Here is a 54,606-nt window from a genome sequence, read left to right as displayed (position 1 = left end):
TCGGCATCCGTGGCAAGCGCAACAACCGGAAGATCTTCTACGCCAAGTTCATCGAGTACGGCACCAAGCAGTACCAGTTGGGCGACGGCACCGTGGCAGCTCGTCCTGCACATCCATGGCTGCGCCCATCCATCGACATGAACCGCGACGAGATTGCCACGATCATCAAGCGAGCCATCTCGAGCACGCTCGCTCGAGCAGCCCAGGAGGCTCGATGAGTGATCCTACAATCGCGCTCCAGATGGCCTTGTACCAGCGGCTGACCGTAGCCTTGAAGCCTGTACCGGTGTATGACGCCGTGCCCGAGGGAACGCCGTATCCCTACGTGACGCTCGATTACGAGGTCTCGAGCAACAAAACCCCCGTGTTCGGAAGGAAACGGGAGAACCGGTTGTTCTACCTGTCCATCTGGTCCAGCTACCAAGGCCAGGCCGAGGTGAAGCGCATAAATGCTCAGATCGCTGAGGCCCTGGACGAAGTGAGCCTCCCATTGAGCACCGGCAACGCTGTCTCTGTTCGCGTACTACGAACCCAGACAAACCGGGAGCCTGACGGGAAGACCTTCATGGGCGCCATCACGCTCCGAATCATCACTCAGCACTAATCCCACTGCATCCCGCCGCCCAGCGGCTTTATCCAATGTCCCTGGAGGACTAGCTATGCCCATCAATACCGCCGCTGGCACGCGCCTTTCCATCGGGCCGCGCCTTTCCGCGAAACTGCCAGCCACCGAGTCGGCCGCCGTCACCCTCCTGGAGGGTCTGACTTACGTCGAGGTGGGCGAAGTGTCCAACATCGGCGATTACGGCGATGAGGTCGGTGATGTCACCTTTGCCGCTCTGGCCGACAGCCGTACTCGCCACCTGAAAGGTCTGGCCGACGCCGGCTCGGTTGAGCTGACCATCGGATTCGACGTGGGTGACGCTGGCCAGCTGGCTCTGGTCGAGGCTCAGAAGGACCGCTCTCAGTTCGATTACCCGGTCAAGGTGGAATACGTCGATGGTCTGGTCGATTACTTCGCGGTCAAGGTCATGAGCTCCCGTAAGACTATCGGTGGCGCAGAAGACGTGATCACCCGCGCAGTGACGATGGGCATCAACTCCGAAATCTACGAAGTCGGTCCGACCCCCTAACCCCGGACCCAATTGCACTAGGTGCCGCCCCTCGCGGCGCCTAGCCCACCTATCGCATATCAATTAGAGAATCATCCATGTCCAAGACTGACCACGGCAACATCGACGTTCAAATCGGTACCGAGCTGTACACCCTCGCGTTCACACTGAAGGCTGTGAAACGCATCGAGAAAACGTTCGGCGGTATCCTGCCTGCCATGCACGAAGTCCAAAAATTCAGCCTGGCTGCTGTCACCCAGGTGGTGATCGCGGGCGCTGGCCTGGCCCTCAAGCCTTCGGCCGTCGAAGAGCTGGAAGAAGAGATCTTCAACGTGGGCGTGATCAGCGTGACCCCTCCACTGATCGAGTATCTCAGTGCCCTGCTGAACCCAGCTGCCAAAGCCGCCGAGCAGCTCGAGGCTGCGGCTGAAGAGCAAAAAAAGACGGGAAAAAAGTAAAGCGTGACGGCAATGGCAGCTACGTGGATGAATTGTTTGGCATAGCCACCGGCTGCCTGGGCTGGCCCCCTAGCGAGGCATGGGCGGCAGCTGTCCCGGAAATCCTCCTTGCCTGGGATGCGAAGGTGGAGTTCATCCGCAACACCAATCCATTCGGGTCGGGCGAGAAGCCTAGGTCCAAGGAAGTTGTCGCCAAAGACGTGCGCATGGGGTTCCGAGCTGCCGCGATAAACCGCAGGACTGATGCAGCGTAGCGGTGTGCTTTCATGGCCGCTACAGGCTCCTCAATAATGGCGTTTTGAAGCATAATCCCCCGTCAATAGTGATTGGAAGGGATTCGGTTATGGGTGTTGTGGAAATTGAAAGCATAAACGAAGCGGAACAGTATTATTTGAAGGCGCTGTATGTGCTCCATCAGCTGCAGGCGAATAAGCAGGTATACGGATCTAATTCTCGGTTAGCCGGAGTAGCCAGCCCAGCCGATGTCGACCTTGCTCTGAAATATATAAATCGTTCAATCGAGATAATCCCGGATAATGCAGTATATCTTAATCTCAAAGCTTTGCTCTTGTGGGAAGGTCATGGGAATAAGGATGCAGCTTTGCCGCTTTTGGAGAAGGCTGCCCTGATAAATCCAAGAGATATCGATATTCAGAATAATTTAAATGCAATGAAGACATCGCAGTGCATTGTCGCCACGGCAGCCTTTGGGACTCCGCTTGCAGAAGATGTGAAGGTTTTGCGCTGGTGGCGAGATAACTATTTGAGAAAGCACTCTGCAGGTAGGTTGTTCATTGGATTTTATTATTATGTTGGTGGTTTCATGGCCGTGCCTGTTGGCAAGTCTGGTGTCTTGCGATTACTTGTGCGAAAGCTGTTGACTCCCATCATAACCAGAATTAAAAAACGCAATCCCGACATTCGAATTTAGTCGATATTGCAATTTGAATGTGAGAGGCCCGTCCGAGCGGGCTTTTTTTCGCCTGGAGAAACGCATGTCAGGTCAAGAAGTCCAGGGAATGCTGATTCGGCTGGAAGCAACCACAGCCCAGCTGCGGCAGGAAATGGCCAAGGCAGACTCAACCGTTGCGCAGGTCTCTGGGCGAATCGACCGTCAGCTGTCTACTGTCGACTCCGCATTTGCGCGAGCCGGGCAAAGCGCTCTTTCTGCAGGCAATATGGTCAGGGGCGCCATGGCTGCGGCTGCTGGAGGCTTGAGCATCAGCTCGCTGATGAACCAAGCCGACGCCTATGCGACGATTGCTAGCCGTCTCCGTCTCGTCACTACCAGCGCCGCCGAATTCAATGCTGCCCAAAAGGCGGTGTTCTCCATCGCGCAGAGCTCGTTCCAGCCGCTGACCGCTACGGCCGAGCTGTACCAGCGTATCGCGACGAACCAGAAAGAGCTCAAGCTGACAGGCGAGGGCGTGGCCGGGATCGTGGGTACGATCAGCAAGGCTCTGGCGATTTCGGGCACTTCGGCTTCGGCGGCTGATGCCGCATTGATGCAGCTCGGCCAGGCTTTTGCGTCCGGCGTGCTGCGCGGGGAAGAGCTGAACTCCGTGATGGAGCAGGCTCCGGCCCTGGCGCAGGCGATTGCTGCTGGCATGGGCAAAACAGTTGGCGAACTGCGCGCCCTGGGTTCTGAGGGCAAACTCACTGCTGAGGCCGTTGTTAAAGCGCTGCAGAGCCAGCAAAAAGCCGTCGAAGACCTATACGGCAAGACCGCCGTCACAATCGGCAATAGCATCACGGCGATTGGCAACTCCTACACCCAGCTTATAGGGCGCCTGGACCAGGCAAGCGCTGCGAGTTCGCGGGCTGCAGAGGTCATCGTTGGGGTCTCGCAATCGATCGATATCCTGACTTCTGATTCTGCGGCGGTAGAGGAAAGCCTCGCACGTGTCTCGAATGTCGCTGAAACCTTGGCTGTAATCGTCGGTGCGCGGCTTGCCCTGGCGATTGGCCAGGCAGTGATTGGGTTCGGAGCGGCAACCAAAGCTGCAATCCAGCAGGCCGGGGCCACCGCTCTGTCCATCGCCGCAACGAATAATCAGCTAAAGGCAGATGCGGCCTCTGCCGCCCAGTCGCTGACGTCTGCCCAGGCCAAACAAGCTGATGCACAGGCAGCTCTTGCCAGGGCAAACGCTGATGTACTGTCGGCACAGCAGAAAGTCGCTTCGGACCGGATGCGGCAACAGTCTGAAATCAACAACCTGAAAGCCGTTCAAACAACTCTTGCTGGCGAGCGCGTACTGGAAGAGCAGCGCCTAGCAGCCCAGATAACAGAGCAGGGACGAGCGGCGGCGAGAAACAGGATGGCGCTGGCTCGCCTTGATGAAGTTGCAATCATCAAGCAGATCCAGGTTGCCGAAGCCCAACTGGCGGCAACAACCGTCGCTACATCGGCAGAAATTCAGGCTGCTTACGCTGGGAAGACTGCCGCAGCCGCCGCTTTTGGCGAGACAACGCTCGCAGTGAATGCAGCTGTTCAAACATCGGAAAGAGCAACTGAGGCAGCGACATTGGCAAGTCGTTCAATGACCGCGGTGTCGGCGGCTGGAGACGCTCTGTTGAGACTGATGACAGGGCCTGTGGGTCTTATCGCCATGACCGGTGCTGTCGCATACTCATTCCTCAGCCTGGGCGAGAACAGCGGTGAGCTTAAAAAGCGCCTGGGCGACTTGGCCGACCCTACGGATCAGCTGATCGACCGCTTTGAAAAGCTGAATCGGGCCACGCAGGCCGTCACCTTACGGGAGTTGAAGGAGCAAATCGCAGATACCCAAAGCCAGATCGCTCAAATGTCCGGCGCGATGGCTGACAAGTTTGAAAACGATATGCGCGGCATGGGGGCGGCTGGCGCAGACAGTCTTATGGCGGGTCTCGCCAATCTGCCTGCAGACGCCCAGGCCGCGCTGAGCCTGGTACGCAAGGCATCCAAAGAGCAGGCCGCCGGCATGACCGTCGATTGGAAAGCGGTTGCTGATCAGCTGCGCGCGATGCCGGGCGTTACCGAGAGCATGGCCAGGTCGCTTGAGACGGGCCAGGCTGCAGTAACAGATCTTGCTGCTGAGCTTGATAAGCAGCAGAAAACCCTTGCTGCCTTGACCGGCGAAACGGAGAAGAACACCACTGCCCAGGTCGCCAACAATGAGGCCCAAGCTGTAAGCGGACAAACCAAGGCTCAGTTGGCAGAGTGGGATAAGTACATTGCCAAGCTGATCGAGACCCGAGATTTGCTGGGTGCCAACGCTGCGGCAGAAGCTGCTTATGCCACTGCCAAGATGGGCGCGACCGCCGAGCAGAAGGCCCAGGCCAAGGTCATTGCCGAGCAGACCGATACGCTCAAAAAGTATCAAGACGCCATCAAGGACAATGACAAAGTCCAGAAGGCTGCACTCAAGGCGCAACTGGTCGCCTTGTACACCCAGGAGCAGGCAGCTGCTGATGCTGCCGCTGCTGTCAAAAAATCCCATGAGGATGCTGCGAAAGCGGCTAAAGAAAGTGCCGACTCGCAGATCTTCGACATGCAGCGGGTTATCAACAAAGCGATCAACCTCACCGAGGGTCGTAACCTACTGCTGCTCCCGGAGCAGAAAAGCTCGCAGAAAAATCTCACCGGTAAGGACCTTCTTACCAATGGCGCGACTCCGGCTGTGACCACTGCTTCAGCAGTGACGCGTCAATCGCCAGAAGACCGCGCCTCGGCGGCAATTGCTCAGCTTGATCTGACCACTGAGGCCAACAAGCGGGTTGATAAGGCTGCAAACGCAGCGGCCACGGCATTGAAGAATCAAGCGAAGGCCCTGGAAGACCTGCTGGCTAAGTCAGGCATATCCACCAAGGCGGCCAGTGATATGGCAAACGCATATGTGGGCGGTGCTGACAACGTCAGGGCGTTGACGATCCAGCAGGAGATTGAGGAAGAACTCCTAAAAACAGGCGCGGCCGCACGCGATAAAGTCACTGCTGCAGTCAATGCGCTGCACGATGCGGAAGATCGCCGGGATGTCGCGAAAACAGTCTCTGCCATGGCAGCTGAGCTCAAAAGCATCAATGCTCAGGCTGTTGCGACGCTGAAAGGTCGAGATGCGCTCGAAGCCTTCAACATTGAAAAGGCCGTCCAGGCTGAGCTTGTAGGCAAGAACATCAAGGTTGGCAGCGAAGAGTATAAGCAGCTCCTGGCGACCACTCGTGCACAACTTGATGCCAACAAGGCGCTGGAGCAGGCAAACAAAGCCAACGACCTCGTCGACCGGCTCAACCCGCAAGTCAAATTGCTCAAGGACTACACCGAAGAGCAACAGGCCTTGATGGCCGCAATGTCCATGTATCCAGAGAAAGCCTCGCTTTACGGCGATGCTCTGGTGAAGTTGGGCAAGGAATACGAGGTGAACCGCTCGAAGGCCACGATCTGGGGCCAAATGACGGAAGCTGCAATCGATCGTATCGACGGGGCGTTTGCTACCGCGTGGGGCAACATCGGCGATGGCGCGGAAAGCCTATGGGACAACCTCAAGAAGGGTTTCAAGCAGACCCTGGGCGAGATTGCTCACATGCTGACCACCAAGCCCCTATTGGCTTCCATCAGCAACTGGCTAACTGGCACGGACAATGGCCAAGGCCTGAGCGCGGTCTGGAGCAAGCTCCTTGGATCCGTGTCCGGCGGGTCGAGCGGTTCGTCCGGCGGCGGCTTTGGCCTGGGCTCCCTTATCGGGATCGGCAAGACCCTTTACCAAGGTATAAGCGCTCTGACCGGCGTCGGCTCCTCTATAGCTGCTGGTTATGCTTCGGGAGGGATCGGCGGGGCACTTTCCGGCGGCGCGGGCTACTACAGCAGTATGTTCAGCTCCACCGCATCGACCCTTCAGTCTGGGTTCGCCAACCTGGCTGCGGTGTTCACCGGCGCAACCGCAGCAAACGCTGCAGCGGTCGTCGGTGCTGAAGGCATTACTGCAGCAGCGCTGAGCGGGGCTGTTACGCAGGGCGCGGCAAGTGTGGGCGCTCAGTTCTCGACAGGCGTCTCAACGATGACGGCCGCCTCCTATGCCGCTGCCGAAGCCGGTGCTGCGGCGACCGCTGCCTCACTGGGCGGCCAGATCAGCGCAGCGATGAGCAGCGCCGCAGCCGCCTGGCCGCTCGCTGTCGCCATGGGCATGTATCAATCCGGCAAGCTCTATGACGCCGGCGTGCGGTATGACACCAGTGAGGTGACCAACCTCGATATCGTCAAATACGATCCTCTGGCAAAGGTTTCCCTGGCGGGGCTTGGCCTGACGGACAAGATTGCTTCCAAGCTCGTTGGTGGAAAGCTGGCAGCGATCCTCTCCGGCTCAACCTTTGCCTCGGCGGTGCTTGGCGCGATCAACTCCAAGCTGTTCGGTGGATCGTGGCAAACCAAGGACGGCGGCATCCAGCTCGGCGTTGAAGATGGCGAGTTCGAAGCCGAGCAGTACATCTACCAGAAGAAGAAGGGCGGGCTGTTCTCCAGCAGCAAGAAGCGCACGCGGTACAGCGCACTGGATCCAGAGACCGACGCGGTGCTCGGCAATGCGTACAACGCCACGGTCCTGGGCGCGATGGACCTGTTCGCTGCGCTCAATGTGCAAATGACCGCCAGCGTGCTTGACGGCTTGAATGTCGCAGCCACGAAGATCAGCACCAAGGGCAAGACTCAGGAGGAAATCCAGACCGAGATCGATGCATGGTTCACCGGTCTGGGCGACTCGGCGGTAACCGCCATCAACGCTGCAACTGCCGCGGGTCTTGATGGGTTCAACATCGAAGGCCTAACCTCGTTCGTCAACAACCTGTACAGCGTCAATGCCTCGTTCGACCTACTCGGCGTGAAGATTCTAGATATGTCGGTGGCCAGCGGCTTTGCCGTTGAAAACTTGATCAACATGGCTGGCGGCCTGGAAGCGCTGAACACCAATATCTCTGCCTTCTACGAAAACTTCACTAGCGACATCCAGAAGTCTGTGGATTCGCTGGCAGGTATTCGGGCTCAGTTCGTTGCCATGGGTGTCGAGCTGCCGGACACGCGGGATGCGTACAAAGAGCTACTTCAGGCGCAGGATATGTCGACTGAGGCCGGCCGTACGATGTTCTCGATCCTGACGGCGGGCGCGGAAAATGCCTCGGCGGCCTACTCGATCTTGGAGCAGCGTCAGTCCGACTACTACACGGCGTTCTATACGGAGGCGGAGAACACCCAGCGAGCGATCAATGAAACTACATCGATGCTCAAGGAGCTGGGCGTTGCGCTGCCCGGTACCCGGGACGAGTATCGGGCCATGGTCGAGTCGGCCGCCGGCGACACCAGCGCTGCGGGCAGGGCGCTATACGACACGCTGATGAGCGCGGCTGCCTCTGCCGGTACCGTCTTTGATGGTTTGGAAGCACAGGCGAGCGCTGCGGCGGAGGCAGCGGCGGAGGCTGCAAAGGCCGCTGCAGAGATTGCTGCCGCCAACTTCAATACCTACTACGCAGCGTTCTACACGGAGACAGAAAAGTCTGCTGACACTCTCGCTGCGGTTGGCAAGCAGTTCGCGGCACTGAACATGGCACTGCCCGGTACCCGTGATGAATTCCGGGCCCTCGTTGAGGGTCTTGACCGAAGCACTGCAGCGGGCGAGGCGATGTATCAATCGCTGATGGCTGTCTCGGGTTCTGCGGCTTCGGCTTTCGATATCTTAGAGACGCGTGCGGCCGAGGCGGCCCAGGCTGCTGCAGATGCGTTGGTGGGTGCGGTAACTGCAGCGAGCGGAGCACTAACCCGCGCTATCGGCGCCGAGCGAGACAAGCTCACCAAGGCCTATAACGCTCGATCGACTTCGCTGAATGACATGCTCAGCACTGTAACCACGAAGGTCAGCGACCTGACTGGTGTCAGCACTGATCTGGGGTCGGCGCTTAAGTCGTTGCGCGGCGACTCGGACGAAGCGGTGAAGATGCTGCGCGCCCAGGCACAGGCCGTGCTGAAGAGCGCACTGACTGCAGCTCGCGGGGGCGGATCACTGGCAGGTTTCAGCGGCCTTGAGGATGCGCTCGATACGCTCGGCAGCAACAACACTGATCTCTACGGATCCATGGAGGATTTCGCGCGGGACCAGGGCCGAACAGCGAACGTGATTGCCGAGCTGGAAGGGATCAATGGCAAGCAGCTCACTGCCGCCGAGAAATCGCAGAAAGGACTGGAGACGCAGATCGAGCAGGCCAAGGCAGCCTATGACGCTCAGATCGCTGGGCTGGATAGTCAGCTGGAGTTCGCTCAAGCGCAGATCGATGCGCTCAATGGCGTCGACAACTCGATCATCGGGGTGAAAGACGCAGTTCAGGCGATGAATGCTGCGGTGGTTGCTGCCCTTGCAGGGCAAGCTGCTGGTGCAGCAGCGCGGAACACCTACGACAACAACGTGAAAATGTTGGAGTCGGTTTATCAGGTGGTACTGGGTCGGAGCCTGGACAGTAGCGGGCTGGCGACCTGGACCGCCGCGCTCGCCAACGGGACGGTGACCTACGACAACCTCATTCAAACGATCGCCGAGGGCGGGCGGTTGAACGGGGAGGCCATCAAGATTCCAGGCTATGCCTCTGGCGGTATCCATGGCGGAGGGCTGCGACTGGTAGGGGAGAACGGGCCTGAGCTCGAGGTGACTGGCCCAAGCCGCATCTACAACGCCCAGCAGACTGCTTCGATGCTGAACAACAGCAACGACTCGGACACGGCAGAAGAAGTACGTCAGCTGCGGGCGGAGTTGAAGCTGGCTCTGTTCGCAATCGCCAAGAACACCCAGAAAGCAGCGAAGAACACCGATCTGCTACCGCAGAAACTGGAACAGGAGTTGTTTTCGTGAGGATCATTGAGCCGGTGGGAATAACGCCGGGCATGGCGACCTTTGAGCCGTTCCAAGTGGCGCCCGATGCTGAGCCTCTGGTGGTGCAAGTCGGGCAGGCGTTTCAGGTCGCATCCCTGATCACCAACGTGCCGGAGAACGATTACCCCTTGTGGGTATCGAGCAAGGCCTATGTCGTGGGTGATCGGGTGATGCTCGGGCATAGCAACTACGAAGCATTGAAGGCTCATACCAACAGCAGCCCAACGGTGGTGACCGATCCGCCGACCTGGCTGGATCTTGGCCCCACCAATCGCTGGCGAATGTTCGACGACAAGGTGGGTACCGTGACCACCAACCCGGAGAGCATCTCGCTGTCCATCTCACCTGGCAGGGCAGTGGACGCCCTGGCGTTCTTCGGCCTGGACGCTGGATCGATCTACGTGCGCGTGACCGACCCTTATCAGGGGATCGTGTTCGAGTCGCAGGTTTCGCCTGTGTCCACGGACGGTATCAACGACTGGTACGACTACTTCTTCAGCCCGGTGGAGCTCAACGAAGACTTCGCCTTGCTGGATATACCGGTGGGCAGCTATGGGTCTGTCGATATCGTCATCGCCAAGCCAGGCGGGGTGGCCAAGGTCGGCGCGTTGATCGTGGGGAAAATGGCCGTCCTGGGCGAGACGCTGTATGGCTCATCGATAGGCATCACTGACTACAGCCGCAAAGAACGTGATGATTTTGGCAACTTCATTGTGGTCGAGCGGGGGTACTCCAAGCGTGCCGAATTCGACCTGATTGTCCAGACCTCCCGGGTGAGCGCTGTTCAGCGAACACTCACCAAGTATCGCGCCAAGCCCTTGGTGTGGATTGGGGAGGCTAGCTACCAATCCACGATCCTCTACGGCTACTACCGGGATTTCAACGTGGTGATCAGCGGCCCGACGGCGTCGGATTGCTCAATTTCTGTCGAAGGACTCATCTGATGGCTACACCCACTATCACTCCGCTGCCAGAGGCGCCGAGCCGGCAGAACTCGGCAGGCACTTTCGCCACGCTGGCGGACAACTTCATGGCCGCGCTGCCGGCGCTTGGTGACGAAATCAACCAGGCCATTGATTACATCGGTGATCAGGCTGCGGCGGCTGCCGAGAGTGCACAGCTGGCGACCAAAAACGGCGCTATTCAGGTAGAGTCCGCCAGGCAAAAGGCGGATGCTGCTTCGCAAAGCGCTCAGTCATCCGCACAACAGGCGACCGCTGCGAAAGCTCAGGCGGACAACAGCAAGGCTTTCCGCGACACGGCCCAGGCGGCTGCGGCTGCGGCCCAAGCATCAGCCGGTCTGCCGGCGGTTGCCGGAAAGGGTGGACTGCCACTGGTGGTGAAGCCGGACGGAACCGGCGTGGATTACTCCGGTAGCATCCGGCGTTATGACCTGGATGTCGCAGTCTCAACAGCGGTCCTCGATCTGAATATCAGTCAGGTGTTCAAGGTCAATGCCAGCGCACCCCGCAAGCTTTCCTTCACCGGAATTCCCGCGGCTAACCGTGCGATGACGGTCGTGCTGCACATCACCGGAAAGTCCGACATCACCTGGCCGCCGGGAATCCTCTGGAACAACAGCCAGGCGCCTGTATTGGGCACAGTGTGGACGACGGTCATTCTTATCTGGGTGAGTGACGGATGGGTGGGTTCGGTGGGGGCGCGCTCATGATCGAAGCTGCATTGATGGGTGGTGCCCTCCCTGGGCCGTGGTCAGCCTGGGAATTTGTGGGCTCGACGAGTCTTCTGGCTAGCGGGTCGGCTGTTGTAGAGGCCAAGTTCCCAGCCGGCGTGCAAGCCGGCGATCTTGTCGTTGCGATCATGTCGCCGCGTGACGAGGATATCAAAACGACCATGCCCGCATCTGGCTGGCAACACTGGGTCCAGGGAATCCAGGACTATGTCTGTACTGCGAGGTACGCCCAAGGCCTGTCAGCGCCAAGATGGACCAGAGGTGGAATCAACTCGCTGTATGTGGCTGTTCTGGTGTTTCGCACCCCGGGATGGTCCAGCGTGAAGCTGGAGGCGCACACATCGCCTGCCATGCCAATAGACGTCACGACCCGTTTGCAGAACGAGCTTCTGTTGTGCGTCGGCCTCACCCCGAAGACCACTCGAGGCTGGGCAGTAACCATGACTGGGGCGGAACCTGCCGCAAGGGTGGAGAGATCCTTGGCACCTGCGCTGCAGGTTTACTCAGCGAATATCGATTTCCCTCATGAGGTCACGGGCGTTTGCGTCGACGCGCTTTCAGGCGCCGAGCGCAATCTGATCCTCACCGTGTCCTGAAACACACCAATTACTCAAGCGGTGAGCTTACCCCTTAGGAAATCGCTTTCGTGACTTGGGGCCTGTATTTGGCTGTGGCGTGGCGTTGTCTGGAGCAGAGGGGAGCGCACCTAGACCCACAAGAGCGCTCTCGACCGCCACAGAAATGGCATCCATTAGGTCCTCGCGAGTGACTCCAACGCCGGCAATAGAGCTTTCAATCAAGGCCCGCTTGTCGACGCCGCGAATACGATGCTTTGAGCCTTCTTTCTCAGGCACATCCTTTTTCTGAAATGTCGACCAGAGCCGAGTAATTATCTCGGCATGCAGGGACCTTGCCCCTTCTTCGGCACTGGCCTCCAAGAGAGCGCGTAGGTCCGGAGGCATCCGGACGGGGTAAGGGCTGATGGAGTGGCGATCTGACATGTCGGTGCTCGGGCTGCTTTTGAGGAGTATGCAAAATGAATCCACTTATCTCAATGAGTCCACTTGACTCATAAGTGAAGTGAGTTATTATGAATCCACACCAGTCATGGAGGCAGGTATGAAAGACAGGCATCAAAACCCACCCTACAGCTTGCGGATCGGCGCCGATTTGAAAGAGAAGGCTCGTAACCAAGCTCATGCGAATCGACGTAGCTTGAATGCAGAAATCGGACTCTTGATAGAGGAGGGGCTGAAGTGGAGAGAAATGCAAGGCAAGCAGGCGATTGCCTGAAACGAAGAAGCCCCGGCGTGCAGGCCAGGGCTTCAGGAAACGAAATCAACTACCAGGAAGAAATCGTCATGACGAATAATAGCACAAACGTAATCCCATTCCATTTCGGCAAGCAGCAAGTTCGCACGTTGTTGATTGACGACCAGCCATGGTTCGTCGCTGCTGATGTCTCGTCCGCCTTGCTGTATGCGGAGGCTAAGGACATGACGCGGAACCTCGACGATGACGAAAAGGGTCGGCAGATTGTGCCGACCCCTGGCGGGGCCCAGGAAATGCTGGTGATTAACGAGTCCGGACTGTACTCGGCGATCCTTCGCAGCCGCAAGACCGAGGCCAAGCGGTTCAAGAAATGGGTGACTGCGGAGGTTCTCCCAGCAATCCGCAAGCATGGCCGTTACGAAGACTCCGGTAGCAAAATGGCAACCCTGATGGATGAGCTGATCGGCATGACCGAGCTCAATGTCATCAAAGGCCTGATCAGGGACAAGGGCAAGGCCGTGCCGGCAGACAAAAGACATAGCTTCGCCTTGATGATGCATAGCCGACTGCGCACCCGCTTCAACGTGCCACGCACTGAATTGATTTCAGCTGGCCAATTTGAGGCGGCGTGCAATTTCATCGCTGCTTACGCAGTCGAAGGCGAGTATCTGCCCAAAGAGGGAGATAGCTTTCCAACCTTGCAGTATCCTTTTGATCGGCTCCTGGTCTGGACGGACTGCGAAGGTAAACGACAATTTAAGCTGATTCCTCGTGATGCGTATGTGCTAAATCGCCGTCAGATGATTGATGGCTTGATTACTGGGGACGTGAATTTTTCTACGTCTGAAATGTTCGAGTTACTTGCGGCAGCCACCGAAAATCTTCGCATTGTTTCTCGGAGCCAAGCACGGAGGGTGGCAGCATGAGCGCACTCATGATCGCAGGGATTGAAATTCACCAGGACCAAGACGGGCGCTTCAGCCTAAACGACTTCCACCGGGCGGCAGGCGGCGAACCGAGGCATAAGCCAAGTGAGTGGATGCGGGTAGGTCACGCCCAAGAGCTTGCTGATGAAATTGGCAAAGCGGGAATTCCCGCTTTGAGGGTGGCTCGGGGCGGTCGCTCTCCCGGCACCTACGTTTGTAAGGAGCTGGTCTATGCATATGCGATGTGGGTTAGCCCCACGTTCAGCCTTCATGTCATTCGGACCTTTGACTCGGCAGCTGCCAACGACGCTGTTATTCCACAGGATAAGCGGCTTCCGGTTGCCGCTGACAACTTGGAGGCAGCCAAGCGCATTGCAGAGAGCTTTGGCCTGGAAGGGAACCAGGCATTGCTGAGTGCCAACAGCATGGTCCGATCCGTGATCGGCATCGATTTGATGGACATGGCCGGGGTAAAGCACTTAGTTAACGAGGCTCAGGAGCTGAACTATACGCCGACCGAGCTTGGCGCTAAGTTTGGCATGAGCGGCGTGAGCATGAATAAACTCTTGGCGCAGTGCGGCCTGCAGCACAGTGTGGTGTACAGGCTTGGCAAAAAGCGCTGGGAAGTCACGCCCGAAGGCAAAGAGTTTGCCGTAATCACTGACACAGCCAAGAAGCACGGCGATGGCAAGCCGATTCAGCAAATCCTTTGGAAAGAATCGGTTGCCAAGCCGCTGAAGTGCCTTGCCGAGAAGCTTCAGTCCGAAATGCCTGAAGTCGTCGCGCACGGTCTATCGCAGTAAACACCCTATCCGGCCGAACCTCACTTGCGTGGGGTTTCGGTGCTTCCTGCGGATTCTAGAGAAGCCCTATATCCATAGCGCGTAATTTAAGCCGCTACGACCAACCTCATACTGAACAAAGAACCCGCCTGTGCGGGTTTTTTTATGCCCGGAGAAAACTCATGGCTTATAACAGCGCCCATACTGGGGCGGAGATCGACGCTGCAGTAGAGATGCTCGGACAGGTGCAAAGTGCTCGTGATGCAACCCGCAATGACCTCGTGGAAGTAAGGCAGCTGGCCTCGCAGGTCGCTACGGATGCAGATCAAGTGGCAGACCAAGCGGCCACAGTTAGCGCTAGGGCCGATCAGGTCCAGGTAAATGCCGCTGCTGTCGAGCAGGCACGCAACGCAGTCGTGGCTGCAGCAGAGGTAGCGGCAGACTCGAAGGATGCAGCTGTGCTGGCTGCGGCCTCCGCGCAAGGGAGCCAAGAAGCGGCCAATGCCAGTGAGCTGGCGGCCGCCCAAAGCCAGGTCGCTGCCGGACTGTCGGAACAGGTCTCTGCCGAACATGCCGAAACATCAGCGGCAGCAGCGCTCCAGACCGAGGCGAATAGGGCTATTGCTCAAGAAAGCGCCGAAAGCGCCGCCCGCAGCGCTGAAAATGCGGAAGCAGTAGTCACAGGCGGAACCGCCACTAGTACGCCCAGTCCGGGGAAAATCCCTCTTGCAGATGCGGATGGCAAAATCAATTCGGAATGGCTCGGTCCGGATATCGCCCGAGCCCAGGATGTACAAGCCGCAACTGAAGCAGCCGAAGCTGCCGAAGAGAAAGCGGAAGCGGTAGCATCGAGAACTGGTGGGTTCTTGGTTCCCGTTGCTCAGCCACCTCTGTTGCGGGACGACGCCACCCCTCTACAGGTGGGCGACCGCTACTTCAATACCGAAGAGCAAGCCGAGTACATCTACACGGATGCGGGCTGGGAGGTGAACGATAGCCAGCAAGCCATTGCAGATCTTAAGCAGGATCTAGCCAACTACATCGACCCAGACAAGGGGGCCTCAGGTGTTGGGTTTGACGGTGAGAAGCTTGATGATCTGTTGATTTATACAAAGACTTTGGCTGATTACGCCTCTCTTCGATCGTACACCGGTGTGGCCACCACTATAGCTATTAGATCCATGGGCTCTTCTGGAACGGTGGTTAGGGACCAATCCGTTTCTGGCGATGACAATCTGACCAAGTTCATTGATGGCGCAGGGCGTCAGTGGCGCCGCATACAGACCGAGCTAACTCTTGAGCAATGCGGTATTTCGCTATTAAACACACCGGCGGCCAATGCTACACAGCTTAAAGCAGCTATTTTGGGTGGCGTAAAAATAGCTGGCAGCCGAACCGCCTATTCTTTTGAATTTACAGGGGATCCTATTTCTTATTCTGGGTCTGTCCTGCAAATTGATCTAGGTCCTCATCTACACACTTTCAAAAACTGGAGCGGGATTGTTGCTAGCAGTGTTGCTGTGCTTGAGTATAGTGGCCGAATTGATGCTGGTAACAGCTACTGCAAAGGTTTGGGTAAATTCCGAAGGCTGCAGCACGTGAAAATCGGCAGTTTGGAATTTCAGAACGTGTTTTGCGTAAACCCTACCGTTGATGCACAATTCTTCGGTCTTGAATATTCTTCTGACACCTTTGGGGATAACCCTTTAGTGCTTGACATTGAGCGAGTTCGCATCCTGAATGTCAGGACGCAGACCTACATGCAAAATAGTGGCTCTGCCATTCCCATGACTGTCTTGGGTAACTACGGTTCCGGCTCGTCGCAGATAAAGCAGCACATGGTTAGAATCGGTAGCTTCCGTATCGAGGAATTTTATTCTGTCGCGCAAGATGGTGTAACTCCTTTAGATGGCGACAGTGACGTCTGTCGCATGTTCACCAATCCAACGCAGCTTATTGTTGGATCGCTCTATGCCAGGAATGTCGCAAAGCGGTTTGTAAAATCCCAAGAGACAGTGCAGGGCTTCTTCGGAAGCGTCGATTGGGTTAACGATACCCGTTTTCCTGCTGGCGTGTTTATCGGGTTCTTTGAGGGTCAGAGCGCCAACAGTGGTGTGCCATCTCACTTTGAGATCGGCGTATGCCGCGCATCCTATCCCAATGCGGATGCAAGTCTTCCTATGCTATTCAATGCCAGCGGCCTCGACCACAGCATAAGAATTGGAACACTTATATACAAAAACGTTGGATTCTATTCGGCGGATCGTGATGTAGGCATAACCATAGACGTCGCAATAGGTGAATGCCTAGCAATAAACGCCCCGCAGAGCCGGCGGCTTGACATAAAGAGGATTAAAGATACCGGGATTAGGTCCATATCCGTTGCAAAAGGAACTGTGGCCAATTTTGATATTGCCTACGGGGCCAGTATTACCTCGAACGGCTTTATTCTGGCAGGAGTAAGTCTCATTAGTGGAAACTTCAGGGGCTGGAAAACGACTAGTCGAGTTGCTCAGTTCTACAATATTGTAGACGTCACTCTGGATTATGCTTCTGGCGCTTCGTACACCCGCGCTTTTGTACCAGTGTCAGGAGGGATTCGATCAGCTGAGCGTCTGACTATAAATGATCCGACTCTGCTAGTTACTCAGATTTTTGAAGCTCCTTCAAACGGATCGGGGGTTTTCGTCTTAAGGAATTTCCGAGCGATTGGAGGGGCTAGTATCGGTGCAGGATTCTTTAGCTCTGGCATGTGGGAGGTGAGGCTTGATGATTGCGTGCCTGCAACATTTACCGGATCAGGGGCCTCGGTTAAGTCGGTAGCATACAGCTGATCGATAAAATTTCAGGCAGTCGATTGCAGTTGTTCAGAGCTCTACGGACCTGTCTGTTGCTGCCCAGCGTTTAAAAATCACCCTATCTAGCTCGCCTCAGTGATCAGCTTTCCCTGCGGATCTATAAGTGCAGGGGTTCCGGCATAGCCATTCGCGGAGACGGAGGCCGTATCGCCCAACGCTTGATTACCTTGAAGTTCTCATGCCCGCACCTGCGGGCTTTTTTTTCGACTGGAGAAAACCTATGACCAGTACCACATGGACCGTTATCGCCGGCTTTAGTGACTATGACGTTTCCCCGAATGGCCACGTCCGGAGCCGACGTGGGGGCAAGTGCGTTGCGCTGAAGGGGACGGTGACCGAAGCAGGATACATCGCGTACATCTTGCGAGCCAATGACACCGGCAAGCCCTGCCGTCGCCTGGTCCACCGCCTGGTTGCTTTGGCATACCTGCCGAAGCCAGATGAGGGCCAAACGGATGTGTGCCACAACGATGGCAATCCCTCAAACAACTCTGTAGGCAATCTCCGCTGGGATAGCCATCAAGGCAACCAGATGGATATGCGCAGTCATGGAACGATGCAGGACGGTGAGAAATGCGTAACTGCTGTCCTCACTGCTGCTCAGGCATTGGACGTCCGGGATACCGTTCTACGCGAGGGGCACGGCGCCGGTCGAAAGATGTGTGCCAAGTATGGAATATCTCCTGCACAAGTCAGCCGGATCAAAAACGGCAAGCGCTGGGCTTCTCTGGCGGAGGTGGCGGCATGAGCCATAAAATTCCGCGTGGCGTGCGCTCGAACAACCCCGGCAACATCGATTTCAACCCCCGCAACGACTGGGTCGGCCAGCTGGGCCTGGAGCAGGGTGTGGCCAAGCCACGCTTCGCCCGGTTCGACTCGCCCGAGAACGGCATCCGCGCCCTGGGTAAGCTGCTGATCAACTATCGGGGCAAGGACGGCTTGCCAGGCGTTGGCCTGAAGGGTATCGACACTGTGCTCGAGACAATCAACCGCTGGGCGCCGAGCAACGAGAACAACACCCAGGCCTATGCCCATGCCGTGGCTCGCCGGGTCGGCGTACAGCCCACCGACCCGATCAACATCAAGGACCCGGCCACCCTGCGCGGCATGGTCCTGGGCATCATCATCCATGAGAACGGCGGCAACCCGTACTCGGCGACGGTGATCGATGAGGGAGTGCGAAGAGCGCTCCTATAGGTGGCGCTCTGTCGAACCGAGAAGACTGCAGGCCTGCATCTACTTTGATGCAGCTACGTTTTGCCTGGATACAGGTAGACCTTCGACGACCAGCTTGCGTGCGCGGCCTACGCCCCAAGCCAGTGCCCTGGTCATGGTTTCGCCTGGCCGGGCGTCGTAGGCCTCTTCATGCAGCACCACGCCGCGACCATCGTAGATGCCGATGAACATCTGGGTAGAGCCGGTACGGGAGAGACGGACCTGGACATCGATGAACGTGCCGTCGTCGAGTTTTTCATCGTGGATACGATGGTGAAGCGCCGGATCTATCCATTCCCAAAATAAAACGCCTCTTTTGCGCATTGCTCCTCCGAGCTTCTTGTTCGAATTAAATAGTCGTCTGGTTACCTTACCGCAGGCCGCCGGTTTGGCAACTTAATGTACCCATGTTGAGAACCATTCGGACAACTGGCCCCATAACTATTACAAACCATAAATCGTGTACAACCTTTGCTAAATGATATTGGAGACTTCGTGGAATCGTTGATATCCAAACCGCTTGTGTTATTGCTTAGCGCCTTTATTTTGTTCGGGTTAGGCTCTGGTAGCGGTATCTGGCTAGCAGCCCGGTACTATCGGCCGCTGTTGGATGTCTCCACCGGCAAGCTGTCCACCTGCACTGCCGCGCGCGACAACCTGAAGGAACTGGCCACGGAGCAGGGCCTCAAGCTGGGTGAGCTGGTTCTGGCCGGACAGCAGCGTCAAGCCGTAGCCGAAAAGGCGGTGAGCGATGCGAAGGCCAGCGCCCAGCCTGACTACGCCGCGGCGAATCGCCTGCAACAGGAGCGGACCGGCGGCGACCAATGCGCAGCCGCGACATCGATCATCGACAAGGAGCTTGGGCTATGAGGTTGATGTTGATTGCCGTGGCTGCACTGCTGGCCGGTTGCGCTGGCCAGGTCGAGCCTGAGGTCAGCTATGTTCGAGTCGAGGTGCCGGTCCAGGTGCCGTGCCGCGCGCCTGAGGTAGCCCTGCCGCCCTGGGCCGCCGCAGGGCTGAAGAAGTCAGATAGCCTGGAAGTGAAGGTGCGGGCCCTGCTGGCTGAGAGGCGGCAGCGGATCGGATATGAGAAGGAGCTGGCCGCCGCTGCCGGCGCATGCCGCTAACTATACTACCCTGACCAGTTAATTTAGAGCAGACCATGTCAGATCTATGGAGAGTAGAGGCAAACCGCCTTGCACGGCAGGCGGTGGAGGCACAGAAGCGTCTCGCCGCGGCTTCGGCCGAGGGGCGGCCTGCAGCAGAGCTTGAAACTCTTATGCGAGAGGTTGCGACCCTAGAGCAAGTCTTGCGCGATTACGTGCTAGAAACTCCCAGCCGAGAGGCCGCCTCCCTTCGCTGACCGCCTTCCGCCCGGACCGCCATGTTGCTCTCCGACCTGCTCGCACGGGCTGATGAACGAGCGGGAGGACTGGCGAAAGCGTATGACAGGGCCCCAAATAGCTGGCCTGACGTGTGAGGCGACCTATAATGCCCTGACCAATTGACTGGGGCAGACCATGAAGGATCTATGGAAGGCAAAAGAGGAGTCTGACCGGCTACTGCGACGAGCTGCCACGGCCCAACGGCGTTACGACGACGCGGTAACTGAGGACCGGCCTGCAGAGGAGATCGAACGCCTCAAGCACACAGCCGATGCCATGGCCAAGGACTTCGACGACTACATTCAGCAAGCCTTCGGCAGAGGCGGCGCCTCGCTTCACTGATCGTCTACCATGTGCCGATGTCGATGCTGTGCTCAGTCCGTAACCGATTCATGGTCGTTACGTGCTTCACGTGAGCCAGATTCGCTCGCTTCGATTCTGCTGATACCTGCGCCAGCAGGTTCTGGTTGATCTCCACCAGCTTCTCGATGTTGCGCCGCGCCTGGGCAAGCTCGCGGTGGAGCTGATCGTTCTCGTTGCACAGCAGGTGGCATTGGTGTTGGAGCGTTTCCACTTGGGTGGGCATTCCCAGCTCGAAGCCGGTTTCGTCGATGAGGTCCATGGCGGTCTGCTTGATACTGTTTTTATATACAGTATCCGAGCTTTGTCGGAACGGCCAGTCCGAATTGATGAGCTGCGCTTTTGGGGAAGGGAGAAATATCGGCAGGACGCCAGGGGAGGGATGCTGCTGCTCAAAATCCCTGGCCCGAAAGGGCCAGGGCCACATCAATTACTTGATGTAGATTTTGAAAGGCTTACCCACCGCACGCTGAATATGGCCGTTTTTCAAGCGACGGCTCCAGCGAAGGATGAATGTGCCCCGTTCGTCGGTATAAGTCATGAGACTCACCTCTTTATGGGGTGGCCACTACTCACAATGTCTGGACAAATCCGAAGGACGAAGCTAGGATACGCAGCTGTTGAGAGCACGAATCTTCTAGCTGTCTGCGGTTGCGGAAAGCGAGTGGAGAACTTCCCTGGTAGATTTGCGGTCTACCACCAGCTTCTGACTAATCACGTTTGCGGCGTGATTGGTTAGAAGTTTTTAAATTCAATCTGTCTTCCTTGTCTAGGAAGCTTCAGCCGATCGATCACGCAATCAGCAAAAGTATCGGCTTGCCATTCTGAGTCTTCTATCTGAAGAGCATTCTTATCTGTGAAATGCAAGAGCGGTCTGTGACATAAGAAGATGTGGCCTAGCTCGTGTAAGAAAATCCTTAGGGCTTCAGGCTCTGACCTATTCAGGTTTTTATATAGGCTATTGGGCATATAAATAAAGCCTGTAGACGGGTCTACGGTTGCTCGTGCTATGTCAATCCACTCGTCGTCGTCAACGACATCAATATTGATACCGTTCTCCTCCAAGGTTTGTAGGAACATGCCTATCTTAGAGGGGGAGAAAGAGTGCTTGGTAGCTTTTAAGATTTTGCAGATCCGACCAGATATGTAGTCTATTTCTGATCTGTCAATTGCGGGCACTCGGTGCCCGCGCAGTGTAAATTCAGCTTGGTTTTCGCTCATCATTTTGTGATTCTCCCCCATGGATTTCGCTTAGCAAGCGCCCTAATTTTGCAAGCTGTTCTTGATTTAGGTCGGAATTCGCGAAGCCCGCAATCAGCATTCTATGGTGCGGAGGAAGACCTACCAGGGACACGCTTTCGTTGTCCTCGCACGCACTGGCTTTGAGCTTTGAACGGTTTACACTCAGTCCGGCTGCTTCGAAATAGCTCGAAATTTTGTCTACCCATTCCATCGGAATCTTGCTTCGTCCCGTTTCCATAGCGCTCAAAAAAGCTGGCGACGTGTCTAAGGCTGTCGCCATTGAGCTGAGGGTGACTTGCAGCGATCGCCGAAATTCCCTAACTGCGACTCCGAATTTTGAAAGTGACATTGCCCTCTCCCTGCCTGTTGAAACATGAACCTATTTAATCGCATCAGAACGCGGTCGTCAAGCATTCAACTAGAATACTTGAAAGGTAGAAATTTATGCGGTCCTGAATCGCTTGAGGTGATACGGAGCAAGAGCGGCATGGGGAACGGAGGGAGCGGCTTAGTCTGAATGGCGGGCCCTGCGGCGTCGCGAAATTTTCTTCGTTTTAGCGGGTTGCATGGCCTGGAGTGAGTGCGCGCTCTTTGAGCTGCTGGTGGTGCGCAAAACCTCGACTGCAGGCCGCATGCTTCCGTTTGCAAAACGCACGAAAACTTCGGTTTTTGGACAGCTTAGTAGGTGTCGATTCCTTTTATAATCAGGCAGTTACATCCCTTTCGTCTGCTGCATGGGGTGCAAGGGGTCGAGTGTTCGAATCACTCCGTCCCGACCATATACTTCAATGACTTAGGCCAGATTCGTGAGAACTGGCCTTTTTCATGCGCGTGACTTTTGCGTGACTTCTCCCATAGTTACGCCTGCCTTCTCTTCAAAACTGTCAGGACCGGCCCACGCGAATCGGTTGCTGATACCATATTTGCAGCTTCAATCAGGTGCCCGAGCTCAGCGCCCGAGTAATGACTGGTGATGCTGCCGTTTTTGTGACCGAAAAGCGCTTTACGATTTTCCTCGGTTACCCCTGCTGCGCGCAGTCGTCGACCAAAGGTGTGTTTCAAGTCCTGGATCCTGACCGATGCGTACACAGGGTGAGCGGGCCGAAGGTTTTCCTCCTGCCAGAGTTTCGCCGCTCTCATCCGCGCCTTCTTCCAGGCCGAGTCGTTCATCCGGTGCATCGCGGTGCCGTTGTATGGGAAAACTCATTCTCGGCTGATCCCACGTTGCTTCTCGATGATCGACCTAGCCACGCTGTTCAGCACAACCAGACGCTCTTCCCGGTTCTTCACCCCTGACTTCTCATGCCGACCACCGAAGTCGGCAGGGATCAGGAATACGCTGGTGTCGAGCTCCGGGACCGCAATCTCCCAATCCCGCCACTCCCTGCATGCCGGCGACAGAACACGGATAGCTCGCTCGATCGCGATGTTCACCGTCCTGTTGCTGACCCCCTTCTTTACCTTCCCATCCGGCAGCACCACGCCCGCTTTGCGGTCTTGAATGGAAGGGGCCAGGGCCTCGTCACCTATATGCGTCAGCGGCAGGTGGCCGTCATGCTATCCCCCGGCGAGCAAGCCGACTTGCGCTACTTCATGCCACTGCTGGATCAGATCAGCCAGCCAGGTATCGAAGGTCGTCCACGCAAGCGTTGTCGGTATGTGCTGGCCGACAAGGGCTATGGCAGCCAGGTTTTGCGTCAAGACTGTGACCGCTACGGCATGCAACCGGTCATTCCTCTGTGCAAGATGCATCGCAAACCTCGACCAGGCCTGCCTCGACTGTTTGATGGGCCTCAATACAAAAAGCGTAACGTTATTGAGCGGTTGTTCAGCTGGTTCAAGGAAAAACGTCGCCTCTGTACGCGTTACGACAAAGTGGCCAGCAGCTTTAAAGCCATGGTCACCCTGGCCTGCATCGAGAGATGCTTGCGGGCTGACTTTCAGACAAACCCTAGAGGCCATGCAGGTGGGGGCTGTGATCCGCGTGACCGAGATCCTGCAGAAGGAGCAACTGCTGGAAGTGGCGCTAGATGCTCACGACAGGCCACCCTAATGCGAAGCCTCATGCTGATTATTTCTCTGCGGCTAATCGAGCCGCATGGAAAAAATCAGAACAATAGCTAGCTTCAAGGGTCCCTAAAAAGGCGAATGCTTTCCATACACCCGGATATTTTGAGGATGACAGAATGCTGAACATCGTCTCTATCTCGTTAGCCGACGCGAAGCGGGTGATTAGCGCAGCAGAAGCCAAAGCCTCAGCTATCGGCTCGCCAAGCAATATTGCAGTGGTTGATGCTGGTGGAAATCTCCTAGCGCACGTGCGTATGGACGGGGCCCAGCTCGCAAGTATTACTCACTCCATCAATAAGGCCTTCACCAGTCTGGCTTGCAAATCAGCAACCCGTGATCTCGCTGCTGACGCACAGCCTGGAGGGCAGTTTTACGGAATCGCCAATTCAGTTGAAGGGCGAATCATCACTTTCGCTGGCGGTATTCCGTTGGTCGACGGCGATGCGTACGTCGGTGCAGTCGGAGTCAGCGGCGGGACTGGCGCGCAGGACCAGTCTGTGGCTGAGGCCGCGGTAGCAGCCCTCTGACCTAAAATCTCATTTATTAGGAGAAGCACATGAAAGTTCTCGTAACAGGAGCAGGTACTGGATTTGGTTACGAAGTAGCCCTAAGACTCGCTGCCAAGGGCATTGAAGTCATTGCAGGCGTAGAAATAGTTGCGCAAGTTCACGGCTTGGAGCAGGAGGCTCAGCGACGTGGCGTGAAACTTCGAATAGAAAAACTGGATGTCACCGATGACGGTGACCGCCGCAAAGCTGCAACGTGGGACGTAGACGTGCTTCTCAATAATGCTGGTATCTCGGAAGGCGGGGCAACGGTGGACATCCCCGCTGAAAACCTCCGCCGCCAGTATGAGGTCAACGTAATCGGCCCTCTAATGCTGACCCAGCTCGTTGTCAAAAAGATGGTTAAAAAGAAAGCCGGCAAGATCGTATTCATGTCTTCAGTGGCCGGTCTGACCACAGACCCGTTTGCAGGCGCTTATGCCTCTTCCAAGCACGCAGTTGAGGCGATCGCTGAGGCGATGAGTCAGGAGTTAAAGGAGTTTGGGATCGAGGTGGCTACGGTCAATCCAGGCCCATTCCTTACAGGGTTCAACGATCGAATGTTCGAGAGCTGGAAGAGCTGGCAAGACGATGCCTCCGAGCGTCTTTTCGACTACGACAAGCTTGCCTTCCCGCATGAGCAATATGATCCTGAGCCGGTTTTTGAAACTACCATCGGCGTTATCACTGGCGAGATTGACAGCTACCGCAATGTGGAGCCCAAAGAGATCATCTCCCAGCAGCGTGAGCAACTTGATGCGGCATGGACTCGTAAAAGTAATGACGGGCTAGGCAAACGTGCCGAGCTCGTTCAAAAAGCGTATGAGATCAAACCTGGCACGCCGGTTTGAGGATAAATTCCGTTCTTCGTCATTGACATCAATGGGCAAATGAGCAAATTACTGACCCTCATCCGATCCTTGAGCGTGAGGGGATCGAAAGAAAAGCCCGACCATTGCGTCGGGCTTTTTCGTTTCTGTTGCAGGGTAGAACAGTGGTCAGTTCGCCGGGCTCATAATCCGGAGGTCGGTGGTAGAGTCCGCCCTTATCGATCGTAAGCTGTTTATTGATACTCAGCCTTGCTCCAGGGAACCGCTGACGGGGTTGAACCACTCAGTGGTTTTCAACACTGGAGTCAGCACATGCCGAGGTGACGAGGTGCTATTGAGGTGAGCATACTCAGAAGCCGATGCACTCCTTCAAAAGGTCGTGGTTTTGAATCGCATCCGCTAGATGCAGACGCTTGTTCGTGGTGTCGATGACTACCCCTGCATCCTTGCAGCAGTCGAAGTCAGTGTCGTTACAGAGGGATCGACATAGCTCGGCGGCGGACCTCGGCGACGTAAGAGCGTAGAACGAGGAGGTCTCGTTCCAGAATGTCTGGCCGCCGGCATCCTTCTTGCGGATAAACGAGTCATACCGGGCTTGGTAGGTTTCGTCGCCTTTGATGCGGTAGGTGATGATGAAGTGAGTTATGAGGAATGGCTGGAGCGGATCCAGAATGGCTTGAGCTGTAGAGGGGGTTATGCGTGTAGCGGATGGGTCACAGCAGATGCGCGCCGGCTTCCAGCAGGCCTTGCTTGTCCTCGCGGAGACGATTGCGCTCTTTGGCCGGGACTTCGTTCTCGGCCTTGAGTTGCTCGATCTCGCCTCCATGCGTACACGTGTAAACGGAGAGTAAAACGCCGCCTTTTTCGCTACGCCCTGCCAAGGCTGTGTAGACGTTGAAGGCCCCCATCAAATCCTCGGCAGGGCGAAAGGCTCAGCGACAGCATAGCTATCGTTCATACTGCTCAGAGAAAGCATGGAGACCTATGGGGCAGTAAGCCTAGAAGCGCATGAAGGAGACTCTTTATATCTGTTCGTCTTCCGGCCCTAGGGCCAGGTCCAGGTCCAAAGGGAGGGCGCTGAGTGAGGGTTAATAGGCAACACCGAAGCGTTTTTTGATGTGCCTCGGACATTCTAATTCGTCGATGGAAGCGACGGCATAGTCCGCGAAAGAGATCGAGCTGATTCCCTCTGCGTCAGTGAGCAGGTGATCATCGGTTGTGCGGTATCGGTTCAGACGCTCCCCCTCCTCGAACAAGATGGCTGGACTTATATAGGTCCAGTCCAGGGCGCCGGCCTCTTTCCTGTAGACCTCGAGCGCCTTCCCTTGAGCATTAGCCTCGGGCAGGTACTCTGCCGGGAAATCAGGGAGGCTTTTCAGCGTCACCCCTGGTTCCACTTCAAGACTGCCGGCTCCACCGACCACCAGCAATCGCTTGACCGATATCTGTTGCAGTCCCTTGATCAAGGCCCGAGCAGCATCCTCGAGCGAGCAAGCAGGGCCACTCGGACTTGGGCGTGGAGATATGCAGTTGATTACCGCGTCCGACCCCGCAACCAATTGTCTGACCTGCGCCGAGTTCGTCACGTCGCCATGGGCCAGGTGAAGCTTCGGGTGGGGGGGAAGCCCAGCAGTGATAGATCGACTGACTGCCACGACTTCGTGGCCGCGAGCAAGGGCTTCTAGGCAGAGATGGCGGCCGGCCCGACCGAGCGCGCCGAAGATTATGATTTTGATGCTGTGCTCCTCAGGGCTGCGCAGCAGCCTGTGCCGGCTGTTTCTGTAGGTAACGGGTCAGAGCATCCAGCTCACTGTCGCTGATCTCGGTCTTGCGGAAGAACGGCATCACCGAAATGCCATTGCGCACGAAATACTGGACCAAGGCCGGAGCAAGATCGGTGCGATCCTCCAGGGCGCCAGGCACCGCGCCCTTGTAGCGGGCGTCCAGTGCCAAGGTGCCGGGATACTCGGTACCCTTGCCGTGACAGGGCATGCACCATTTTTCGAATACTTGCTTGCCCTGTGCGTCCTCGCCGGCCCAGGCGCCCAGCGAATTGCTCAGGTAGAAACCTGCCAGGATCAGTGCAGAGGTGAACTTCATGCCTTCTTCTCCTTGCGCAGGTGTTTCGGCCAGATGCCATAGCGGCCCGGCGATAGAACGCCGTTGGGGTCGATCGCATCCTTGAGCGTCTCGTGGAAGCGCAGCAGGGCATGGTCGTTGAATGAGTAGGTGTCCATCACGTCGCCCTGGAAGGCCGCTGCCGTGCGGTATTCGCCCCAGCCATGCTCCGCGGCCAGCTTGATCAGCTTGCGAAACGCCTCGCGGATCTCCTTGTTACGCTTCGCGTCCTTGGTGATATAGAACGGGATGATGAACACGAAACACCGCTCCCAGGATGGCACCGGTACGTTCATGGCGAACACCAGTGGCACGCCGAGCTCCTTGGCCGCCTTGCCGAGCACGTCGTTGATCTTGAGGATCGCCGCGCCATCGCGCGGGATGATCGGCGAGAACCAGGCGTGGCCGTCCGACGGCGGTGCCGGGTTCCAGCTCGAGCGTGCGCCGATGGCGAAGGTCCGCAGGTTAGGGATGCCGAACTGCGCTGGATACTGCACCTTCTCCTTCTGCTCCTCGCTTAGCGGCAGGTTGTAGAACTCCTTTTCCTCGAAGGTGGCGTCGGGGAGTGCCTGGCGATAGCGCGCCTGCACGTTCTCCCACTGCGCGCGGATTACCTTCTCCGGGCCGTAAAAGGTGAAGGCACAGCTCCAGAATGGAATCTTGTTGCGCTTGCCATAGGCCTCGTACTCCTCCGGCGCGGCACCGCGCTGCAACAGCTGCATGTACTCGTCGTCGCGCGGTTCCGGGCCATGCGCCAGGAAGTCGTGCAGGCCGGCCAGGCTCGGTGTGCCGAGGACCGGGCTATTAATGTCCGGGTAGCCTGTGAACACCTTGGTGTTTTCCAGGTGGGTCATGATATCGACCAGGGGAATCATGTCCTTGTAGCGCGGCAGGTGCACTACCCCCTTGAGGAACGCTTCCGGTTCGGGCATCAGCCAGAATCCCATCTTGGTGACCACACCAAAATTGGACTGGCTGAAGATTCCGTCGATCCAGGGGCCGAAACCGGTCTTGTACATCTGCCAGGTATCCGAGCCTGGCATCGCGCCCATACCGGTGCGCATCAGCGTGCCGTCGGCCAGCACCACCTCCATGCCACAGTGGGCGTCGAAGTGGTTGCGGAACTGCGAGGAGGTATAGCCGGCGCCGCGATCGATGGCGTTGCCGAGCATGCTGCCCCAGCCAGGATCAGGCACATCGATCCACAGCCTGATGCTGTTTTCCTGCAGGTGGCGGTACATGTCGAAGTAGCTGACGCCTGGCTCCACCACGCAGTAGGCCTGCTTCTCGTTTACCTCGAGGATGCGGTTCATACGCTTGAGGTCGAGCACTACCGAGCCCGAGTAGGTTGGCGCAGAACCGCCGTAACCGAGGTTCTTGCCGGTGGAAATGGGATACATGGGAATCTTGAAGCGGTTGGCAATGCGCATGAGCGCTTGCACTTCCTCGGTGGAGGCGGGTGCCACGGCGGCCGAGGCGATGCGCTCCTCGGCTTCACCCCAGTAGGGCGAATAGGCGTCGCGGTACAGATGCAGGTCCTCGTCACTGGTGAAGACCCATTCCTTGCCGACGACCTCGCTGAATAGGCGGATGACCTCGACGAAATCCTGGCTGCTGATGCCGGGTGGTTGGCGCATATTGGGTTCCTTTTTATTCTTGAGCAGGCTTAGGCGCGCTGGGTGGGGGCGATGACCCAGCTCACCAGGGGTGCTGGACTGCCGCTGTGGAGGTGGGAGGGCGAGCGGGCGGTACTTTGGGCGCAGGGCGTGCGAGCCAGATTCCACGAACAACTGGCGCTGAGCCGGGCAAAGCGTTCGCTCCAGTCGGCATTGCCGTTGAAAAGGGCCGTCAGTTCCGGCAACTGATGCTCGGGAGCGTCGAGGGTGTGCTCGATGCTGCCATCGGCATTCCAGTCATGTTCCACGCGCAGCACCACGCGCATACCTCGGTCCCAGGCCAGACGCTCTAGGACGAACAGAGGCTGGCGGGCGGTCAAGCCGGCGATCACCGTCGGTGCCTTGCGCCATTGCGGGTCGAGGCGCTGGAACCACAGTGCGGTAACGTCGCCGTCGATGGCAACATGGGCCAGTCCGGCCTGTTCAGCCGCGCTGCCAAAGCGCTGGCAGGCGGCGAAACGGGCATCGGAAATGACCAGTTCGGGCAGACCACCGCCCCAGGCAGATAATGTGTCGGCCAGGCTGAAGTGCCCGACGCTGGCCAATGCGGGAATCGCTGCGCCAGCCAGGCTGGTCTTGAGGAATGTGCGTCTGTTCATGATGTTTCCCGGATCGAATCCCGCCGGCGCACGGTATTGCTGCGGCGTGGTGGTTGGGGGTTCAGGATTGCGGCTCCGAGGGCCTGGGCGCGGTTCGGATCGAGCCGGACCGGGGGGATCCAGAGGGCATGGCAGATATCTCCTGTGCGTTGTCGTTTGTTCTTATGGCCGCCGCGAGAGCAGGGCGGACAAGCAGGCAGGATTGATTGTCGAGGTCGCCGGTAGAGGTGATCACCTACCAAAAGATAGCGTTTCCTCCGTACCGGACGTGCCATTCTGGCTTGGGTCACGGTCCTTGGTGGAGGTTTCCACCGGGAGCGGATCAGATCAATTGCGAATCGTGGAGGTAGAGATGGGATTTGCGGGAGTCAGCTTGTGGAAGATGGGCATTGTGTTGCTGCTGGTGCTGGTATTTTTCGGCGGCAAGCGTCTGCGCGGCATGGGGGCGGACGTGGGCGCGGCGATCAAGGGGTTCCGCCAGTCACTCGCGGAGGAGGTGGAACCGCCAAGTCTGCACGACGAGGCGGGATCTGAGCGGCAGACACGTTCCTGACGGTCTGGATCAGTTTGCGAACAGTCGTTCCAGCGGCTTGCCTGGAGCGGCTTCCAGACGGCGGATTTCCAGCAGCAATTCCCTCAGTGCGTCCTTGGGGAAACGGACCTGCAAGGTCCTCCCGCCACTGGCGCGGTGCGGATTGTGGTACTGCACGTTGAGCTCCTGAGTCTCGGGATCATAGGCGACCTGCGTCGGGCTCAATACTTGGGCGACGGTGAAGAGCATGGGGTTTCCTCGCGGGGATGGGAAGACTGAAGGAACCAGCCTGCCGGCGATCCACGCGATTTCGATGCGCCATGATCGCCAGCAGGTCCGCTCGGAGGGCAGAGTACGTCAGGCCTCGAGCTTGACCCCGCCGTGGGCGCCGAGCGCGGGGGTCTGCCCGGACTGGTCCTGGACCAGCAGGGTGGTTTTCCAGTCCTCCCGGTAGTCGCGACCGGACAGATTGAAAATCGACATCATTGCCTGGCGAGACATCTCGCGGTCGGCCATCAGGGCGAACATGTTGGCCTCGTCCTCCATGCGTTTGGCAGTGTCGCGCTCCTGGGTGCGACGTTTGAACTCGATGGCGGTAGGGTTGGCGATCTCCAGGAAGCAGCGGCGACGCTCGTAGGCATACCAGTCCAGGGCATCTTCGGCCAGCGTACCGTTGATCACCCCGCCCAAGCATTTGATCAGGGTGTTGGCGTCCTGCACGCCGGAGGTGAAGCCCATGCCGCCGATCGGGTTGGTGGCGTGAGCGGCGTCGCCAGCGAGGAACACACGCCCAACCCGGTAGGTAGCGGCTGAACGCTGGTGGACCCGGTAGGAATTGGCCGCGAGCAGTTCGAGCGGCGCATCCGGATCAGGCAGGAAGTGCTTGAAGCGTTCCTTGATACGTGCCATGCGGGTCTCCTCGGAGAGCCTGCTGTCCTCGCCGTAGGCGATGCGCCACTGCTGCTTGTCATCGATCTTGGCGATCACGCACCAGTGATCCGGATCGGCGACCATGGTCGAAGGCGCGTAGCCGTACTTGTCGAAGTCGTAGAGGACGTTGGTGGCCATGAAGATGTCTTCCCAGGTGAAGCCCTCGAACTCCACGCCGAGATCCTTGCGCACGCTGGAACGCGCTCCATCCGTGCCGATCAGCCAGTCGGCCTCGATGGTGCGCGGGCCGTTTGGGGTATGCAGGGATACCTGTACGCAATCGGCAGCTTGCTCGACGGTATCGAATGAAGTCTTCCAACGCATTTCCGCGCCCGGCAGCTTGAGAAACTCCTCGAGGATCATCTCGGCAAGCACATCCTGGCCGAAATGCAGGTTGAAGGAGTAAGGCGTCAAGTCCTCTATCAGGTGGTAGTCGAGGCGGCCGATGTTGCCGGTCAACGGAAAGCGCAGGTTGTATTCGTGCCCCCAGGCGGCAACGCTCTTGGCCTTGTCCAGCAGGCCGATCTCGTCGAGGACCTTGAGGGTCGAGGGCAAATAGACCATGGCGCGGGGCCAGCGCAGGATATCGTCCTCTCGGTCGATGACGGTGACCTGGGCACCCTGGCGCGCCAGGCCCAGGGCGGTGACCAGGCCGGCAGGACCAGCGCCGACGATGACGATGCGTTTACCTTTGTTCATGGGGAGTCTCCGTGGCTCTTGTTCTTGGGTTCGGATGAGTGAACCGACTCGTGGTCCGGCAGGATCGTGCTGGACGCTGCTGGGGATTCTTTCGCCGATGGGGCCGGGGAGTACCTACCCAAAGATAGCCGCGCGCCTTTTGTTAACCTGGATCAGTAGATAGGCATCCGGTCGAGGCCGCGGATGATGTTCCGGTCGAGATACAGTGCCATGCCGCTCGGCGCCCAGTTCTGCTGGAAGTTGATCAGCTTGTCGCGGACGAACTGGTAGCGGCGCTGGATCGGCGCAGTCGCTGGTAGGTCGGTCGTGGTACCGCCAAGTTGCTGGAAGCCTGGAGGTTCATGGTCGGGTTTCCTCTTCTCGAACCGATGCCCGGGCGGACCGTCGTAACGGATTATTGGTTATTGGCAAAGGGAAATACGGTGATAGCGGGTCAGCCGCCTGGAGGGTGGCGCAAAGATGATGCTTGGGATTGCATAACTCCGTTCCTTGTAGAAAGGCCCCGCAAGGCATTGCACCCTGCGGGGTAGGGATCAGCTTTCGAAGAACACCGCGGCCGGCGCAGTGTCGGCGTATTCCTTCATGACCACGATGCGGCCGTCGTTGACGATGAACAGGAAATGGTACTCGTTGGCGTACGGCTTGCCATTCGCCAGGCGCGCCAGACCACTGGCCTCCACCGCGACACGTTCGCCTTCCTCTGCGATGCCGTGGATGGTGAAGCGCATGTTGAGAATCAGCGGGCTGACCTGTTCGAAGAAACCGGCAATCTGCGCCTTGTTCAGCTCACCCGGGCCGGGCATCCAGAAACGCGCGTCATCGCTGGTCAGGGCAAGCGCGGCGAGGGTGTTGCCGGCTTCCATATGCTGGAGGTAGTCGAGTACCAGTTGCTTGTTGGCAGATGTCTGCATGGCTGTATCCTCAGCGGCGCAACAGCATGCTGACGAGGAAGCACACCAGCTTGAGGTTGAGCAGGCTGAAGCCGCCGCGCATCTCCTGCGGGCGCAACTGGGCGGTGATCGGCATGGCACCGAAGGCCGTGCCCTTGAGCACCAGCATATCGCCATCACGCTCCAGTGCCTCGATTTTCATAAGTTCGCTGCCATCTGGGGAAAAGAGCTTCATCGGGTCACCTGGTTGAATTTGCCAAAGTTCATCTTGAGGTCATCGAACATGCGCATGGCAGTTGCTCGTCCGGCGCCGAACACGCCACCGCCCGGATGCTGGAATGGGCCGACTAGGTAGAAGCGCTCAACTCCCGGCACGGTATTGCGGCCCAGCTCTGGAGTCGGTCGGTGCGCGCCGAACTGGTGCTGGTAGCCGGCGATGCCGTGCAGGTCGCCGCGCTGGAAGCTGGGCGAGGTGCGCTGCATGTCCAGCGGGGTGTCGACGTGCTTGGCGATGATCAGATCGCTGGACAGGTTGTGGAAGAATGGACTCATCTTCGCCAATAGTTCCTCGGCATAGGCGTCCTTGATCTCGTCCCAGTACTCAGGCGCGCGCTGGCCGATCTGAAACGGTACGTACGCCCAGGCATGCATGGTGGCGCGGCCCGCCGGTGCACGGCTCGGGTCCAGGTTGGTAGGCGAGGCCAAGGCCAGCAGCGGGTCTCTGGGCAGTTCGCCATAGCGCACATCGTCGAAGGAGCGGCGAAAGCGATTCAGGTCGACCGCCAGCAGCTCGATGAAGGCGGCCTGATCTACATGGTCGCCGGCCTTGAAGCGCAGCTTCTCGTTGAGGGCAGCATGGATGGTTATGCAGGCGCATGGCGAGGTCTGAGTGCGCTCGGCGCGCTCGAATACCTGCGCCGCGACGCCAGCATCGTCCAGGTAGCTGCGCAGCAAGTGTGGGTGGATACCGCCGATCACCGCGTCCTTTGCCTCGAACACGCGGCCATCATGACTGCGCACGGCGCTGGCGCGTCCGCCACGGGTCTCGATTTTGGCTACGTCGACCGAGGACAGAACCTCGCCGCCGTGATCACGGATGCAGCGGATCAGCGCATCGGTGAGGGCACCGCTACCGCCGACCGGAATACCGATGCCGTACTTCTCCATGAATCCGAGGAACATGAACAGGCTGATACCCGAGCCCATCTCCTCGGGGCTGGCCAGATTCTCGCCGACCATGCGCGCAAAGTGCAGACGAACCTTCTCGTGACTGAACCACTCGCAGATGATCTCCCAACTGCTCTTCATCATGGTGGCGAACATTTCCCGGCCTTCCGGGCTCTGGTCCATCATGGCGAACTGCGCCCCCATCGGTACAGGCGCCGAGTACAAGGTGCCGAGCAGCATCGGCAGATAGTGCGCGGCGATCTCGGAGAACTTCAGGTAGGCCTCGGCATCCTTCTGCGAGAACTTGGCCAGCTCCTGGTAGTTCTTCTGCCGGTCGCGGTACAGGCTCAGGGTGCTGCCGTCCTCGAAAACAGAGATCAGCGGTGTTTCCGGATAGATGTACTTCAGGCCGTACTTGCTCAGCAGGCCGAGTTCGTCGTTGCGGATCAGCGGGTTGGCCTGGATGAAGATGTGCCCCACGCTGTGCTGATCATGGCGAAAGCCCGGCACGGTCAGCTCACGGGTAACTACCCCGCCGCCAAACCAGGCGTTGCGCTCCAGTACCAGAACCTTCTTGCCGGCGGCGGCCAGGTAGGCGGCTGCGACCAGGCCGTTATGGCCGGAGCCCACGGCGACGATGTCGTAGGAGGTGCTCATGTCGATCATTCCTGTTGTTCTTGTCGGAGAGGGAGGATGCCCACTGCGGGTGATGCTAGAAATGCATGCGCTGGGGAGCACCTATCCATGGATAGTGGGATCTGTATGGAGATGGCGTAGGAGCAAAAAAAGGGTGACTGCCTGGCTTGAGCGCGATCACCGTGAAAAATCCGGCGGCGTCGCCTACCGGATGTCTTGTAGCTGTCCAGGCCAGTATGTCCTCGATGCCTGCAGTGCGAACCTGCCGAAAGATGGCGGCGTGTTCAGGTGCGGAACTGTTGCACCAGCTGCTGCAGCTCTCCACCCAGGCGCGTCAGCTCGGTGCTTGAGTCGGCCATGTGATCGTTCGCCTCGGCTCCCCCGGTCGGCAATGCTGCGCACGCGCTCGACGTTGTGGCTGATCTCGCCGGCCACCGCGCTCCGCTCCCTTCTGGCTGCTTGCGAAGTTGTGAGGCCGCCGGTTCGTGAGTGGCAGCCTAGCAAGCCTAGGGAAGGGCTCGAGGCACCTATCCACGGGATAGGGCCACGTGCCAGGGTTAGCGCAGAATGCCCAGTTGGCGGGCCCGCTCGGCGGCCTGCGAGCGGCGGCGGATGCCGATCTTGTCGTAGATCTGCTGTAGGTACCACTTCACTGAACCTTCGGTCATTCCCAGCTTGTCGCCGATCTCGCGATTGAGCATGCCGGCGGCAACCATCTTGAGGATGTCCAGTTCACGACTGTTCAGCGAGCCGGCGATTACCACCGGCTCGGTTGCCGGCAACGGCGGCTTGGCGGTGATCGCATCGTCGCCCTGGAAGCGCCGCAGCAGCTCTGTGGCGAACGCATCGGCCGGCTCCCCCTCCAGCGTGGCGGCCTGCAGTTGTTCGCGCAGCAAACCGTGCAACCAGGTGCCCTCGTCGAGGAACACCCGAATGAAGCCTCCCGGTGCCGCCTGGAACATGGCACGGCGGACGATACGCAGCGCCGCCCGCTGATCGCCGGAGAGCAACGACAGGTGGGCGATGATCAGGTCCCAGCGCAGCACGCTGCGGATCGCGTCGACGGCGCTCATGTGGCGATGCCACTGCTTCGCCAGGCCTAGCGCTTCGGGTAGGCGGTCCTCGGCCTGGGCCACGCGGACCCAGGCCAACGCGCGCGCCTCGTCGCGGGTAGTGATGCCGTGGTGCGAAGCGAACTGGTTGGCCGGACGGCGCAAATCGTGCTTGCGGCCGAGGCGGATCACCGAATCGGTATCGCCCTGTCGCAGCAGCCATTTCAGCCGCTCGGCCAAGGTGAACAGGCGTAGCCGCTCGAAGTCGTGCTCTTGGGCGAACACGTCGGCCTCGTCGAGCATGCGAAAGGCGGTAGCCACGTCGCCGTCGATCATCGACAGTCGCGCGCGGGTCAGCCAACCGGCGATCGCCTGGTCGACGAAGCCCTTGCAACTGATCTGCGGCAGGTATTGTTCGAGAATATTGCGCGACAGTGCCAGCTCATCGCGTTCATAGTGGATCTTCGCCAGGTGCATGGCGACCACCGAGGCCAGCGGCGAGCCTTTGCCAGCGAGGCGCTCGGCCGATTTCAGGCTGTCGTTGAGCGACTGCAGTGCGACGTGCACGCGCCCGGCGACGAAGCGCGAAGGGCCGAGCACGGCCTGGTGGAAGACCGTGCCCAGTGGGCTAGCGGTGCGATTAAGGTACTCCAGGGCTTGGGTGTGCAGGCGCTCGATGTCGCCTAGCTTGTAGTGTTCGCGCCGTGCGTAGATCAGCGCCGTGTAGAGGCTGGCGCGCACCAGCGGGTGGGCATCGTCATACTCGTCGATCAGTGTGCGAGCCTGCTCTTCGACCTGAGGCATTTGGTCGGCGAGCATGGCCAGCATCATTTCTCGGTGCATCATCTGGTGATTAAGGTTGCGGATTTCCATTTCCGAGACCTGCCCGTCCTGCTGCAGTCGGTCAATGCTTTGCCGGGTGGTGAGCAGGAGTTGCCGGCAGGTCTCGAACTGCCAGCCCATCAATAAATTCCAGGTCTTGGCCAGAAGGATGCGCGGAAAGCGCGCCAACACACCGTCTGGCAGCTTCTCCACCAAGCTGACGGCGTTCTCGTCGACGCTGAAGATCTGCTCGCAGTTGGCGTCCATGATTTCTACTGCGCGGGTGATGTTACGGCTGGCCAGGGCGTGGTTGAACGCCTCGGTATGCAGTTGGTTGTCGGAGAACCAGTCGCTGGCGCGACGGTTAAGCTGTTCGTACAGCCCAGAGTCGCTCTCGCGCAGCTGCCGCCGGAGGAACTCGGCAAACAACGGATGGTAGCGATACCACTTCTGCTCTTCGTCCATCGGCAGCAGGAACAGTCCGCGCGCCTCGCATTCGCGAAGCATTTCCTGGCCATCTTGGCGCTGGGTCAGCGCATTGCACAGTGGGGCATACAGGCGTTCCAGCACAGCGCTGCACTGCAGGAAGCGGCGGATATTGTCTGGCTGACGGCCGAGCACATCCTGAAGGAAAAAGTCGGCAAACTGACGGCGTTCGCCGGAGAAGTTCGCCAAGTCGTGCAATAGCTCCGGATCGCGTCGCAGCAGCATGGAGGCGAGCTTGAGTCCGCCTGCCCAGCCCTCCAGGCGCGCCTCGAGGATGTTCAGTTGCGCCTGATCCAGACCTTCGACACCGTGCCTTTCCATAAGCTGGACGGTTTCGCTGTGGCTAAAGCGCAGGTCGCGGGTACCTAGGTCGTGGACCTGGCCGTGCATGCGCTGTCTCGCCACGGACAGGCAAGGTTCGCCGCGAAACGAGAGAATGAAATGCAGACCCGGCGGGGCATGGTCGATCAGCATCGAGAGTACACGCACTGAGTCGGTGCCGGCCAAGTGATGGACATCATCAAGGAACACATAGAGTGGGGCGCCGGTCTGGGCCTGGGTGACACCGAGTATCGAGTTGAATGCCCGATGGAGGTTGCGTTCGCCGACCCGGGTGAGCTGTTCATGGGCCAGACCTTCGGCGCCAGCCAACTCGATGGCCCCCTTGAGATGAGCGACGAACACCGGCAGTTCCTGGGCGCCGGGATCAAGCGACAGCCAAGTGACGCGGTTGCCGTGTTGTTGCAGCCACTGGTAATGCTGGGCGAGTACACAGGTCTTGCCATAGCCGGGTGGGGCCTGAACCAGGGCGAGCACGGTGTTACCGGCCTCGCCCAGACGCTTGGTCAGGCGTGGGCGGGGGATAAGGTTACTGGTTTCGGCAGGCGGTAGCAGTTTCGATCCGATGAGAAAGACCTGCATCGGCTCTGGAAGATCGAAAGCAATTTTTGGGTGTGCGCTGCGCATTTGCACGTCGCCTCTTGTGTCAGGGTCGATGATTCGACTTCTTGTTGAAAGGCACGCACCTCAGGCAGTGGGTGTGTATGCCGGCCATCATTGGCGGACGGTTGATATCTTATCGCCCAGGACGTTCCAGCTGTCCAGTCAGGTGTTGGGCGGCAAGTGCAGGGCCACCACGTCGTCGGTTGGATTGCCATGGAACGGATAGCGCTCTCGCACAAGCGGGTCGTGACCAGGCACCAGGTGGGCAGGAGAATCGGCCAGCGCCAGCAGCTTGCGGTAGCCGTCGAGCATGTCGCCAACGTTAAACACCACGGGGAAGGGCGCCTCCATTTCCAGGTTGTCGTAGTAATGGCTGGCGTCCGACGCCAGCACTATCCAGCCGCGTTCGGTATGCACGCGCACCGCCTGTAACCCTTGAGTGTGACCGCCGACATGAATCAGTTCGATGCCCGGTGCCAACTTGACGTCGCCATCATGGAACAGCACGCGCTCTTGATAGACACCGCGCACGATGTTGATCACGTCCTCGACGTTGAACGGCTGGCGCAGCGGCTTGTAGACCATATAGCGCCCCGTGGCGTAGCGCATCTCCGCTTCCTGCAGATGAAAGCGGCTGTTCGGCAACAGATCGGCGTTGCCGGCGTGGTCATAGTGCATGTGGGTGATAATGGTCTCGCTGATGTCTTGCGGCTCGATGCCGAGGACTTCGAGTGCCTTGATCGGGCAGCGCAGCAGTGTGCGGCCCCGCGCATCGGCGGCGGCCTGGTTGAAGCCAGTGTCGACTAGCATCGTGCGGTCTTCACCACGGATCAGCCAAACGAAGTAGTCCATCGGCATAGGCAGGTCGTGGGCGTCGTGGATTTCCATGAAGTTGTCACAGCGGCGGCGGGCGACATGGGCGTAGCGTAGGGCGAACACTTCGTAGCAGGGCAGGCTGTTCATAGGCGGATTCCGGTCTTGTTCTTGTGAGACGGCCTGCCAGGGCAGGCCGGAGCCGCAGGCAGGTGACTTTAGTTCTGGTGCTCGCTTTCCCAGGCCTTGATCGCTTCGCTGGCAACGCGGAAAGCTGCCAGGGCGGACGGAACGCCACAATAGATGGCGGCCTGCATCAGCACAGCTCGAACCTCCTCTTTGCTGACGCCATTGGTCAGCGCGCCTTTGACGTGTACGCCCAGTTCATGGTGCTGGTTCATCGCAGTGAGCATGGCCAGGTTGACGATACTGCGGGTTTTGAAGGGCAGGGTTTCGTCTCCCCAGATGGCACCCCAGCAGTATTCGGTGACCAGTTCCTGCATCGGCTTGTTGAAGGCGTCGGCGGCGGCCCAGGATTTCTCCACATGTGCGGCACCGAGTACCGCCTTGCGGTTGCTAAAACCTTTGTCGAAAAGTGCTTTGTCCATGTGGTGTCCTTATTTCTTTGCGGTGGTGGGGACTTCGACGCCGGCCCACTGTTCAATCAGGCAGACCATGCGGGTGAAATCGGCGTTATCGCCGAAGGCGGCGCGGGTCATGTTCAGCACCTGGCGCACGGCGCTGCCGACCGGCATGGGCACGCCCATGGCTTCGGCTTCGTCGAGGCACAGGCGGGTGTCCTTGAGCGACAGCGCTGTGCTGAAGCCGAAGTCGAAGGTGCGCGGCAGCACGGCGCGCGGAAGCTTGTCGGCAGTGGCGCTGTTGCGGCCGCTGCCGGCGTTGAACACGTCGAGCATTATCTGCGGGTCGAGACCTGCCTTGACGCCCATCACCAGGGCTTCGGACGACACCGCCAAGGCAGTCACCGAGACTAGGTTGTTGACCAGCTTCATCGTCTGGCCGAGACCGGGCGCTTCACCGCAGAAGATCACCTTGCCGAGGTGATTGAGGATTGGCAGCAGTTCGTCGTGAGTGGGCGTGGGGCAAGAGACCATCAGCGCCAGGGTACCTTTCTGCGCGCCGGCGGCGCCACCGCTGACTGGGCAGTCGACGGCGATGATGTCATTCCTGGCCAGCGCTTCGGCGACCAGCTTAGCGGTGCGTGGCCCAGTGGTGGAAAGGTCGACGAAAACGCGGACTTTGCTGCCGCTCGCGACGCCCTGGTCGCCGAGGGCGACCTTCTGCACCACGTCGGGAGTCGGTAGGCTGGCGAAAACGATCTCCGCTTGCGAGGCCACCGCTGTTGGGTCGCTGGCTCGTTTGGCGCCAAGGGCGACCAGGCGCTCGACGGCGGCTTCGTTGAGATCGGACACAGTGAGATCGTAACCGGCTTGTGCCAGGCGCGTTGCCATCGGCTCGCCCATGGTGCCGAGGCCGATGAAGCCGATACTTGGATTGGACATCTAGGGTTCTCCGGGTAGGTTGTCAGCTCGCCAGCCAGCCACCATCGACCGGCAGCATGGCGCCGGTGATGTCGGTGCCGGCTTCGCCGCACAGGAAGGTGATCAGTTCGCCGACATGCTCGGGTTGGTTGAAACGTCCCGAAGGCTGCTTGCCAGCGAGGAAACGGCGGACGGCTTCTGGTTCTTCTAAGTTGTCGCGCTCACGCAGCGCCTCGACTCGTGCGGCGATCGACGGAGTCAGCGTCGAGCCGGGCGATACCGAATTGCAGGTGATGCCGTAATCAAGGTTCTCTAGCGCCACCACGCGGGAAAATCCGAGCAGGGCGCTCTTGGTGGTGACGTAATCGACGCGGTTGGGAGTGCCGCGCATGCCGTAGATCGAGGTCAGGTTGATGATCCGTCCCCAGTGCCGATCGCGCATACCGGGTAGCACCAGGCGGGTAGCGTGGAACACCGCCGACAGGTTGACCGCCAGGGCTAGGTCCCAGGCTTGCGTCGGCAACTCGTGGACCGGCGCGAAATGCCGGGTAACCGCGTTGTTGACCAAGATGTCGATGCCGCCGAGGGTGCTTTGCGCCTGTTCGATCAGGCCAGTCACTCCGGCCAGGTCGGACAGGTCGGCGCTCAGGTAACTGATCGGAGTGCCATGCCGCTCACTCAGCCGAGCGCAGGTTGCTGCCATGCTGTCCGGTTCGGCTCGGCCATGCAGCACCACCGCACAGCCGGCCTTGGCCAGCGCCTCGCCAATGGCGAGGCCGAGGCCGGCGGCTGAACCGGTAATGAGGGCCCGCTTGCCCTTCAGCGTGTTCATGCCGGTTGTTCTCCGGCGGGGTAGTCAGGGGCGAATGGGGCCATGCTGGTCTCCTTCGGCTGCGTGAGGGCGCCTGGCGGCGATGCTGTGTCCGAGAGGTACGGATCAGCCATTGGTTGCCCTCGATTCTTATGGGTATGCCCGTCCGATCAGGACGAGTCCGTTTCTACGCTGTGTGCAGCTTTGCCTCACGTGTTGAGCAAGGCACCTGCCGAAAGATAGTGAGCTCGACGCTGGCGGGCCTGTCGATGGATAGGTGCGCCCGTGGAGCGGTGTGCGTATTCATCGGGGCATTTCATCACCCGCCAAGGAAACGCCATGCACGACACTGCTGCCACGCCACCCCCTGTACCTCACCTGACGCAGCAACTTGCCGGCTTTATCGAAGCGACACATTGGGCCGCCCTGCCAGCGGCGATCCGGCATGAAGCCCGGCGCACGCTGGTGAATTATTTCGCGGTGGCCTTGGCCGGCTGCGGCGACTCGGATATAGGCAAGGCCCGGCGGCTGCTCGGACGCCTCCAGCCTGACGGGCAGGCGCAGGTAATCGGGCGCGCTGAACGCCTGGGCATGCTCGATGCGGCTTCGCTCAATGCGATGAGCGCGAACGTCTATGATTTTGACGATACCCATATGCCGACGATCATCCACCCCACCGCGCCGGTAGCCGCCGCACTATTCGCCTTCGCCGAAACCACGCGGGTGAGCGGCGAGCAACTGCTGCTGGCGTTGGTGCTGGGTATCGAGGTGGAGTGTCGGTTGGGGATGGCGCTGCATCCCTGGCACTATCAGCGTGGCTGGCACATCACCTCCACCTGTGGCGTGTTCGGCGCAGCAGCGGCCATCGGCAAGCTGCTGGGGTTGAATGCGCGGCAACTAGCCTGGGCATTGGGCAATGCTAGCGCCCAAGCGTCGGGGTTGGTGGAGACCTTGGGCAGCGCAGCCAAAAGCCTCGGCGTCGGCAATGCACCGCGAAATGGCATATTGTCGGCGCTGCTCGCCCAAGAGGGCTTCGCCGGCCCCGCGCGGCCCCTGGAAGGCGAACGTGGTTTTCTGCGGGTGATGGGCGAGCAGCCGCGCTTCGCCGAGGTCAGCGACGGGCTGGGAGAGCGCTGGGCGCTGGCGGCCAACACCTACAAGCCTTATCCCTGCGGTGTGGTGTTGAACCCGGTGATAGAAGCCTGCCTGGCCCTTGCCCAGGAGCGGGACTGGTCGCTGGAACGGATCAGCCATATCGAGCTAATCGGCCATCCTCTGCTACGCGAGCGTACCGATCGACCGCATATACGCCTGGGGCGCGAAGCGCAGGTCAGCGCGCAGCATGCGGTCGCCGTCAGCCTGGCGACTGGCAAGGCGGGGCTGGCGCAGTTCAGTGATGCCGCGGTGGCTGATCCGGCTCTGCGCGCGCTCTATCCTCGTCTGACCTTTGTCGACGATCCCGATTACGCGGTGGAAGCGGCGCAGGTTCGTCTGCGACTCGATTGCGGTCGGGTGTTGAGCCACCGGGTGGCCGTGGCGCGTGGCAGCCTGAATGCCCCTCTGAGCGACGCTGACCTGGAGAACAAACTGCGCGAACTCGCGGTGCACGGCGGCTCCCGATGTGCCGTGCAGCCATTGCTCGACATACTCTGGTCGCTGGATGGCGAGGAGGACGCGGGTCGACTGATGTCGCTCGCTTCAGGCTGATGGGTGGCGGAAGCGGGACTACCAAAACAGTGGTTCTGTCTGAGGCCAGGCTGTCCTTCCACGAGGGCAAGGGGTGGACAGTTGACGGGTCAGGCTGAGGCTGCGAGGTGAAGCCGATCAAAGGCCGTTATTGGGAGAAAGGGTAGAGGCAACGCCAGGAAAACGCCGCAAGAGCAAAGCGCTTTGCGGCGTGTTGAGCGAGAAAGTCAGCACCTGTGAGCCATCCCAGGTTTCGGTGCTGACGTCCGCCAGAGATATCAGTAACTCAAAGGCGCTCGATCGCCAACGCTACGCCCTGGCCGACGCCGATGCACATCGTAGCCAGGCCGCGCTTGCCGCCGCTGGCTTCCAGTTGCCGCAGCAGGGTCAGCACGATGCGCGCGCCGCTCATGCCCAGAGGGTGGCCGAGCGCAATCGCGCCGCCATTGGCGTTGACGTGCGCGGCATCGTCGGGCAGGCCGAGTTCACGCATGCACGCCAGGCCCTGCGCGGCGAACGCTTCGTTGAGTTCGATTGCGTCGAAGTCGTCGATCCGCAGTCCCAGGCGAGTCAGCAGCTTGCGGGTGGCCGGCACTGGGCCAATGCCCATGTAGCCCGGCTCGACGCCAGCGCTGGCGAAACCGAGCACGCGCGCGCGCGGCGTCAGTCCGAGCTTCTCGACTTGCTCGCCGGAGGCCAGCAGCAGTGCGGCGGCGCCGTCATTGATGCCCGAGGCGTTGCCCGCGGTGACGCTGCCAGGCTGTCGGAAGATCGGCTTGAGCTTGGTCAGCGTTTCAGCGGTGGTGTCCGGGCGCGGATGCTCGTCTTGCGATACTTCCAGGGTTTCACCGCGCTTGCGACCGGGCACGCTGATCGGGACGATCTCGCCATCAAAGAAGCCTGCCGCCTGCGCCGCATGGGCGCGCTGCTGACTGCGCAGTGCGAATGCATCCTGGTCCTCGCGCGATATGCCGTAGCGCTCGGCGACGTTCTCGGCGGTCTCGCCCATCAGTTCCACACCGTACAGGTGCTTCATTTGCGGGTTGATGAAGCGCCAGCCCATCGTGGTGTCCTCAATGATCTGGTCGCGCGCGAACGGACTGGCCGCCTTGCCCATCACGTACGGCGCGCGCGACATTGATTCCACGCCGCCGGCGATGGCCAGGCCGAGCTCGCCGGCGCGGATCGCGCGCGAGACCGTACCGACCGCCTCCAGGCCCGAACCGCACAGCCGGTTGATCGTGCTGCCCGGTACCGATACCGGCAAGCCCGCTAGCAGGAGGCTCATGCGCGCGATGTTGCGATTGTCCTCGCCGGCCTGGTTGGCGCAGCCGAGGTAGACATCCTCGACCAGTGCCGGGTCCAGTTGCGGATGTCGCGCCAGCAGCGCCTTCAGCGGCACCGCACCTAGGTCGTCGGCGCGCACGCCCGACAACGCGCCGCCATAGCGGCCAATCGGGGTGCGGATGCCATCGATGATGTAGGTTTCGCTCATTGCTCAGGTCTCCGGGCTCTGGCCGCCATTTCCAGCGGCAGGCCGGTCAGGCGCCGTAGTTCGTCCAGCGATACGCCGTCGATGGTCTCGATCACTCGCGCCCCGTCCTTGCCGATCTCGAACACGCCCAGGTCGGTATAGACGCGCGAGACGCAGCGCAGGCCGGTCAACGGATAGCTGCATTCGGCCACCAGCTTGCTCACGCCGTCCTTGGTCAGCAGTTCCATCATCACGAACACGTCGCGCGCGCCGATCGCCAGATCCATCGCGCCTCCCACGGCCGGGATCGCGCCCGGTGCGCCGGTGCTCCAGTTGGCCAGGTCACCGTAGATGGAAACCTGGAACGCGCCCAGCACGCACACATCAAGGCGCCCGCTGCGCATCATCGCGAATGAGTCGGCGTGGTGAAAGTAGCTGCCGCCCTTCAGCAGCGTGACTGGCTGCTTGCCTGCGTTGATCAGCTCTGGGTCTTCCTCGTCGGGTGCCGGCGCCGGACCCATGCCGAGCACGCCGTTCTCGCTGTGCAGGAAGATCTCCTTGTCGGCCGGCAGGTAGTTGGCGACCTTGGTCGGCAGGCCGATGCCGAGGTTGACGTAAGCGCCATCGGGGATATCCTGCGCTACGCGTGCGGCCATCTGGTCGCGGTTCAAACGGTTCATTTGGCCTCCTGGCGGACCACGCGTTGCACGAAGATGCCGGGTGTCACGATCGCTTCCGGGTCCAGTGTGCCCAGTGTCACTGTCTCGCTCACCTGGGCGATGGTGCATTCGGCGGCCATCGCCATGATCGGGCCGAAATTACGGGCCGTCTTGCGGTACACCAGATTGCCCCAACGGTCGCCTTTGTGCGCCTTGATCAGCGCGAAGTCGGCACGGATCGGATACTCCAGGACGTAGTGCTTGCCGTCGATCTCGCGCGTTTCCTTGCCCGTGGCCAGTTCGGTGCCATAGCCGGTGGGGGTGAAGATCGCGCCGAGTCCATTACCGGCGGCATGGATACGTGCGGCCAAGTTACCCTGCGGCACCAGTTCCAGCTCGATCTCGCCAGCATGGTAGGCTGCGTCGAAGTGTTGCGAATCAGTCTGGCGCGGGAACGAGCAGATGATCTTGCGCACCCGCTTGTTCTTGATCAGCGCCGCCAGGCCGGTCTCGCCATTACCGGCATTGTTGTTGACGATGGTCAACTCACGCGCGCCATGCGCGATCAGTGCATCGATCAGTTCGTCCGGCATGCCGGCGGTCCCGAAGCCGCCGATCATCACCGTGGCACCATCAGGGATGTCGGCCACCGCCGCCTCGAACGAGGATACGATCTTGTCAATCATTGACGCGAGACTCCGCAGAAATATAGACGATTAACCCTAGGGTCGAAGTAGAAGACGCGCCTGGACGATCTCGTCGTCGACAACACTGTGCTCGCGATGCGGGTAGGTACGCTCGCTTACCCGAGCACCCATCAGACGAAAGACATCAGCCGTTTCGCGCGAGCGCGATAACGGCACCCATGGGTCGCTGTCGCCGTTGCTGATCAGTACGGGAACATCGGCGAGTTCATTACCCTGAACTGGCCATTTCATCTCTGTCGGGCCGATCAGGCCGCCGGTAAAGGCAATCAACCCGCCCCAGCGTTGTGGATGGCGGTACAGGTACTCACAGGCCAGGCAGGCACCTTGCGAAAAGCCGAGCAGAACGATGCGCTCGCGGGGGATGCCGCGCTCCTCCAGCTCGACGACCAGAGCCTCCAGGCGCTCAAGGGCGAAGTCGAGGTGCGGCTGGTTGTTTTGCAGCGGCGCCATGAACTTGTCTGGGTACCAGGAATTGCCTGCGGCTTCGATGGCGATGTAAGGCATATCCGGCAAGTCGATGCGTTCGACGATGGTGAACATGTCGGCCGGACTCTGGGTGCGCCCATGGATGAGGATGACCGCCATGCCCACGGCCTCGGGCGCGGGGCCCGAGGCGTGGGTCGGCAGGCGCAGATGGACGTTATCGTTCATCCTGCGCGCCCTCAGTATTTCAGCGGTTCGAGATAGGCGGCGATTTCCTGCGCTCGCGGGCCCAATTGCGGTGGGATCTGGATGGTCTTACCGAGATCCTCGAAGGCCTCATCGATCAGGAAGCCCTCGGGCTTGGAGACGGCGGCCTCGAACAGGGCGCCGGACGGCGTGCGTACGTAGACCGAGTCGAAGTAGCCGCGGTCCTTGCGATCCGATACGTCGGTGTAGCCCAATCCTTCCAGGTGCAGTTTGACGCTCTTCTGGATCTCCAGGTCGGTGACCTCGAACGCACAGTGATGCACGGTACCTTCGCCATAGGCCCAGGATCCCTGCGGCAGGTTCGGTTCGAGTTGGAAGTCGATTATGGTGCCGGAGCCGCCGTTACCTACTTCGTAGCGGGTGAAGGCGCCGTCGTTGTCTCGCTGCTTGCCGCTCCACCCGTAGTGCATGAACTCGGCGGAGTTCTCCAGGTCACGCGCCGATACGGTGATGCCATGAGTGCCGCGAATGCCGAATTCAGAGGGGATCACGCCATTGGAGTAAGGAGTGCGGTCGTCATCGGCGATACCCACCAGCTCGTAGCAGATACCACACGGATGGGCGAAGTGCAGCAGCTTCTCACCGAAGCGCTCCTGGAATTTTGGCTTGAAGCCGTGGTTCTCCAGATGTTTGGCCCAAAAGGCCAGCGAGGAGACTGGCACAGAGAGCGCCAGGGTCTTGATCTGGCCACTGCCGGCGCGCCCCTTGCGACCCGATTGGCGCATTGGAAAGCAGGTCACCAGGGTGCTTTCTTCGCCCGTGTCGTTGCCGTAGTAGAAGTGGTAGATGGGATCGTTGCCATCATACAGGCCGGTCTTCTTGACGCTCTTCAGGCCGAGCACCTTGGTGTGGAAGTCATAGTCTTCCTGGGCACCTCCAACGTTAAGGGTGATGTGATGGTGACGCAGGATGTGGGGGTTGAGTTCCATGACGTTCTCCTGTTGTTCGAGGTTTGTGAACGAGGTGCCGTGGTTACGGACGGTTGCCGTTGAAGGCGTTGTCGAGCAGTTCGCCGATAGCTGCCGGCTCGATGGGGCGAGGATTCCAGTAGGGCGAGGCGCAGGCGATCTCCACGGCGCGTGGCACGTCAGCTTCGCGCATGCCGATTTGCGCCAGGTTAGTCGGTGCGCCATGCTTGGCGGCCAGGTCGAACAGCCCGCGCGGCGCATCGTCCACGCCCAGGGCGCGGGCGATGCGCGCCATCGCCTCGGGCGCTGCGCCGGCGTTGTAAGCGGCGGCATGTGGTAGCACCACGGTATGAGTCTCGGCATGGGGCAGGTCGAAGCTACCACCCAGGGTGTGGCACAGCTTGTGATGGATCGACATGCCAACAGCGCCCAGGCAGGTGCCGCAGGCCCAGGCGCCGAACAGGGCGTCGGAGCGCGCCTCGCTGTCGTTCGGGTTGGCGTGGATACGGGGCAGCGCCCGGCCGATGGCGGCGATGCCCTGCTCGGCGAGCATAGAGATCAGTGGATTAGCGTCTTTCGCGTAGAGCGCCTCGACGGCGTGAGCGATGGCGTTCAGGCCACTGGTGACGGTCATTTGCGTCGGTAGGCTCAAGGTCAGATCGACGTCGTAGATGATCACCTCCGGCAGCACCTTGAGGGTGCGTTGGGTGGTCTTCAGGCCATTTTCGGTCTGACCGATGATCGGTGTCGCTTCGGAGCCTGCATAGGTCGTGGGAATGACGATCTGCGGCAGGTCGGTATTCAGAGCGATGGCCTTGCCCAGGCCGATGGTCGAGCCACCACCAAGCGCGACGACGCAATCGGCGCGGGTTTGCTCGACCACGCCGAGGGCGTCGCGGGTGACCTCCACCGGGGTGTGCATGGTGGCGTTGTCATAGAGGCCGACGGCCAGCTCGCCCAACTGGGCGACCAACTGTTCTCCGGCAGCGCGTTGCTGCGGGGTAGTCAGCACCAGGGCGCGCGAACAGCCGAGCGTGCGGATTTCCTCGGCGACTTGGATGAGGGTCCCAAACCCGAAAATGACCCGTGAGGGCAAGGCGTTGTAGATGAAAGGCTGCATGGCGCGTTGGTTCTCCCGCTACTGGTGTGTTGCTCAAGCACTTTGTCGTGTTATCAGGTTGTGTCAGGAAGCAGGGTCAATCACCTGCCGAAAGATAGTGGAGCGGGACCCTATCGAGGGATAGGTGAGTGGCCGTTGGGGGGCAGGCAAGGATGGCGTAAAATCCCGTCGAGATAAGAACAATGAATGAATCGATACATGCGCAACTCCCGACCTGCGTGGTACGCGATCTGCTACTGCAGCACGCTGCGCAGGTGCCCGAACGCCCCTTCGCCTTGTTTGAGGATGGCCGGCAGTGGAGCTATGCCCAGACCCTGGCCGAAGTGCAAGGCTATGCCGCTGGCCTGCAATGCCTTGGCGTTGCCCCTGGCGAGCTAGTGCTGGTCTGGCTGGGAAACAGCGCTGAAGCCCTGCGCGCGATGCTTGCCATTCACTATCTGGGCGCGGTGGCCGTGCCGATCAATACCGCCTACCGTGGCGCGTTACTTGAGCATGTACTGTGCAACACCAGCGCTCGTCTGATGCTCGCAGATGCTCGCCTGATTGAGCGGCTTGTCGGTCTGGAACACGCCGAGCTGCGCCAAGTAGTGGTGTTTGGTGCAGCTCCCCCGGTCTTGTCCGGCCTGCAGTTGCTCGATGAGGCGCACTTGCATGTCAAGGGAGGGCCAGCGCCCCTGCACAAGCCGATCCAGCCCTGGGAAACTGCCGTGGTGATCTATACGTCGGGCACGACCGGGCCGTCCAAGGGAGTGCTGTCCTCCTATCTGCACCTATGGAACACCGCCACGGCATTCCGTCATCTCGCCGCGAGCGATCGCAGTCTGGTCAGCTTGCCGTTGTTCCATGTCGGTGGTGTGCTTGGCTACTACTGCGCATTGCTGACAGGGGGCTCGCTGCTGCTGGCGGAGTCGTTCAGTGTCAGTCGCTTCTGGCCCCTGGTGCGGGATTTCGGAGTGACCAGCACCGGCCTGCTCGGAGTGATGCTGCCGTTCCTGCTCAAGCAGCCGCCAGCTCCTGAGGATCGCCGGCATAGCTTGCGCAGTGTGCTGGTGGCGCCGCTCGACGAGGCTGCTGCAGTCTTCGCCGAGCGCTTCGGTGTGGAGGTTTACACCGAATACAACATGACCGAGCTGTGCATGCCCTTGTTCAGCGAGGCCAACCCGGTCCAGCCCGGTACCTGCGGCCGGGCGCGCGAGGGCGTCGAGTTGCGCATCGTCGATGAATATGACTTCGAGCTGGCGCCAGGCCAGGTGGGCGAACTGATCCTGCGTAGCGCCCAGCCATGGCAGTTTAGTCACGGCTACCTGAACAACCCGGTCGCCACCGCCGAGGCCTGGCGCAACGGCTGGTTCCATACTGGCGACGCTTTCCGTCGTGACGATGATGGCAACTACTACTTCGTTGATCGTCTCAAGGACGCACTGCGCAGACGTGGCGAGAACATTTCCTCGTTCGAAGTGGAAAGCGCGATCCTGGCTCATCCGGCGGTACGCGAAGTGGCGGTGGTCGGTGTCCCCAGCGAGATTGCCGAGGACGAAGTGCTTGCCGTTCTGGCGCTGGCTCCGGGGCAGGAGCTGGCACCGGAACAACTGATCGACTTCTTGCGTCCGCGCCTGGCCGACTTCATGGTGCCACGCTATCTGCGCATCCTGCCGGCGCTGCCCAAGACGCCGACCCTCAAGGTGCTCAAGCATGAGTTGCGCGCTCAGGGGGTGACCCTCGATACCTGGGATCGTGAACAGGTCGGCGTGCAGGTTAAGCGTGTGCGCCTGGGAGCTCGGCCATGAAGGCGCAGGGCCCGCTAAGCGGGGTCAAGATCCTGGAGTTTGCCGGCATGGGGCCGGCGCCATTCTGCGCCATGCTGCTGGCCGACCTGGGAGCGCAGGTGCTGCGGATCGACCGCAAGGGCGGCCCTGACTACGACCGCTTCTGTGTCGAGTCGCGTGGCCGCCGCTCGGTGGCGCTCGACCTCAAGTGCGCGCAAGGGCACAAGACGGCCTTGCGCCTGGCAGGCAACGCGGACGTGCTGCTGGAGGGTTTTCGCCCTGGCGTGATGGAGCGCCTGGGGCTCGGGCCTGAGCCGGTCCTGGCTGCCAACCCGCAACTTATCTATGGGCGTATGACCGGATGGGGGCAGGACGGCCCGTTGGCCCAGGTGGCCGGCCATGATCTCAATTACATCGCTTTGTCCGGTGTATTGCATGCCATCGGCGGAGCCAAGAGGCCAGCCATTCCACTCAACCTGGTCGGCGATTTCGGTGGTGGCGCGCTGTACCTGGCCATGGGCGTGCTCGCCGCGTTGCTGCATGTGCGTGCCGGTGGTGACGGACAGGTGGTGGATTGCGCCATGGTCGATGGTTCCGCCTCGCTGCTTGGCATGATCTACGGACATTTGGCCCGTGGTCGCGAGCGGCCGCCGGCAGAGGATTCCGCAGTCAATCACGGTACCTGGCTGGATCGCCGGGCGGGCAATGTGATCGATGGCGGCGCGCATTTCTACAACACCTATGCGTGCGCCGACGGTAGGCACATAGCGATCGCGTCGATCGAGCCTGCTTTCTATGCGCAGTTGCTGGGCCGCCTTGGTCTGGACGATCCGGACTTCTGCGCGCAGATGGACCGTCGCGCCTGGCCGGATCTGCAGGAGCGTCTGGCCGGGCTATTCCGCCAGCGCAGTCGTGAGCAGTGGTGTGCGTTGCTAGAGGGGACGGACGTCTGTTTCGCCCCGGTGCTCAGCCTAGAGGAGGCGCCGCACCATCCACATAACCGGGCTCGAGGTACTTTCGTCGAGCGCGATGGCTTCCTGCAGCCTGCACCGGCACCGCGCTTCTCCAAGACGCCAGGGGCCATCCAGGGCCCACCGCCCGCCAGTGGCGAGCACAATCGCGAGGGATTGTCTGACTGGGGGTTCACTGAGGCCGAGATCGACGGTCTGGAGCGCAGCGGGGCGCTGTAATCCGCACTCCATTCGGGCCTGGATATCCAGTTCCATTACGCCGGACTTCGCTTGCGACACGTCTATCGGCGTGCGCTTGTCGACGGTCTTCGCATGAGCGTCAGCTGTTGCATGAGCCCTGGCGAAGACCTTGGCGTAGGGTGCATCGATGTTGTCAAGCGAGGAAGTCGGCGACCGCGGCGCGTGCTTCGGCCGATTCGTCTAGCACCAGGTGGCCGGCATCGGGGAACAGCTCCACCTTCGCCTGAGGGAGCAGGCGATGCCAGTGCTCGGCCTGGCCGGGCGGCACGATGCGATCCTCGGCACCCCACAGCAGCAAGGTCGGCATGCGGATGCGGTGCAGCCAGTGCGGTAGCTTGGGATTGGTCATCACGCCCTCGCGGGAGATGCGCGCCACTGAAGTGCCTTCGCGCATGCGCATAGCGCCGAACTCAACGTCCGGGCCGCTGGGCAGGAAGGGCTGCAGGGTGGCCAGGTCATGCACCAGGTAGGAGGGGATTTCCTCAGGCGGGATGACCATGAAGTCCGGTTGCGGGTGTTCCTTGACGTCCAGGCCGGCCGGAGCGATGAGCACCAGCTTGTCGATCTGATGGCCGTGTTGTATCGCATACTCGGCTGCCATCCGCCCGCCGAGCGAGAAGCCCACCAGGTTGAAATGCTCCAGGCCCATGACCTCGAACAGCTCCTGATAGTGCTGGATATAGTCTTGAAGGCTATCGATGTCGGGATTGTCCGCGGACTGCCCGAAGCCTGGGTGATAAGGCAGAATCACCCGGAAACGGTCGGTCCAGGTAGAGGCGAAATCGATGCCATGCCAGGTGCCGCCTCCGTGAAGAAATACCAGTGGCTGACCTTCTCCTGCACTGTAAACCACGGTTTGGCATCCATCGATCAAGTACTCATGACGCTCGAAACCGGAGTGATCGACTCGGGAGTCACCGAAGCTGTTATTGGACATTGTTGGCTCCTGGGGTTGTGTCAGCGGGTGCGGCGCACCTTTGCGAGCCAAAAGCTTGTTCCCGGCGTTACGGCAGGGCACCTATCGTTGGATAGCTGTAGCGGTATGCCCGAGATGCCGAGGCCATGATCGACATCGCCGGCTACATCGTCGGCCTCCGATAGATAGGTGATTTCCTGTCCACCCCACGTTTTGCTGCCCTACCTCCATAACAACAATGAGGGATGGCGATGAATACTACGCAATTGTTCGATGTAAGAAATAAGGTTTGCGTGGTCACCGGTGGGGCCAGCGGAATCGGTCTGGCCTGTGGCGAGGCAATGGCGGAGAACGGTGCGCGGGTGGTGTTGATGGACATCGACACTGCCCGCCTCGAGGAGGCGGTGGCGCGACTGCGCGTACGTGACCTGGCGGTGTCCGGTGAGGTCGTTGACGTCAGCTCGCGGGTTTCGCTGGCGGCAGCCTTCGATACCGTCGCAGGACGCGAGGGAGGGATCGATGTGGTGTTCGCCAACGCGGGGGTGGACGTCGGCGAGGGCTTCATCGCGCGTGACGGCAGCCGTAGTGTCGAGGGGGCGCTGGAGAACATCACGGAAGAGCATTGGCGGAAGTATCTGGGCATCAACCTGGGCGGAGTGCTGCATACCCTGCAGGAGGCCGCGCGGCATATGAAGCCGGTAGGCAGCGGCAAGATCGTCGTGACCACCTCGATCGCCAGCTTCTGCAATGTCGGTGGGGTGGGTACGTCCTACTTCGCGGCCAAGGCCGCTGCCTCGCACCTGATGCGCCAGGCTGCCCTGGAGCTTGCGCGCTACAACATCCAGGTCAACGCCATTGCGCCGGGTTCATTCGCCACTAACATCGCCGGCGGCCATGTACGGGTCCCTGAAGTTCGCCGCATTCTGGAGGCGTCCAACCCTCAGCAGCGCATCGCCGAACCGGACGAGATCAAGGGTCTGGCCTTGCTGCTCGCATCTGATGCATCGTCCTTCATCACCGGCAGCGAGATCGTCATCGACGGTGGCGCACTGCTTGGCCCTGCCGACTCAGGAGCACAGCATGACTAGCAGATGGTCTTCGATTGTGCTGATCTACCTGTTTGGCCTGGCCGCTACCTCCGCCTTGGGCATGATGGGGCCGTTGGCCGATGACATAGGGCGTGCCTTCGCGGTGTCCGGTTCGGTCGTCGGTATTGCCATCGCCGGGCAATTGCTGCCACTGGCCTTTGCCGGTATCCCCATGGGCTGGCTGATCGACCGTATCGGGCCACGTCCACTGCTTGGTGTGGGTGTGCTGTGCCTCGCCGCCTGCAGTCTCGCCAACGGTCTACTGGGTAGCTTCGGACTGTTGCGGTTGTCCCTGCTGATGGAGGGAATTGCGCTGGTTGCGGTGCTGACGGCCGGTCAGGTGATGCTGATGGTCACCACTGAGGGACGCCGCCAGGTGCAGGCGTTGACGCTATGGTCAACCGTCATGCCTGTCGGCTATGCCCTCGGCTTGCTGCTGGTTTCGCCGTTTGCTGGCGGTGCCGGTTGGCAGACTGGCTTCCTGCTGCATGCTGGAGTGCTGGTGGTTCTGGCGCTCACTGTGCCATTGCTGCCCGATGTGCGCCTGCGCGTGGGTGCAGGCAGTGGTTTTGGCGTACTGCGCAATGTTCGGGTGTTGCGCTTCGGCCTGGGCCTGAGCATGTCGGCGCTGGCCGGTATCGGCACCAGCGCGGTGGGGGCTCTCTATCTCAGCCAAGCGCATGGCATTGAGCTCGCACGTAGTGCCCAGATGATGGCGTTGGCCAGTGTATCGGGGGTGGCTGGCAGCCTTTTGGTCGGCCTGTTGCTGACTCGTGGATGGCCAGGGTTGCCGATTGGCGTGCTGGTGGTGGTGATCGCGCTGACTGGTGGTGTTGCCTTCTATGTGCCGTGGGGGTGGTTAGCGGTGGCATGGGGTGGAGCGATACTGCAGCAGCTGGCAGTGGGGGGCTTTATTGCGCTGACCTATGCTCTCTTGCCACGCGCTTTGCCAGATCCGGGTATGGCCGGTACGGCCGCCGGGATGGTCGGGCAGATTACTGGTATCGGTGCAACACTATCGGCGCCAGTGTTCTTCGCAGCTCTGGCATATGGACAGTGGAGTTACTTCCTGGTCATCCTGCTGATCGCCTGGGGAGGCAGTCTATTGCTGCTGCCTGTCTGGTCGCGCGCCGCGCCGGCCGGATCACAGCCGGCCAGGTGCCCTTAGTCGATCAAGGCGCCGGCGCAATGCCGGCGCCTTTTTCTTCGACGCTCAGAACATCGGATGCTTGCTTACCGACTGTTCCGGTACGGGCTGAATCACGTCCCAGTGCTCGATAATCCGTCCGCTCTCCACCCGGAAGATATCGACCACGGCTACGCCGCGATCCTCGGGACTGGTGCGGGCGTGGACGTGGAGAAACACCAGGTTGCCTTCGCTGGCGACACGCTGGATATCGTAGCTGGAGTTTGGGAACTGTTTCTGAAAGCCTTCGAGGAATTGGGTTGCCGCTTCGGCACCATCCGGAGCGTTTGGGTTGTGCTGGATGTAGTCCGGCGCCACGTAGCGCTCGAAGGCCTGGCGGAGCTGTTTTTTCGCGAAGGCGAGGTGGGTGAAATCGAGCACCAGCTGCTTGTTTTCGGTAGTGCCAGCCTGCACATCGATGCAGACCCCCAGCAGCAAGGCGCAAAGGGGAATGGACAGATTGCGGATCATCGGTAGGGCTCCTCAGAGGATGGCATGCAGGACATAGCGCGGCACGCCTGACGGCGCGACGAGGCGTTGTTCTTGGCACAGTTCGGCACCCTGCAGACGCAGGGCATCCAGTAACAGGCAATGGTTGGCGGCCCCCAGCGAACTGGACAACCGGGTGCCGGTTCGGCCACTCAGGCGGGCGACGTAAACGTCCGGCTGCAGCCACTGGCCAGGGGGCAGGCGCCAGATCTCGTCGGGCGTAGCGCCCAGTGCAGCGACCAGGCTGTCGGCGCTGGCGTCGCCTTCGATCAGGGTAATCAGCGGCATTGAGGAAGACCCCGCCAAGACTTGTCCGGCCAAAGGAAGGCCAGCCAGCAGTGCTCCGCCACCGAGCAATAGCGAGCCGCGCAGCAGGTCACGGCGCCGCATGAGGCTTCTC

At 59.9% G+C, this 54,606-nt stretch carries 57 protein-coding genes and 2 pseudogenes (2 of these 59 cut by a window edge); 28 read left to right on the top strand and 31 right to left on the bottom strand.

Annotated features, from left to right (window positions below; translation table 11 throughout):
• The 9 genes from G7009_RS01375 to G7009_RS01335 form a co-directional block, all read left to right on the top strand.
• Positions 1 to 218 carry the 3' portion of an HK97-gp10 family putative phage morphogenesis protein gene (locus G7009_RS01375; protein WP_181128177.1) on the top strand. 211 nt of this gene lie to the left of the window's left edge, so only the last 218 of its 429 coding nucleotides appear in the window; its start codon lies off the left edge, out of view; its stop codon occupies positions 216 to 218.
• Positions 215 to 604: a DUF3168 domain-containing protein gene (locus G7009_RS01370; RefSeq protein WP_181128176.1), complete on the top strand. Its 390-nt coding sequence runs from the start codon at positions 215 to 217 to the stop codon at positions 602 to 604. The genes G7009_RS01375 and G7009_RS01370 overlap by 4 nt, the downstream gene beginning before the upstream one ends.
• Positions 605 to 659: 55 nt before the next feature.
• Positions 660 to 1,133, top strand: a complete 474-nt coding sequence (locus G7009_RS01365) for a phage tail tube protein (protein ID WP_181128175.1) — start codon at positions 660 to 662, stop codon at positions 1,131 to 1,133.
• Positions 1,134 to 1,210: 77 nt separating this feature from the next.
• Positions 1,211 to 1,570 (top strand): hypothetical protein, encoded by a 360-nt coding sequence (locus tag G7009_RS01360; protein ID WP_181128174.1) that lies wholly within the window; start codon positions 1,211 to 1,213, stop codon positions 1,568 to 1,570.
• Between the two features lie 343 nt (positions 1,571 to 1,913).
• The gene (locus G7009_RS01355) at positions 1,914 to 2,501 is read left to right on the top strand and encodes a CFI-box-CTERM domain-containing protein (protein ID WP_181128173.1); all 588 of its coding nucleotides are present in this window, start codon (positions 1,914 to 1,916) and stop codon (positions 2,499 to 2,501) included.
• A gap of 64 nt (positions 2,502 to 2,565) precedes the next feature.
• Positions 2,566 to 9,432 carry a tape measure protein gene (locus tag G7009_RS01350; RefSeq protein WP_181128172.1) on the top strand — a complete coding sequence of 2,289 codons (6,867 nt, stop codon included), beginning with the start codon at positions 2,566 to 2,568 and terminating at the stop codon, positions 9,430 to 9,432.
• Complete coding sequence (locus tag G7009_RS01345) at positions 9,429 to 10,397, top strand: hypothetical protein (RefSeq protein WP_181128171.1); 969 nt, start codon at positions 9,429 to 9,431, stop codon at positions 10,395 to 10,397. The genes G7009_RS01350 and G7009_RS01345 overlap by 4 nt, the downstream gene beginning before the upstream one ends.
• A complete protein-coding gene (locus tag G7009_RS01340; RefSeq protein ID WP_181128170.1) occupies positions 10,397 to 11,125 on the top strand; it encodes a hypothetical protein in 729 nt (242 codons plus the stop codon). The genes G7009_RS01345 and G7009_RS01340 overlap by 1 nt, the downstream gene beginning before the upstream one ends.
• Positions 11,122 to 11,742 carry a hypothetical protein gene (locus tag G7009_RS01335; protein ID WP_181128169.1) on the top strand — a complete coding sequence of 207 codons (621 nt, stop codon included), beginning with the start codon at positions 11,122 to 11,124 and terminating at the stop codon, positions 11,740 to 11,742. The genes G7009_RS01340 and G7009_RS01335 overlap by 4 nt, the downstream gene beginning before the upstream one ends.
• A 27-nt stretch (positions 11,743 to 11,769) precedes the next feature.
• Here the strand turns inward: G7009_RS01335 and G7009_RS28115 are convergent, their stop codons facing one another.
• Positions 11,770 to 12,108: a hypothetical protein gene (locus G7009_RS28115; protein WP_375139525.1), complete on the bottom strand. Its 339-nt coding sequence runs from the start codon at positions 12,106 to 12,108 to the stop codon at positions 11,770 to 11,772.
• Between the two features lie 157 nt (positions 12,109 to 12,265).
• On the opposite strand from G7009_RS28115, the gene G7009_RS01325 reads away from it, so the two are divergent.
• The 6 genes from G7009_RS01325 to G7009_RS01300 all read left to right on the top strand — a co-directional run bounded on the left by G7009_RS01325 (position 12,266) and on the right by G7009_RS01300 (position 18,181).
• The gene (locus tag G7009_RS01325) at positions 12,266 to 12,439 is read left to right on the top strand and encodes an Arc family DNA-binding protein (RefSeq protein ID WP_181128167.1); all 174 of its coding nucleotides are present in this window, start codon (positions 12,266 to 12,268) and stop codon (positions 12,437 to 12,439) included.
• Complete coding sequence (locus tag G7009_RS01320; RefSeq protein ID WP_308813295.1) at positions 12,403 to 13,344, top strand: BRO-N domain-containing protein; 942 nt, start codon at positions 12,403 to 12,405, stop codon at positions 13,342 to 13,344. The genes G7009_RS01325 and G7009_RS01320 overlap by 37 nt, the downstream gene beginning before the upstream one ends.
• On the top strand, positions 13,341 to 14,147 hold the full coding sequence (locus G7009_RS01315; RefSeq protein WP_181128166.1) for a KilA-N domain-containing protein: 807 nt from the start codon (positions 13,341 to 13,343) through the stop codon (positions 14,145 to 14,147). The genes G7009_RS01320 and G7009_RS01315 overlap by 4 nt, the downstream gene beginning before the upstream one ends.
• A gap of 161 nt (positions 14,148 to 14,308) precedes the next feature.
• Positions 14,309 to 16,960, top strand: a complete 2,652-nt coding sequence (locus G7009_RS01310) for a hypothetical protein (RefSeq protein WP_181128165.1) — start codon at positions 14,309 to 14,311, stop codon at positions 16,958 to 16,960.
• A 244-nt stretch (positions 16,961 to 17,204) separates the two neighbouring features.
• Positions 17,205 to 17,732 (top strand): HNH endonuclease, encoded by a 528-nt coding sequence (locus G7009_RS01305; protein ID WP_219856387.1) that lies wholly within the window; start codon positions 17,205 to 17,207, stop codon positions 17,730 to 17,732.
• Entirely contained in the window at positions 17,729 to 18,181 is a 453-nt protein-coding gene (locus G7009_RS01300; protein WP_181128163.1) for a structural protein P5, read from the top strand. Before G7009_RS01305 ends, G7009_RS01300 begins: the two co-directional genes overlap by 4 nt.
• A gap of 39 nt (positions 18,182 to 18,220) precedes the next feature.
• Here the strand turns inward: G7009_RS01300 and G7009_RS01295 are convergent, their stop codons facing one another.
• Positions 18,221 to 18,523 carry a hypothetical protein gene (locus G7009_RS01295; RefSeq protein WP_181128162.1) on the bottom strand — a complete coding sequence of 101 codons (303 nt, stop codon included), beginning with the start codon at positions 18,521 to 18,523 and terminating at the stop codon, positions 18,221 to 18,223.
• A gap of 171 nt (positions 18,524 to 18,694) precedes the next feature.
• On the opposite strand from G7009_RS01295, the gene G7009_RS01290 reads away from it, so the two are divergent.
• The 4 genes from G7009_RS01290 to G7009_RS01275 all read left to right on the top strand — a co-directional run bounded on the left by G7009_RS01290 (position 18,695) and on the right by G7009_RS01275 (position 19,926).
• Positions 18,695 to 19,069 carry a hypothetical protein gene (locus G7009_RS01290; protein WP_375139521.1) on the top strand — a complete coding sequence of 125 codons (375 nt, stop codon included), beginning with the start codon at positions 18,695 to 18,697 and terminating at the stop codon, positions 19,067 to 19,069.
• Positions 19,066 to 19,326: a hypothetical protein gene (locus G7009_RS01285; protein WP_181128161.1), complete on the top strand. Its 261-nt coding sequence runs from the start codon at positions 19,066 to 19,068 to the stop codon at positions 19,324 to 19,326. The genes G7009_RS01290 and G7009_RS01285 overlap by 4 nt, the downstream gene beginning before the upstream one ends.
• A gap of 257 nt (positions 19,327 to 19,583) precedes the next feature.
• Positions 19,584 to 19,679: a hypothetical protein gene (locus tag G7009_RS28110; protein WP_375139520.1), complete on the top strand. Its 96-nt coding sequence runs from the start codon at positions 19,584 to 19,586 to the stop codon at positions 19,677 to 19,679.
• Between the two features lie 40 nt (positions 19,680 to 19,719).
• Complete coding sequence (locus G7009_RS01275) at positions 19,720 to 19,926, top strand: hypothetical protein (RefSeq protein WP_181128160.1); 207 nt, start codon at positions 19,720 to 19,722, stop codon at positions 19,924 to 19,926.
• A 4-nt stretch (positions 19,927 to 19,930) separates the two neighbouring features.
• Here the strand turns inward: G7009_RS01275 and G7009_RS01270 are convergent, their stop codons facing one another.
• The 4 genes and pseudogenes from G7009_RS01270 to G7009_RS27580 all read right to left on the bottom strand — a co-directional run.
• Positions 19,931 to 20,206 (bottom strand): hypothetical protein, encoded by a 276-nt coding sequence (locus tag G7009_RS01270; RefSeq protein ID WP_181128159.1) that lies wholly within the window; start codon positions 20,204 to 20,206, stop codon positions 19,931 to 19,933.
• Positions 20,207 to 20,679: 473 nt separating this feature from the next.
• Positions 20,680 to 21,168: an ImmA/IrrE family metallo-endopeptidase gene (locus G7009_RS01265; protein WP_181128158.1), complete on the bottom strand. Its 489-nt coding sequence runs from the start codon at positions 21,166 to 21,168 to the stop codon at positions 20,680 to 20,682.
• Positions 21,146 to 21,535, bottom strand: a complete 390-nt coding sequence (locus tag G7009_RS01260) for a helix-turn-helix domain-containing protein (protein ID WP_181128157.1) — start codon at positions 21,533 to 21,535, stop codon at positions 21,146 to 21,148. Before G7009_RS01260 ends, G7009_RS01265 begins: the two co-directional genes overlap by 23 nt.
• 509 nt (positions 21,536 to 22,044) lie before the next feature.
• Positions 22,045 to 22,737, bottom strand: a pseudogene (locus tag G7009_RS27580) (tyrosine-type recombinase/integrase); the annotation flags it as partial.
• A gap of 3 nt (positions 22,738 to 22,740) precedes the next feature.
• On the opposite strand from G7009_RS27580, the pseudogene G7009_RS01245 reads away from it, so the two are divergent.
• From G7009_RS01245 to G7009_RS01235, 3 genes and pseudogenes are all read left to right on the top strand, one after another.
• Positions 22,741 to 23,127: pseudogene (locus G7009_RS01245) on the top strand (transposase); the annotation flags it as partial.
• Positions 23,128 to 23,372: 245 nt separating this feature from the next.
• Positions 23,373 to 23,783, top strand: a complete 411-nt coding sequence (locus G7009_RS01240; protein ID WP_181128153.1) for a GlcG/HbpS family heme-binding protein — start codon at positions 23,373 to 23,375, stop codon at positions 23,781 to 23,783.
• Positions 23,784 to 23,812: 29 nt separating this feature from the next.
• The gene (locus tag G7009_RS01235) at positions 23,813 to 24,652 is read left to right on the top strand and encodes an SDR family oxidoreductase (protein ID WP_181128152.1); all 840 of its coding nucleotides are present in this window, start codon (positions 23,813 to 23,815) and stop codon (positions 24,650 to 24,652) included.
• Between the two features lie 692 nt (positions 24,653 to 25,344).
• Here the strand turns inward: G7009_RS01235 and G7009_RS01230 are convergent.
• From G7009_RS01230 to G7009_RS01210, 5 genes are all read right to left on the bottom strand, one after another.
• Complete coding sequence (locus G7009_RS01230; protein ID WP_181128151.1) at positions 25,345 to 25,539, bottom strand: hypothetical protein; 195 nt, start codon at positions 25,537 to 25,539, stop codon at positions 25,345 to 25,347.
• Between the two features lie 180 nt (positions 25,540 to 25,719).
• Positions 25,720 to 26,355, bottom strand: coding sequence for an NAD(P)-dependent oxidoreductase (locus tag G7009_RS01225; RefSeq protein WP_308813301.1), 636 nt, complete (start codon positions 26,353 to 26,355; stop codon positions 25,720 to 25,722).
• A gap of 22 nt (positions 26,356 to 26,377) precedes the next feature.
• Entirely contained in the window at positions 26,378 to 26,731 is a 354-nt protein-coding gene (locus tag G7009_RS01220) for a c-type cytochrome (protein ID WP_181128150.1), read from the bottom strand.
• Positions 26,728 to 28,386, bottom strand: coding sequence for an FAD-binding oxidoreductase (locus G7009_RS01215; protein ID WP_181128149.1), 1,659 nt, complete (start codon positions 28,384 to 28,386; stop codon positions 26,728 to 26,730). The genes G7009_RS01220 and G7009_RS01215 overlap by 4 nt, the downstream gene beginning before the upstream one ends.
• 29 nt (positions 28,387 to 28,415) lie before the next feature.
• Entirely contained in the window at positions 28,416 to 29,024 is a 609-nt protein-coding gene (locus G7009_RS01210) for a twin-arginine translocation signal domain-containing protein (protein ID WP_181128148.1), read from the bottom strand.
• Positions 29,025 to 29,397: 373 nt separating this feature from the next.
• Between G7009_RS01210 and G7009_RS01205 the strand changes: the two genes are divergently transcribed.
• Positions 29,398 to 29,577, top strand: coding sequence for a twin-arginine translocase TatA/TatE family subunit (locus G7009_RS01205; protein ID WP_308813294.1), 180 nt, complete (start codon positions 29,398 to 29,400; stop codon positions 29,575 to 29,577).
• A 9-nt stretch (positions 29,578 to 29,586) separates the two neighbouring features.
• On the opposite strand, the gene G7009_RS01200 is transcribed toward G7009_RS01205, so the two are convergent.
• The 10 genes from G7009_RS01200 to G7009_RS01155 form a co-directional block, all read right to left on the bottom strand.
• Complete coding sequence (locus tag G7009_RS01200; protein ID WP_181128146.1) at positions 29,587 to 29,805, bottom strand: hypothetical protein; 219 nt, start codon at positions 29,803 to 29,805, stop codon at positions 29,587 to 29,589.
• A 108-nt stretch (positions 29,806 to 29,913) separates the two neighbouring features.
• The gene (locus tag G7009_RS01195) at positions 29,914 to 31,185 is read right to left on the bottom strand and encodes an FAD-dependent oxidoreductase (protein WP_181128145.1); all 1,272 of its coding nucleotides are present in this window, start codon (positions 31,183 to 31,185) and stop codon (positions 29,914 to 29,916) included.
• A gap of 533 nt (positions 31,186 to 31,718) precedes the next feature.
• Positions 31,719 to 32,096 (bottom strand): nuclear transport factor 2 family protein, encoded by a 378-nt coding sequence (locus G7009_RS01190; RefSeq protein WP_181128144.1) that lies wholly within the window; start codon positions 32,094 to 32,096, stop codon positions 31,719 to 31,721.
• Positions 32,097 to 32,106: 10 nt separating this feature from the next.
• Entirely contained in the window at positions 32,107 to 32,310 is a 204-nt protein-coding gene (locus tag G7009_RS01185; protein WP_181128143.1) for a hypothetical protein, read from the bottom strand.
• Positions 32,307 to 33,899: a phytoene desaturase family protein gene (locus G7009_RS01180; protein WP_181128142.1), complete on the bottom strand. Its 1,593-nt coding sequence runs from the start codon at positions 33,897 to 33,899 to the stop codon at positions 32,307 to 32,309. The genes G7009_RS01185 and G7009_RS01180 overlap by 4 nt, the downstream gene beginning before the upstream one ends.
• A 536-nt stretch (positions 33,900 to 34,435) precedes the next feature.
• Entirely contained in the window at positions 34,436 to 37,204 is a 2,769-nt protein-coding gene (locus G7009_RS01175) for a LuxR C-terminal-related transcriptional regulator (RefSeq protein ID WP_181128141.1), read from the bottom strand.
• 138 nt (positions 37,205 to 37,342) lie between these two features.
• On the bottom strand, positions 37,343 to 38,143 hold the full coding sequence (locus tag G7009_RS01170; protein ID WP_181128140.1) for an N-acyl homoserine lactonase family protein: 801 nt from the start codon (positions 38,141 to 38,143) through the stop codon (positions 37,343 to 37,345).
• 68 nt (positions 38,144 to 38,211) lie between these two features.
• Positions 38,212 to 38,601: a carboxymuconolactone decarboxylase family protein gene (locus G7009_RS01165; protein WP_181128139.1), complete on the bottom strand. Its 390-nt coding sequence runs from the start codon at positions 38,599 to 38,601 to the stop codon at positions 38,212 to 38,214.
• A gap of 9 nt (positions 38,602 to 38,610) precedes the next feature.
• Positions 38,611 to 39,516 carry an NAD(P)-dependent oxidoreductase gene (locus tag G7009_RS01160; RefSeq protein WP_181128138.1) on the bottom strand — a complete coding sequence of 302 codons (906 nt, stop codon included), beginning with the start codon at positions 39,514 to 39,516 and terminating at the stop codon, positions 38,611 to 38,613.
• A gap of 22 nt (positions 39,517 to 39,538) precedes the next feature.
• Positions 39,539 to 40,327: an SDR family NAD(P)-dependent oxidoreductase gene (locus G7009_RS01155; RefSeq protein WP_181128137.1), complete on the bottom strand. Its 789-nt coding sequence runs from the start codon at positions 40,325 to 40,327 to the stop codon at positions 39,539 to 39,541.
• Positions 40,328 to 40,645: 318 nt separating this feature from the next.
• Here G7009_RS01155 and G7009_RS01150 point away from each other — a divergent pair, with 318 nt between their 5' ends.
• Positions 40,646 to 42,013 carry an MmgE/PrpD family protein gene (locus G7009_RS01150; protein ID WP_181128136.1) on the top strand — a complete coding sequence of 456 codons (1,368 nt, stop codon included), beginning with the start codon at positions 40,646 to 40,648 and terminating at the stop codon, positions 42,011 to 42,013.
• A 265-nt stretch (positions 42,014 to 42,278) separates the two neighbouring features.
• Here G7009_RS01150 and pcaF read toward each other — a convergent pair whose 3' ends face one another.
• Genes pcaF through G7009_RS01120 form a run of 6 tightly spaced genes read right to left on the bottom strand, consistent with a single transcriptional unit; the run spans position 42,279 to position 47,550 of the window.
• Complete coding sequence (gene pcaF / locus G7009_RS01145) at positions 42,279 to 43,487, bottom strand: 3-oxoadipyl-CoA thiolase (RefSeq protein ID WP_181128135.1); 1,209 nt, start codon at positions 43,485 to 43,487, stop codon at positions 42,279 to 42,281.
• Positions 43,484 to 44,146 carry a 3-oxoacid CoA-transferase subunit B gene (locus G7009_RS01140; RefSeq protein WP_181128134.1) on the bottom strand — a complete coding sequence of 221 codons (663 nt, stop codon included), beginning with the start codon at positions 44,144 to 44,146 and terminating at the stop codon, positions 43,484 to 43,486. Before G7009_RS01140 ends, pcaF begins: the two co-directional genes overlap by 4 nt.
• Entirely contained in the window at positions 44,143 to 44,811 is a 669-nt protein-coding gene (locus tag G7009_RS01135) for a 3-oxoacid CoA-transferase subunit A (protein ID WP_181128133.1), read from the bottom strand. Before G7009_RS01135 ends, G7009_RS01140 begins: the two co-directional genes overlap by 4 nt.
• Before the next feature lie 36 nt (positions 44,812 to 44,847).
• Positions 44,848 to 45,483, bottom strand: a complete 636-nt coding sequence (locus tag G7009_RS01130; protein WP_181128132.1) for an alpha/beta hydrolase — start codon at positions 45,481 to 45,483, stop codon at positions 44,848 to 44,850.
• A gap of 11 nt (positions 45,484 to 45,494) precedes the next feature.
• Positions 45,495 to 46,451, bottom strand: a complete 957-nt coding sequence (locus G7009_RS01125; protein WP_181128131.1) for a VOC family protein — start codon at positions 46,449 to 46,451, stop codon at positions 45,495 to 45,497.
• 43 nt (positions 46,452 to 46,494) lie between these two features.
• Complete coding sequence (locus tag G7009_RS01120; protein ID WP_181128130.1) at positions 46,495 to 47,550, bottom strand: maleylacetate reductase; 1,056 nt, start codon at positions 47,548 to 47,550, stop codon at positions 46,495 to 46,497.
• A gap of 182 nt (positions 47,551 to 47,732) precedes the next feature.
• Between G7009_RS01120 and G7009_RS01115 the strand changes: the two genes are divergently transcribed.
• Positions 47,733 to 49,337: an AMP-binding protein gene (locus G7009_RS01115; protein WP_181128129.1), complete on the top strand. Its 1,605-nt coding sequence runs from the start codon at positions 47,733 to 47,735 to the stop codon at positions 49,335 to 49,337.
• Positions 49,334 to 50,506 carry a CaiB/BaiF CoA transferase family protein gene (locus G7009_RS01110; protein WP_181128128.1) on the top strand — a complete coding sequence of 391 codons (1,173 nt, stop codon included), beginning with the start codon at positions 49,334 to 49,336 and terminating at the stop codon, positions 50,504 to 50,506. The genes G7009_RS01115 and G7009_RS01110 overlap by 4 nt, the downstream gene beginning before the upstream one ends.
• A 154-nt stretch (positions 50,507 to 50,660) precedes the next feature.
• Here the strand turns inward: G7009_RS01110 and G7009_RS01105 are convergent, their stop codons facing one another.
• Positions 50,661 to 51,464 (bottom strand): alpha/beta fold hydrolase, encoded by an 804-nt coding sequence (locus G7009_RS01105; protein ID WP_181128127.1) that lies wholly within the window; start codon positions 51,462 to 51,464, stop codon positions 50,661 to 50,663.
• 230 nt (positions 51,465 to 51,694) lie between these two features.
• On the opposite strand from G7009_RS01105, the gene G7009_RS01100 reads away from it, so the two are divergent.
• Positions 51,695 to 52,531, top strand: a complete 837-nt coding sequence (locus tag G7009_RS01100; RefSeq protein ID WP_181128126.1) for an SDR family NAD(P)-dependent oxidoreductase — start codon at positions 51,695 to 51,697, stop codon at positions 52,529 to 52,531.
• Positions 52,524 to 53,699: an MFS transporter gene (locus G7009_RS01095; protein ID WP_181128125.1), complete on the top strand. Its 1,176-nt coding sequence runs from the start codon at positions 52,524 to 52,526 to the stop codon at positions 53,697 to 53,699. The genes G7009_RS01100 and G7009_RS01095 overlap by 8 nt, the downstream gene beginning before the upstream one ends.
• A gap of 45 nt (positions 53,700 to 53,744) precedes the next feature.
• On the opposite strand, the gene G7009_RS01090 is transcribed toward G7009_RS01095, so the two are convergent.
• The 3 genes in view from G7009_RS01090 to G7009_RS01080 are tightly spaced (at most 12 nt apart) and all read right to left on the bottom strand, a layout consistent with a single transcriptional unit that may run on beyond the window.
• A complete protein-coding gene (locus G7009_RS01090; RefSeq protein ID WP_181128124.1) occupies positions 53,745 to 54,188 on the bottom strand; it encodes a nuclear transport factor 2 family protein in 444 nt (147 codons plus the stop codon).
• 12 nt (positions 54,189 to 54,200) lie between these two features.
• Entirely contained in the window at positions 54,201 to 54,596 is a 396-nt protein-coding gene (locus G7009_RS01085) for a hypothetical protein (RefSeq protein WP_181128123.1), read from the bottom strand.
• A protein-coding gene (locus tag G7009_RS01080; protein WP_181128122.1) for a c-type cytochrome crosses the window boundary here: on the bottom strand, positions 54,583 to 54,606 show its 3' portion. The gene runs 342 nt beyond the window's last position; only the last 24 of its 366 coding nucleotides appear in the window; its start codon lies beyond the right edge, outside the window; its stop codon occupies positions 54,583 to 54,585. The genes G7009_RS01085 and G7009_RS01080 overlap by 14 nt, the downstream gene beginning before the upstream one ends.

It is taken from the genome of Pseudomonas capeferrum, from assembly GCF_013523055.1.
Taxonomy (GTDB): domain Bacteria; phylum Pseudomonadota; class Gammaproteobacteria; order Pseudomonadales; family Pseudomonadaceae; genus Aquipseudomonas; species Aquipseudomonas capeferrum_A.
This window is presented reverse-complemented; position numbering and strand designations above follow the sequence as displayed.

Excerpts from the sequence above, each read along its gene's own strand:
- G7009_RS01370 (WP_181128176.1), top strand. The coding sequence starts at position 215 with ATGAGTGATCCTACAATCGCGCTCCAGATGGCCTTGTACCAGCGGCTG.
- G7009_RS01365 (WP_181128175.1), top strand. The coding sequence starts at position 660 with ATGCCCATCAATACCGCCGCTGGCACGCGCCTTTCCATCGGGCCGCGC.
- G7009_RS01360 (WP_181128174.1), top strand. The coding sequence starts at position 1,211 with ATGTCCAAGACTGACCACGGCAACATCGACGTTCAAATCGGTACCGAG.
- G7009_RS01355 (WP_181128173.1), top strand. The coding sequence starts at position 1,914 with ATGGGTGTTGTGGAAATTGAAAGCATAAACGAAGCGGAACAGTATTAT.
- G7009_RS01350 (WP_181128172.1), top strand. The coding sequence starts at position 2,566 with ATGTCAGGTCAAGAAGTCCAGGGAATGCTGATTCGGCTGGAAGCAACC.
- G7009_RS01340 (WP_181128170.1), top strand. The coding sequence starts at position 10,397 with ATGGCTACACCCACTATCACTCCGCTGCCAGAGGCGCCGAGCCGGCAG.
- G7009_RS01335 (WP_181128169.1), top strand. The coding sequence starts at position 11,122 with ATGATCGAAGCTGCATTGATGGGTGGTGCCCTCCCTGGGCCGTGGTCA.
- G7009_RS28115 (WP_375139525.1), bottom strand. The coding sequence starts at position 12,108 with ATGCCTCCGGACCTACGCGCTCTCTTGGAGGCCAGTGCCGAAGAAGGG.
- G7009_RS01325 (WP_181128167.1), top strand. The coding sequence starts at position 12,266 with ATGAAAGACAGGCATCAAAACCCACCCTACAGCTTGCGGATCGGCGCC.
- G7009_RS01315 (WP_181128166.1), top strand. The coding sequence starts at position 13,341 with ATGAGCGCACTCATGATCGCAGGGATTGAAATTCACCAGGACCAAGAC.
- G7009_RS01310 (WP_181128165.1), top strand. The coding sequence starts at position 14,309 with ATGGCTTATAACAGCGCCCATACTGGGGCGGAGATCGACGCTGCAGTA.
- G7009_RS01305 (WP_219856387.1), top strand. The coding sequence starts at position 17,205 with ATGACCAGTACCACATGGACCGTTATCGCCGGCTTTAGTGACTATGAC.
- G7009_RS01300 (WP_181128163.1), top strand. The coding sequence starts at position 17,729 with ATGAGCCATAAAATTCCGCGTGGCGTGCGCTCGAACAACCCCGGCAAC.
- G7009_RS01295 (WP_181128162.1), bottom strand. The coding sequence starts at position 18,523 with ATGCGCAAAAGAGGCGTTTTATTTTGGGAATGGATAGATCCGGCGCTT.
- G7009_RS01285 (WP_181128161.1), top strand. The coding sequence starts at position 19,066 with ATGAGGTTGATGTTGATTGCCGTGGCTGCACTGCTGGCCGGTTGCGCT.
- G7009_RS28110 (WP_375139520.1), top strand. The coding sequence starts at position 19,584 with ATGTTGCTCTCCGACCTGCTCGCACGGGCTGATGAACGAGCGGGAGGA.
- G7009_RS01275 (WP_181128160.1), top strand. The coding sequence starts at position 19,720 with ATGAAGGATCTATGGAAGGCAAAAGAGGAGTCTGACCGGCTACTGCGA.
- G7009_RS01270 (WP_181128159.1), bottom strand. The coding sequence starts at position 20,206 with ATGGACCTCATCGACGAAACCGGCTTCGAGCTGGGAATGCCCACCCAA.
- G7009_RS01265 (WP_181128158.1), bottom strand. The coding sequence starts at position 21,168 with ATGATGAGCGAAAACCAAGCTGAATTTACACTGCGCGGGCACCGAGTG.
- G7009_RS01260 (WP_181128157.1), bottom strand. The coding sequence starts at position 21,535 with ATGTCACTTTCAAAATTCGGAGTCGCAGTTAGGGAATTTCGGCGATCG.
- G7009_RS01240 (WP_181128153.1), top strand. The coding sequence starts at position 23,373 with ATGCTGAACATCGTCTCTATCTCGTTAGCCGACGCGAAGCGGGTGATT.
- G7009_RS01235 (WP_181128152.1), top strand. The coding sequence starts at position 23,813 with ATGAAAGTTCTCGTAACAGGAGCAGGTACTGGATTTGGTTACGAAGTA.
- G7009_RS01230 (WP_181128151.1), bottom strand. The coding sequence starts at position 25,539 with ATGGGGGCCTTCAACGTCTACACAGCCTTGGCAGGGCGTAGCGAAAAA.
- G7009_RS01220 (WP_181128150.1), bottom strand. The coding sequence starts at position 26,731 with ATGAAGTTCACCTCTGCACTGATCCTGGCAGGTTTCTACCTGAGCAAT.
- G7009_RS01215 (WP_181128149.1), bottom strand. The coding sequence starts at position 28,386 with ATGCGCCAACCACCCGGCATCAGCAGCCAGGATTTCGTCGAGGTCATC.
- G7009_RS01210 (WP_181128148.1), bottom strand. The coding sequence starts at position 29,024 with ATGAACAGACGCACATTCCTCAAGACCAGCCTGGCTGGCGCAGCGATT.
- G7009_RS01200 (WP_181128146.1), bottom strand. The coding sequence starts at position 29,805 with ATGCTCTTCACCGTCGCCCAAGTATTGAGCCCGACGCAGGTCGCCTAT.
- G7009_RS01195 (WP_181128145.1), bottom strand. The coding sequence starts at position 31,185 with ATGAACAAAGGTAAACGCATCGTCATCGTCGGCGCTGGTCCTGCCGGC.
- G7009_RS01190 (WP_181128144.1), bottom strand. The coding sequence starts at position 32,096 with ATGCAGACATCTGCCAACAAGCAACTGGTACTCGACTACCTCCAGCAT.
- G7009_RS01185 (WP_181128143.1), bottom strand. The coding sequence starts at position 32,310 with ATGAAGCTCTTTTCCCCAGATGGCAGCGAACTTATGAAAATCGAGGCA.
- G7009_RS01180 (WP_181128142.1), bottom strand. The coding sequence starts at position 33,899 with ATGAGCACCTCCTACGACATCGTCGCCGTGGGCTCCGGCCATAACGGC.
- G7009_RS01175 (WP_181128141.1), bottom strand. The coding sequence starts at position 37,204 with ATGCGCAGCGCACACCCAAAAATTGCTTTCGATCTTCCAGAGCCGATG.
- G7009_RS01170 (WP_181128140.1), bottom strand. The coding sequence starts at position 38,143 with ATGAACAGCCTGCCCTGCTACGAAGTGTTCGCCCTACGCTACGCCCAT.
- G7009_RS01165 (WP_181128139.1), bottom strand. The coding sequence starts at position 38,601 with ATGGACAAAGCACTTTTCGACAAAGGTTTTAGCAACCGCAAGGCGGTA.
- G7009_RS01160 (WP_181128138.1), bottom strand. The coding sequence starts at position 39,516 with ATGTCCAATCCAAGTATCGGCTTCATCGGCCTCGGCACCATGGGCGAG.
- G7009_RS01155 (WP_181128137.1), bottom strand. The coding sequence starts at position 40,327 with ATGAACACGCTGAAGGGCAAGCGGGCCCTCATTACCGGTTCAGCCGCC.
- G7009_RS01150 (WP_181128136.1), top strand. The coding sequence starts at position 40,646 with ATGCACGACACTGCTGCCACGCCACCCCCTGTACCTCACCTGACGCAG.
- pcaF (WP_181128135.1), bottom strand. The coding sequence starts at position 43,487 with ATGAGCGAAACCTACATCATCGATGGCATCCGCACCCCGATTGGCCGC.
- G7009_RS01140 (WP_181128134.1), bottom strand. The coding sequence starts at position 44,146 with ATGAACCGTTTGAACCGCGACCAGATGGCCGCACGCGTAGCGCAGGAT.
- G7009_RS01135 (WP_181128133.1), bottom strand. The coding sequence starts at position 44,811 with ATGATTGACAAGATCGTATCCTCGTTCGAGGCGGCGGTGGCCGACATC.
- G7009_RS01130 (WP_181128132.1), bottom strand. The coding sequence starts at position 45,483 with ATGAACGATAACGTCCATCTGCGCCTGCCGACCCACGCCTCGGGCCCC.
- G7009_RS01125 (WP_181128131.1), bottom strand. The coding sequence starts at position 46,451 with ATGGAACTCAACCCCCACATCCTGCGTCACCATCACATCACCCTTAAC.
- G7009_RS01120 (WP_181128130.1), bottom strand. The coding sequence starts at position 47,550 with ATGCAGCCTTTCATCTACAACGCCTTGCCCTCACGGGTCATTTTCGGG.
- G7009_RS01115 (WP_181128129.1), top strand. The coding sequence starts at position 47,733 with ATGAATGAATCGATACATGCGCAACTCCCGACCTGCGTGGTACGCGAT.
- G7009_RS01110 (WP_181128128.1), top strand. The coding sequence starts at position 49,334 with ATGAAGGCGCAGGGCCCGCTAAGCGGGGTCAAGATCCTGGAGTTTGCC.
- G7009_RS01105 (WP_181128127.1), bottom strand. The coding sequence starts at position 51,464 with ATGTCCAATAACAGCTTCGGTGACTCCCGAGTCGATCACTCCGGTTTC.
- G7009_RS01100 (WP_181128126.1), top strand. The coding sequence starts at position 51,695 with ATGAATACTACGCAATTGTTCGATGTAAGAAATAAGGTTTGCGTGGTC.
- G7009_RS01095 (WP_181128125.1), top strand. The coding sequence starts at position 52,524 with ATGACTAGCAGATGGTCTTCGATTGTGCTGATCTACCTGTTTGGCCTG.
- G7009_RS01090 (WP_181128124.1), bottom strand. The coding sequence starts at position 54,188 with ATGATCCGCAATCTGTCCATTCCCCTTTGCGCCTTGCTGCTGGGGGTC.
- G7009_RS01085 (WP_181128123.1), bottom strand. The coding sequence starts at position 54,596 with ATGCGGCGCCGTGACCTGCTGCGCGGCTCGCTATTGCTCGGTGGCGGA.